Consider the following 57,671-nt stretch of genomic DNA (forward strand, 5'->3'; position numbering starts at 1 on the left):
ATGATCCACTGCCTGGGCTGGAACTCCACCGAAAAACCCATTACGTAGAGCATGTTGACCACCCTTGGTTCATTGTATCGGTAGATGGTCAGGAGCTGTTCTACGGTAATTCCATAGAACAAGGCGGCAATGCGTTTTATACGGATGATCCGGCTCATATTTATTTGCTGGAGGATTATATTTGGCATGATGTACTTGTAAATCGTTTGGTAGGTGAAGAAAAGCGGGAAGAAATGGACCAATGGATTGCGCCCGCAAGAAAAAGCTTTTTCGGGCAAATTCGAGAATCGTAGAGAGGATGACTGAATCATGAGGACCATTCATGTTGATCAAATTCGTGATACTGTAGCTATTTTATGCATGGAGGCTTGCTATTACTTACCGGAGGATATTGTTGAGGGCTTCCGTAAAGCAAGTGCCACCGAAAAATCTCCTCTGGGCAAAAGCATTCTGGATCAATTGCTCGAAAATGCACAATTGGCTGCCGAAGAGGATCGGCCGTACTGTCATGATACTGGGCTTACTGTCGTATACGCCAAGGTGGGGCAGGATGTCCATATAGAAGGCGGCAGCTTCAATGATGCGATTCACGATGGAATCAGGAAAGGCTATAAGGATGGCTACTTGCGCAATTCAATTGTAGGCGATCCTTTATTGCGTAAGAATACGAATGATAATACACCAGGGGTCATTCATACCGAAATTGTTCCAGGAGATCAAATTAAGCTCACAGTGCTGCCGAAGGGCGGTGGAAGCGAGAATATGAGTGCAATGAAGTTTCTGCTTCCAGGAGATGGCGCTGCCGGAGTCAAAAAATTTGTGATGGATACGATACTGGCAGCAGGCGGCAGGGCATGTCCACCTTTGGTTGTAGGTGTAGGCATTGGTGGAAGCTTTGATAAAGTAACCGAGATTGCCAAGGAGGCGATACTGCGGAATGTGGGCGAATATCATCATGAACCGCATATTGCCGAGCTGGAGAAGGAATTGCTGGAGGAAATCAATAAGACGGGGATTGGACCGCAGGGTCTGGGCGGAACGAGTACAGCCCTATGGGTGGCGGTGGAAACGTACGGCTGCCATATCACCGCGCTGCCGGTCGCCGTTAATTTACAATGTCATGCTGCACGCAAGAAATCCTGTGTACTCTAAATTATAAAAGGTGGTGCTGAATCTTGGCCAAAATTGTTCTGGAGACACCTCTAACGAGAGAACAAGTCTTACAGTTTCGAGCAGGCGATGAGGTATTTCTGAATGGAACCATCTATGTCGCGCGCGATGCGGCGCATAAGCGGCTGCTGGAGCTGATTGAACGCGGCGAGGAATTTCCCGTAAATTTGAAAAATGAAGTTGTCTTTTACGCAGGGCCGACACCACCGAAGCCAGGTCAAATCATCGGCTCGATCGCGCCGACAACCGCTTCACGGATGGACCCATACACACCTGCTATGTACAAGTATGGAGTCAAAGCTACCATTGGTAAAGGACCGCGAAGCCAGGAGGTAAGAGAGGCCTGTACACAATATGAAGCCGTATGCTTCGCTGCAATTGGTGGTTTATCTGCTCTGCTGGCCCAGAAAGTCAAAGCGGCCGAGGTTGTTGCTTATGAGGATCTTGGGCCGGAAGCCATCCGGAAGCTGACAGTGGAGCAATTTCCGGTGATGGTTGTATATGATTCTCATGGTGGAGATATGTATGAACAGGAAATTGCCAAGTACAGAACGTAAAAAATAATTGAAATGTGTATTGTAAAACAGGTTTGGAAGCGTTACAATAATTATTAAGACACACTAAATCATTTTTAATGAAGTTATATTGTGCATCATTGCTTTTATTCCTTAACCGAGAAGGGATTTGATTAACATGACTCCATTAAATGCTTACCCAAACTTTGCAGACAAAATTTACGAAATGCAGGAAATATCCACCGATTGTTATCGTACGGATCCTGAATTGTTTAGTGTTATTGACAGTCTCGTCAGGGCCTGTAGCATGATGAGTGACTCGGCGTCGGAAATGCATATTAACAGTCAGCTTGAGATGGCCTATAATGGATTGAAAAAATACAAAATGGAACGGATGAGCAGCCTTTAGGGCTGCTTTTTTTTGTCATTTCAGAACCCAAGTGTCTTCCCACAGCCCGCCGCTCTTGATACAATAGTGAGAAATGTCTGAGCGTCGAGAGGGATGTATGCATGGTCTACTTTTTACTTTTTTATATGGTTATTTATATGGGAAATGCGGTGTATGGTACGTTCCTGCCGATTTACTTTCAATCTGTTGGGGCGACACCTTCAGAAATCGGTACGCTGCTAAGCCTGGGACCGTTAGTGGCTCTGCTGGCTCAGCCCTTCTGGGGTTCGCGTGGGGACCAGGCCAACAATAAAAACACGATATTGATGATATTGATCATCGGCTGTGGCAGCATCATGCTGTTTTTTCCACTGTCCACTATGTATGTGTTTTTAATGTCGATGGTATGCTTATTTACGTTCTTTCACACGTCGATTTTTGCAATTAGTGATGCCATTACATTGCAGGAGCTGGAAAAGCAGAAGCGCTGGTCGTTTGGTCTGATCCGTCTGGGTGGAACGATCGGCTTTGCCTTGATGTCAATTGCCTTCGGCTTTATAGCGAAGCTGAACATTAACTATTTATTTCCTGTCTATTCACTGGTTATGCTGGTAGCCTTGCTGCTGCTGCTTCGTTTTCCCAAGGCTCCTGGCTATCGGATGACAGGTGATAAAGTGCGGATATGGGTATTGTTCAAACAGCGGAAGCTGATGATTTATATGGGGATCAATGTGATCCTGCAAATTACTTTAGGATACTACTATACGTTCTTTCCTGTTTACTTCAAGTCGATGGGAGGCGATAGCGTCCTTCTTGGATGGTCCATGGTGATCTCCTCGATAAGCGAGATTCCTTTTTTGCTTGTGGCAAAGCGAGTATTCGAGCGAATTCGGATGACACATGTTTTGTTGATAGCCAGTATCGCAACGGCTCTCCGTTGGTTCGCATTTTCGTTGACGGATAATCCACTTTGGGTGCTGCCTGCCCAGCTTCTGCATGGATTGATCTTTATTGTGCTTTCTGTGACGATGGCGATGTATATCAATCAGGAGGTTCCCAAGGAGCTAAAGGCCAGCGGCCAGACTTTGAACGGTCTGCTCAGTCTGGGTGTTGCCAGAATTATTGGCAGCTTTATTGGAGGATATGCCAGCGAGGCGGTTGGGATGAAAGAAGTGTTTTTCTACAACGGGTGGATTGCTCTTGGCTGCGTTGTTAGTGTTCTGATCGTGAATGCATGGGATAAAAAAGCCGCCACTGCTGCTTAAAAGTTAGAGGTACTTTACTTCACGAAACTAAGTTTCAAACAATTCAGTCATTTTCGATAGTGGATTTGTCACTTATAATAGGGAAGGTAAGTAATTAAATGAGGAAAAGAGGACGACCTGATGCTGTATGAGCTTCGAATTTATTATATTCATCCTGGCAGGATGCAAGCTATCAACGACCGTTTCGCTAATCACACCTTGAATATTTTCTCCAGGATCGGGATGAAGGTTACCGATTTTTGGGAAGACACCGATGCGGAAAGCAACAAATTGGTTTACGTGATGGAATTTGCCAACCGTGAAGAGCGCGACGCCAAATTCGAGATTTTCAGGAACGATCCGGAATGGCAAAAAGCAAGAAACGAGTCAGAGCTGGATGGGGCTATTGTTGAACGAGTAGAAAGCGTTTTCCTGAAACAAGCTGCTTACTTCAATCGATAAAATAGGAAATATAGAATTCATGATGCCAGCTTTGTTACACAAAGCTCAGTAGATGCTTACGATGCCAGCTTTGCCAAGGCAAAGCACTGAGGAGGAAACCAAATGGAATATGTCAGATTAGGTAAATCAGGACTTAAAGTGTCAAGACTTAGCTTGGGCTGCTGGAACTTCGGGAGTCCAACTCCTCCCTGGGGGAAGCCGGGTAAGGTCACGCCTACAGATTCTTTTCGCATTATCCGTGAGGCTATCGATCTTGGGATTAATCTGTTCGATAATGCTAACCGTTATACGGGTGGAGAGGCCGAAGAAATCCTTGGCAGGGCGATCAAGGGTCGTCGTCACGAGGTTGTCGTGGCTACGAAGGTGCATGGTGACGTAGGACCCGGCATTAATAACAGAGGCCAATCCCGTCTGCATATTATGCAGGAGGTCGAGAACAGCCTGCGACGGCTGGGCACTGACTATATTGACCTCTACCAGGCCCATAATGTTGATTATGAAACTCCGCTTGAGGAGTCCTTACGCGCTTACGATGATTTGATCCGTCAAGGCAAGGTACGTTACATAGGCTGCTCGAATTTCCCGGCATGGGTGCTAACGAAAGCATTATGGGTCAGTGATGTGAATAAGCTTGCCAGCTTTATCTCTGTGCAGCCTAATTACAGCCTGGCTAACCGGGTGGTAGAGAAAGAGCTGCAGCCGATGTGCGTGGATCAAGGAATCGGGATGATCCTCGACAGTCCGATGGGCGGCGGTATTTTGTCCGGTAAATATGAATCCAATATTCCAAGAGGAAGCCGCGGAGCCGAGGAACCGGCCGTTGCGGAACGAGCTAAGAAATTTCAGGAGGGTGTTCAGCTGTTAAAGGACATCGCGACCGAGCTTGGCAAAACGCCCGCACAAGTAAGCTTGAACTGGATTGTTAATCGTCCCGCAGTTTCCGCAGCTATTATTGGCGTAAGTAAGCTTGAGCAGCTGCATGAAAATGTAGGTGCTGTAGGCTGGAGTCTCAGCGAGCAGCAAACCAAACAAATCGATGAGGCATTTCCAGTTTAAACTGACTTAACGCTGTTTGGTCTCGAAAAACTCACACGCTGCTCTCGGATAATAAAATAGTCCGCTTACGCCGGATTGCACAACGATGGTTTGATCGTCAAAGCGGGTAATCACAACTCCGGATTCTATAATATGATCGTCTTTAAATATTCGGATGAGAGCTTGTTTTTCCATGGCTTCATTAAATTCCTGATCGGTTTCCAGTCGGCGATTTTGTGCCATTGTATTCTCTCCTCCATCATGTATGTATCTATATCAACATCTCTATGACATTGTAGCAAAAGTTCGGGCAGTAGTCATGCAGCAGATGAATAATGACAAAAGGGACAGTCTCCTATAATCCGAGGATTATGGGGATTGTCCCTTATTTTAAGTATGATGCTCACCTTGGAGGTGAATTACTCAGTTGTTGCTGCCGCAGGAGCCGCGGAGGATGCTTTTGGTTGGCGTTTTTCATCTACCTGTTTGGTGATTCTTTCGGTTTCTTTCTTGACTAGACCATCAATCAATTGCTGCTTGCTGACTCCTTTTTCCAGAGCGATTTCGCTTAATGATTTGCCAGCCTTCAATTGATCTCCGATCTCCTTGGTTGTCAAACCTATAATCGAGGAAGCTGCTTCCAAGCCGCCGCCCGGACCTCCAAAGCCACCAGGGCCATGTCCATCGCGTCCTTCAGGCCCCTTGCCACCACGTTCGCCTGGTCCGCCCTTACCGCCAAACTCTCCAGCTTGATCCACCCTCTTGGTGATCATTTCCAGCTGTTTCGCTTTTCTTTCATCAGCTTGTGCTTGTGTGATTTTGCCGTCTGTAACCGCTTTGGCTAGTCTTTCAGCATCCTGTTTCACGAGAAGATCGATGATTTGCTGTTTGGATATGCCTTTGGCTTCTCCAATAGCCGCCAACGATTTACCTGCTTTCAATTCGGTATGAAGGGTAGCTTCATCAATATTTAAAAGAGTCAATAGCTCCTGATTGGCGATACCACCAAGCTTCACCTTGTCTCCACCTTTGAATCCCTGTGCTTTGTGCTCAGTTGATGTATCTGTGGATGTTGTCGTCGTAGCTGACTGTGCATATGCTGTACCAGCAAGTGCCATAAGGGCAAGTCCTAAAGTAATGGGCAGTAGTTTCTTTTTCATACTCGAAATCACTCCTGATTGGTTTATTTTGGGTACGCTTTTGGGCGCACTCTTAATATATCCTTGCAAAGTGAAAATTAGGTGAAAGGAACATTATTCCTACATAAAAAAATATTATCTAAGAATGACGAATAGCATGAACAGTTTTCACTAATTTTTCATGTAATCATGGTATGCTTTCTTCTATAGAGAAAGGGGTGCAGCACATTGAATATTTTGTTAGCGGAAGATGATGCCCGTCTTGGCGAGCTGATTGTACATATGCTGAAGAGGAAAGCCGGTTATCAGGTAGATTGGGTGATGACAGGTAATGATGCCTGTGATTATGCCCTGGCTTCACATTACGATGTGTTAATTATGGACTGGATGATGCCGGATGGATCTGGTGTAGATGCTTGCCGAAGGTTGCGGAAATCAGGGTATTCAGGTGCCGTACTGATGCTGACCGCAAGGGATTCATTGGAGGATCGTGTCGAAGGTCTGGATGCCGGGGCAGACGATTATGTCATTAAGCCATTCGAAATCTCCGAGCTGTTGGCCCGAATACGTGCGCTATCCCGCCGCAACTATGCTCCGATTACGGAAGAAGTAGTGCATTTTCAAGATATTAAGCTGAATCGTACCGGATATTCCGTGCAACAAGGTGGAATCGCGATCCAGCTAACACCCCGCGAGTTTCAGCTGCTGGATTTGTTGGCACACAATAAGGGTCAGGTGCTGACCCGGGAAGTGATTTTGGACCGGATATGGGGTTACGATACCGATGTTTCGGCCAAGATCGTGGATGCAACCGTCAAGCTGCTTCGCAAAAAGCTGGAACCATTCGGCTCGGAGGAACTCATACAAAGTATTCGCGGGGTGGGGTATAAGCTTGAAGGATAAATGGTTGAAGTGGATCGTCAGGCGTTGGGGAAGTGATATCTTTCAACGCACACAAAGCCGTTTGACGCTTGTGTACAGCGGACTATTAATGCTGTTTCTTATTATTTTTATAGTGATCGTGTATGCATTGCTCTACTTTATTATCCTTAACGATCAAGAGCGTGAAGTCGAAGCCGTGGTTGAACAAGAGGTGCGACTGATCGAGGAGCATATGAATACGAATAAAATACTGGACACGCGAATGCTGGAGATTCAGGGTGTAATCGGACCCTCCCAGGACCAGCTTTTTAATTACATTATGGGACCGAACGGCCAGCTGCTATATGGAAACGATATCGGTCGGGGGCTGCGTCCCCAGCTATTGGATTTGTTAAAGGGCTGGACCCCTAAGAAAAATGAATTGCGCTACGACAAGCTGAGATTATCCAAGGATCGATTCGGGGATCGCCGTTTCCCTCGAGGATATAACAAACCATTGGATCAGGCGAATACTCAAGAGATTCGTTTGCTGGCAGCAGGTAAAGCGATTATGCAAGGGAACAAGCAGGTCGGTACTTTATATGTAGGCAAAAATATTTCCTATAACTACGAGCTGTTTAATTGGTTATTGTATATTTTTGGTGGATTGGCGGTGCTGTTTTTTGGAATTGCGCTGTATATGAGCCATATCATGTCAAGACGGGCGATGATCCCGATTATACAATCCTATACGAGGCAGCGAGAATTCGTGGCTGATGCGTCGCACGAGTTGAGAACACCGCTAAGTGTCATGCTGTCGTCCATCGATTCACTGGAAATGGAACAGACGGAGGAGACGGATCCGTTTGTGCGAAAGCTGCTGGTGAACATGAAGGATGAGGTTAAACGCATGACCAGACTGGTTAGTGATCTGCTGCTGCTGGCTCGTTCGGATACGCCGGAATATATTTTGCATTGGGAAGCTTTTGATTTGGAGCCTCATGCCCAAATGATTGTGGAATCCATGAAAAATTTATCCGGTTCCAAGCAAATTGATCTGCAAATGGTTGCCTCAGGTAAGCTTGAAATCGAGGGAGATGTGGAACGTTATAAGCAGTTGCTCATCATCCTGCTGGACAATGCGCTGAAGTATACGCCAAGCGGCGGTAAGGTCACTTTGAGGCTGTCACTAAATGCCAGCGATATCAATCGCAAGCTCGTCATGGTTGTTGAAGATAACGGTATTGGGATTGCTGAAGAAGAACAGAAGCAAATATTTCTGCGTTTTTATCGCGCGGACAAATCCCGTTCCCGACAGATGGGCGGACATGGTCTGGGGCTGGCTATTGCGAAGTCGATTGTAGATGCCCATCACGGTACCATTGATGTCAGCAGCACGCTCGGCGAGGGAACGAGCTTCACCGTAACATTTCCGGCGGCCAGGAGTAGTTGAGTGGAGTGGGATGGGATGAGGTTGAAGGAAAAGCAGGTAACCTGAGGCGGCAGTCTTGAGGTACCTGCTTTTTTCATACATGCCAGAACGTGTAAACGGCCTTACTATCAGCATATTTCAACACCAATGCAATATAATGTTCAATTTCCACAGAATGGGTAATAAGTATTATCTCGCGTGTTTGTTCATCACAATTCATGGATACCATCCAGATACGAACGCCGCACTTATTACATAGGCTTTACTTGTCCATTGCTTGACAAAATCGATTTATTGGGGGAAATATGTATGAAAAAAAGCTTATCAGTTATTGTATCTCTGTCCGTCGTGTTCTCAACTCTTGCTCTGGGAGGTGCGGTATCTGCCAAAACCTCTGCGGATTTCAATGATTTGAAGGATCTGGATGCTACGACGAAAGCCAAATTTGATTCATTGATCGGTGCGGGAATATTTGACGGTGTCAGTGAAGGCACATTCGGCCTGAAGGACAAAATGAACCGTGCCCAATTTGCAAAAGTAGCCGCTTTGATATTCAAGCTAAAGGTGGACAACACGCTGACAGCCTCCACCTTTACGGATGTAAAGGCAAGCGATCCGGCCAACGGCTATGCATTACCTTATATAGAAGCTATCGTGAAAGCGGGGATAACTGACGGATTCGCGCCAGGTCAATACAATCCCGCAGGTGAAGTAACGAAAGAGCAGTTGGCTGCATTCCTCATTCGCGGACTGGGTATGGAAAACCAGGTAAAAGCAACAGCTGGATTGAACGATCCAACCATATCCACCTGGGCTCAAAGCTATGCGGCTTTGGCGATCAGCTTGAAGCTGCTTCAGGCGAATGCGGACGGTACGTTTGGCGGCATGACACCGGCAACGCGTGATTTGCTTGTGTTATCCTCCTATGAATCGTCCCAGCAGTATAAGCCAATATTTAGCGGCAAGTATGGGATCATTTCCTTCAAGGCGAGTAATTCCAATGCATTCACGGTTCAATTCAACGGTGCCCTGCCTGACACCTCGGCAGCCAAGCTGATCCTGACTCGTAATGGTTCACCGGTAACAGGTGGATATACAACCAGTTGGAATGATGATAAAACAACAGCGACCTTGACTTTGGATAATAAATGGGATGCGGCAGCATGGGGCGTTACGCTGGATGGCGTATCGAATCTGGATGAGTCGGCCAAAACCGCTCAATTTACAACGACTGCGGAACAAATCACGGGTATCAGTTTCCTGACCGCTGGCGATACGCTGCCTAACGATAAACGGATTCGTATTGATTTTAAAGCAGCTAATCAGTATGGTGGCCAATCCTCTTTATCGGCGAGCAATTTTAAAATTTATGCCAGCAAAGGTACAACAACGGTCATTGGCGGGGAGCAAGCCTTTTATCTGGATTTACCTGATGGTACGGTTAAAGGCGAAGGGGTTTCCATCACGGTCATCTATGAGTCAACAAGCATACAAGGCAATAAAGTATTCCAGATTGGGGATAAAAGCACCGTATCCAGGCTGGAGGTCGGGCAGCTCGTTAATGATTCCGGCAACAAGCTGGATGCGATTGCTTCCAAGGGCTACGCTTATCTGAATGTAAAGGCCTATGACCAATACGGTATTCGTGTGGAAAATAAAGCCGATTTGAATGCGGGTATTGTGGTACTGACGAATGATTCCGACCTGGAAAAAGGTAATGATGGCGAGAATCTGGCCTTCGTTGACAATGTGATTGGGGACTCGGCGGCAGATCTGAAGCTGCGCTCGGTATCTGATAAAACGAAGGATGTTACCATTTCCCTTATCGCCAACGGGTCGGGACAGACCTATACGAAGGTGATCAAGATCTCTGGCAACCAATCGGCAGCAAGTTTGGTTTTTGGTGCTTATAATTACAGCTTATCCAAGGGTGATGTGCCGACAGGGGATGAAGCGACCGATGCGAAGTTTTATGTGCCGATTATTGTGAAGGATTCCCAAGGTAATCAACTGACGCCACAGGAAATTTATGATCAACGGGCCAAATTCAATATTTTCTCCAACGGTGGTGTAACACTGGCTGCTGATCCTATATCCAATAATGGCTCGCATAAGGGTATGATCGCAATTACAGGTGTGATCAACAAAGATAATTCAACGATCACCATCCAGCTCAAGGATAGTCCGGATGTGAGAGCCCAGCTGACATTAAACGGCAATGAAGAGCGCAAGGCTGACGACATTCGCTTCTCAATTACACCAGCCAAATACATGACTGCCGGTACTAATAATGAGTTGAAAATCAAACTATATGACCAATTCGGCGGCGAGCTCAAGTACGATGCTGCTAATCAATATGTAGTTCGCTACTCCTTGAAAGCCAATTCAGGAGATGCCGCAACGCTTGGCGCTACCAGTCTTGCAAGCACGCAACGGACGGATCAGGCTAACAGCGCCTCGCCGCGAAAATACATTTTGCAGCCGATGACATTGGGTCAGGAGGTATACCTGGACTTTAAGCTGGCTCATGATTCATCCGATATGAGTGTGGATTCCGTGTTTGATAAATCATTCAATTTCTACACCGGAACTGGCGCAAAAGCTGCGAATTATTTGTTCAAGGCTTCCTTGTTGAAGGCGGATACGAATGGCAGCATTGCTGTGAATGGGGTTAACTATGCAGAAATTGATTCGGTTTCAACGACAATGAGTGTTATTGACCCTAACGATTCTGCGAATAAGCTGACTTATGAAGCTTATCTGGATCATTCAAACAATACTTTACTGGCGACTGATGATTATTTGAGCACAGGATCAGGGGCGGCAGGAGCGAGCAGCGTCTATGACAACTACCGCGGATTTGCCAAGGAAGTCAAAATTAGAGCTAAGCTGGACAATAGCGAGATCGTCAAGGTGCCTTCTTCCGTTGTTTCGGTTACGTCCAGTAACAATCAGGTAGCCGATGCAGCGAGCAAATCTGCCGATCAGAATGGCAGTCGGTTCGTTGCCGGAGGCAAAGCGGGAACAGCCCAGCTCAGCATCCTGTACAACAATGGCCGGAATGAAATTGCTAATTCGAAGATCGATGTAACCTCGAAGAATGAAGGTCCGGTTGTAGGCAGCATCGTGCTGAACAAGACAGGCAAGGAAGTTGCCTTGGCGGAGCTTCAGGCAGGGCTGTATATCTGGGATACGAAGCTGGCTGAGAAAATAACGGTTACTGATCAATACGCTGGTGAATTTGTAGCAGAACGTGCACCTGGGGCTTTGAGTGAGGAAGCAGCTGTTTCACGTAATGATTTGTTTAAAATTGGAAATACAGGAACGAATGGTAATGAGGTACTGAAGCTGAGCTTCTTTATAAGCAACGTAGTAGGCAGCAAGCCAAGTGCTGTTACTATAGATAAAATGGGTAAAGCTCAATATACAGGTGCTGCAGGCGACGTAACCAGCTTTAAAATTAACATTGTGGCACCAAGCAGCCAAACGGCCTCCTTTGATGTCAATGTAAAATAATCGGTACAATCCATACGGAGGAGCGGTTGAGATGAACGGAGTTCATTTGGTGATGGGAACACCGAATGCTTATATGCAGGAGGTGGGATTGATTCATGCAGCTGGCGAATGGATTGCCAAATGGGGAAAGCGGATTTTTATTGTCACAGGCGCAGCCTCTTGGGAGAGCGTGAACAAGAAGCTGACCGCGAGTCTGGACCGAGCCGATATAGTCTACGCATATGCTGTCTATGAAGGGGAATGCTCTTATAATGAAAACGAGAGATTATCCGCTATGGTTCTGGAAGGTACAGAGCTAATCGTTGCGGTTGGAGCGGGTAAAGTGACGGACATCGCCAAAAAACTTAGCCACGATCTGAAGCTGCCCTTCATAGCAATTCCTACGCTGGCAGCTACATGCGCGGCGGCCACGAATTTGTCTGTGATGTATACCGATCAGGGTCATTATTATGATAGTCAAGTATTTCTCAATAATACGCTGCTGGTACTGATCGATACGGATGTTGTGGCCAAAGCCCCACCTCGTTATTTGATTGCAGGGATAGGCAGCACGTTGGCAACGTGGTATGAAGCATCGGCTTGCTCCTTTGATAAGCGGCATAATGTACCGACAATTAGCGGGCTGCAAGCAGCGAAGCTTGGTTATGACACCATAATGAAGTATGGAGTAACTGCGATAGAAGATGCAAGGCGAGAGAATGCTTCGTTTGCATTGCAGCAGGTGGTTGACGCCATTGTATTATGCGGCGGTATGGTCAGCGGTTTGGGTGAAGATAACTGCCGCTGGGCTGCTGCTCATGCGATCTATAATGGCTTGATAACTCTTCCCCAGCAAGCTTTACATGGAGAAATAGTTGCTTATGGCACATTGGTGCAATTAATATTGGAGCAGCGTCAACCAGCAGAAATAAATGAACTGCTTGCTTTCTATAAGCTTATAGGTTTGCCAGTCAAGCTTCACCAGTTGGGCATAGACTATCCGATTGAAGAGGCAGAGAAGGAACATTGGATGAGCGCAGTGCTCTCTTCAGCCGGGACGATCGGAAACATGCCTTTTGAAGTGACAGCCGAAGCTTTAACAATGGCCGTGGAGCAGCTGGAGAAGTGGGAATAGCATCAAGTAACGGTCCTCGTTGTTGTTAGTGGCGGGGCTGTTTGTCTATCATTCGAATGCAAGGTGGTATACAATAAAGTCCATCATGGATTGTGCTAACAGAGGGAGGTTTCAGCATGGAGAATCAACCGCGGTTTAATGGAATGCAAAAAACAGTGCTGATCCTGTTCACCGCGCTCGCTCTGATCGGGTTACTGTGGATTATTCGTGTGCTCGCGATAGATGGCTTCCTCCAGATAGGTATTCCGCAGGTTTCGGCGAACGATACGAGTCTTACCCTTTCCTTGGATAATGGAGATATCGTAAGAGGGAGTAAAGGGATCATAGCATCAGGCAGCAAACCGGAGTCTAAGCTTAGTTTGCTCATTGATGATGTGAAGGTGACAGCCAAATCGGTTATGCAGCAAAAAGCAATGCTCACCTTTGAAGCCGAGGGGATGAAGTCGGGCGATGGGTTTAAAAATTCGATATGGGTGAACGACAAGCTTGCCTATACCTTTGATAAAAATATTGCGGGATTTACCAAATTGACAGTTCCCATCAACGCGGAGCTGCTGCAGCAGGGAAATAATAAAATAACGCTGCGTGCTGGCAGCAAAAAAACGCCTGATGACAAGGAGGGTGAACGCGATGTGTGGAAATTCCGCGCCCTGAAGTTCGAGCTTGGGGACGGAACGGTTCTGGATGATCCGAATTATAAGACTGCTACTGTGTATACGGTCGGGACTGCTTCTGGCGCGGCACAAGATCCAAGCACGTTCCAAAAAGAATTTAATTATGTGATCAAAGACGATAAGTATCGCAGTGTCTATTATTTGTGGGATACGCTGGAACTGCATGAAACCAATCATAAGGTTGAATTAATCGCTGAGGAGGGAACGAGCAAAAAGGCCAAAACGGTTATCGTTCAAGTCGATAATACCGCACCGGTTCTTGAGGTCGTTTCACCTATCGAGGGCAGAACCTACAAGAATCGAATTGCTGTTAATGTCAAATCCAATGATGCAATATCCGGCACTGCTTCTGTTGTCGCCAAGCTGGACGGTAAGGTGATTGAGCTGCCGGCCGAGCTGCAAACAACGGAGCTGCCGGTTGGTGCGCATAAGCTGGAAGTAAGTACGACCGATAAGGCGGGTAATGAGCGCAGTAGTGCCGTCAACTTTCAGGTATTGAATGAAACGCCTGAGCTGCCGAGCCAGCCTGCACCAACCGATCGTTCTTCAATTTCATCCGCTGAGCTGAAGCTAAGCGTACAGGTGGATGACTCGACCAAGGATCCGTTGGATGTATCCTTTTACAAAGCTCGGCGTTACGATTTGAGCGAAACGGGCAAGCACGAGGCATTAACCCATGCCGTTGATCGGGAGCCACCACTCGAATTGGTACCCCAGGGTGAGACTATGATGACTGATGAGCAGCGTTCCTTGGTTGCCGTCAAAGATGGTCAATATCTGGTTAATGATAACAAAGAGAAATTTCCGTATCACCGCTTCACCTTTGAGGTGGGCAATGATCCTTTAACCGATTCTGATATCGTCTGGACGGGACATTCGCTGCCTGATCGACTGGTCACTATGTATGTATGGAATTTTGATACGCAGTTATGGGAAGACATAGATTCGAACAGAGGGACAGAGGACTTTACGTTAAGAGGGAGAATCAAGCCTGCTCAGATGGTGCGCGGCGGCAAGGTAGAGGTGCTTGTGCAGGATCGTATTCCGACGACAGGTGATTATGATTTTGCCTTTCTATGGATGACCGATACCCAGTACTATTCGGAGTCGTTTCCCAAAATTTATGATCTGATGACCAAGTGGACCGTTGATCACTGGAAGGAAAAAAAGTTCAGCTATATGGTGCATACAGGGGATATTATCAACAATTGGAACAGCAAGACTGAATGGGAAAATGCTTCGAAAAGCATGAAAACCCTTGATGATGCTCATATCCCTTATGGTATCGTTGCAGGTAATCATGATGTCGCTTATGATGTCGGCAATTATGAGGAGTTTTGGAAATATTTTGGCCGCGAGCGGTATATCAAGCAGCCTACCTTTGGCGGGGATCTGAACAATAACCGGGATCATTACGATCTGGTTTCGGTCAAGGGCAACGATTTTGTTATCGTTTATCTCGGTTGGGTGATTGACCCAAAAACGTTCGATTGGGCCAATAGTGTGCTCAAGAAATATGCGGACCGCAATGCTATAATCGCGACACATGAATACTTGAAGCCGAGCAAGGCTTATTATGGTCAAGGGCGTTGGGTGTATGAGCGGCTTGTAGAGCCTAACCCGAATGTGTTTATGGTGCTGGGCGGTCATAATCCGGGTGTTGCCTATAATATTAAGAAAATAGGGGACCGCAAGGTGCTGGAATTGCTAAGCGATTACCAGAATGGTCCAGAAGGCGGACAGGGGTATATGCGTTTCCTGCAATTCGATTTGCAGAACAAGCAGCTATTCGTCAATACGTATTCACCCTATTTGAATAAGTACAACTTTTTCAAACCGGACGAGGATGAATTCGTACTGCCGCTGAATCTGAAACCGATTGAAAAGCAGGTGGCAACCGATTATATCGGTATTTATTCGAGAACGAATGAGCTGATCGGTAAAGCATCGAAGGTTCCGAGCGGAAGCACGGCGACAGTTCCATACCCGAATACGCAGCCGGGTGAAAGCTATTCCTGGTTCGCGATAGCACGGGATGAATTTGGAGGCTTTAGCCGATCGGATGTATGGTCATTTACAACCAAATAAAGATGCGAAGAACAGCCACAGGGCCTACTCTGTGGCTGTTCTTCGTGCTGTGAGTCGTATTCAGCTTGACAATGCCGCTTGTTAACTTCTTATTGACTTGTGATTACGCTTCATCTACGATGAACGCAAACCTATTGACTTAGCACCAAATAACAAGCTGTACAGCCATTCAGGAGGGTGAGGCTATTTTTATGAAATTAAACTGGCAAAAATGGTGGTTTTCGATATTCACCAAGCTGCTGGCGATGTTCTTTATTGTTGTGCTTCCGGTTTATGCTTTGGCGATTCAGATGAACGATCTGGGTGCTCAAATTGTAAGGGATGAGGTGTCCAATTCGCTGCTTTCGCAAATCCACTTTTACAGCAATTCCCTGAATAAGGAAATCGATCGCATGGTTCGGCTGCAGCGTGAGTATGTGAATGACAATGATCTGACCTCGTTAAGCGTGATTGCAGAAGGCTTGACCTTCTATGAGCGCACAGCGCAGATGAAGCAATTTCAGCAAAAGCTGGAATTGATGAAAAGCTCAGGTATTTACGTGAAAAAAGCAAGCGTTTACATTCCGCCAATACAGCGGATAATTTCGACGGACGAGCTATCGGAGGCACTATCCCCAGAAATGACAAACGGTTTGAAGGTGGAACGAGAGCTTCCCCATACTTCACCGCTGATGTATAAGGACGGTAGGCTGCTGCTTCGTGAATATTATCCGAGTTTACCCGTTTCCGCGCAGCGTGATCCGTTATTTGTACTGGAAACTGAGGTTTCAGTAGACGAATTGCGGCTTTTTTTGCGGCAAATTTCCGGCTCCAAGGGCGGGGCGGCGCTGCTGCATACGAGTTGGATCATCGCAGGCGAGCAGAAACAGCCGGAGCTGGACCCGATAGCGGCTAACGTTCGCAGCTGGGTGACCAATAAGGGAGATGGAATGCAAGGGATCGAGACGATCACTCTGAACAAGCAAAGCTATATTACCGCTTACGAATATTTACCGGATACCGATACAACACTGATGGTTTATGTACAGGAAGCGGATCTGCTCGGACCTCTCAACAAATATAAGAGCTACATCATCCTGATGTCGATAGTTACCGTGGTGCTGATTATTTTCGTATCGTACTGGGTGTATAAGGTTATTCACAAGCCTTTGACCAAAATGGTTCGTGCCTTCCGCAAGGTGGAATCCGGTAATCTATCGGTCTCCCTGCATCATAAAAGCAGAGATGAATTCAGCTACTTGTATCATCAGTTTAATATGATGACGGCGAAGCTTAATACGCTTGTCTACGAGGTTTATGAGCAGAAGCTGCAAACGCAGCAGGCCGAGCTTAATCAGCTGCAGTCCCAGATCAATCCGCATTTTTTGTATAACAGCTTGTATTTACTGTACAGGATGACCAAAGCAGAGGATTACGAAAACAGTCTGAGATTCACCAAATATTTGGGCGATTATTTCCGCTATATTACGAAGAAGACGGGAGATGATGTTCGACTTGCCGATGAATGGCATCATGTTCGGATGTATATGGAAATCCAGAACGTCCGTTTTTCCAACCGTGTTCAGGTGAGCATTGATGAGCTGCCGGAAGCGCTGCTTTCGTTTCAAGTGCCAAGACTTATTTTACAGCCATTGGTAGAGAATGCCTATAATTATGGGCTTGAGCACACGATCACGGATGGCAAGCTGTCCGTAACGCTGGAGTCGGGGCCTGATGAGCTGCGGATTATTATTGAAGACAATGGAGCGGGAATGTCGGAAACAGATCTCACGAATTGGCGGAGCAGATTATCCTCAAAGCAGGTGAACGCGGAGGTTAGCGGCATTATGAATGTGCACCGCAGGCTTCAGCTGAAATTTGGAGAACAATCGGGAATTACGCTGTCCACCGGACTGCAGGGAGGACTTCAGGTAGTTATGAACATTCAGATGACCAAGGAACAGGAGGGACAACATGCTGCACTTGATGCTGGTCGATGATGAACCGTTAGCAGTCGATTACTTGTTCGATGCGATACAGGAATGGAAGCAGTATGAGCTGACGGTGACCAAAGCATATTCAGGCATTCATGCGATGGATAAAATGAACGATATGCGTCTGGATATTTTGCTCACCGACATCAGAATGCCAGGCATGAATGGTCTGGAGCTTGCGGACCGTGTACGAGAGCAATGGCCACGCTGCAAAATCATTTTTTTATCGGGTTATAATGATTTTGATTACATCCAAACCGCCATCCGCAAAGGCGGAACCGATTACGTTCTCAAGACTGAGGGTGATGAACTGATATTTCAGGCTATAGAAAAGGCAGCCCAGGAAATCACCACCGAGCTGATGGAGGGTGATATCTCGCTTAAGGCCAGACAGCAGCTTCAACAGGCACTCCCTGCCTTGCGGCGTGATTACTTGTTGGAGCTGCTTCGTGGTGAGGGAGATTCTGTGGCTGTCCGAGCAAGAAGGTTTGCTGAGCTTCAGATCGGATTGGATGCCGAGCAGCCAGTATTCGTGGCCTTGGGCCGTGTGGATGATTGGAGAGAGTATGCTTCGCTATCGGACAAATCGTTGATGCTCTATTCGATTCAGAACATTGCCAAGGAGTTATTGGCTGACAGATTTGGATTCCTGTTCATCCCTTATGATAAATTCCGGTTTGTATGGCTGATACAGCCCAAGAGCAGCAGTGATGGAGAGTCCTCTTCAGCTTCACCTGAAGAATGGGAACGGCTTGGCCGATTTGTGAGAGGAACCTCGGAATCTATCCAGGAAACGTGCAGCAAGCTGCTGAAGCTGCCCATTTCGTTGATTATGAGCTCTGGGTCATGCTTATGGGAAGAGGCGGCCCGGCAGATCGATTCACTGAAGCTGCTGTTAAGCAGCGGCTGGATAAGAAGCCAGGAAATGCTGATTACCGAGTCGGGTTCATCCGAGACAGGCGGGGAGCGATCCAGTCGTGCTTTCTTCGCCGAGACCGAATTCCGCAATCAGCTGCGCAAGCTGGATCTGCTTGAACCGCATCTCGATAATGGAGAGAAGTCTCAATTTGCACGGCTGTATGAGGACATTACCCGGTTTGACGAGCTGGCTTTCACGGAGCAGAAAATCACCTATTTGACTTTGGAAATATTCAGCCATTTATCGGCTTTTTTTCTTTCCTATTTAAACCGACGCAATCTGACGGACAGGATCGGTCCGCAGCTGCAGCTGGACACTTACATACAGCTGGAAAACCATCGCTCCTGGCAGACGGCACTGAGCTACTTTCGTCGATTGGGAGAAACGATAGCGGAGCATAACAGTCATGTTCAGGAAGAAAAAACGACGGATATGATTCGGCTCATTCATCAATACGTGCACGATTATATCCATGAAGAGCTGTCGTTAACCCGTTTATCCGAGGTCGTGTACCTGAGTCCTCCTTATTTATCCCGTCTGTACAAGCAGCTTACAGGGGTCAATCTGCTGGATTACATTACAGAGGTTAGAATAACGCGTGCCAAGCATTTATTAAAAAGCACGAACCTCAAAATCCACGAGATCGCAGCTGAAGTCGGTTTTGACTCGGCACCATATTTTACCCGCTTATTTAAAAAGATCACGAACAGCACGCCGCTTGAGTATCGGGAATTATGATGGAATGGGAAGCTGGCTTACCAAGCAGTTTCCTTTTTCATAATATCAGAATTTATTAGTTTCAGCAGAGCTGAATATTCTGATATTGCAAGAAAAGCTACATTTAAAACACGGATGTATCTTCCTCGAATAGGCTTCGATCAGAAGTTTTTCTTATATCGATTTGCTATAAGGACAGCATCAATCTTGTCTAATTCACGAATTGGATAAAATAAGATAACGATCATAAGAAAGTCCCGTATGCTTCGAGGCGGGTTCGTTTTACAATCAGGTAGTAAGAATAAATATCAAGGGGGAACGTTCATGAAGAGAATACAACGCAATTCACTCATTATGACAGCGCTATCAATTCCGCTGCTGTTGAGCGCCTGTACCGCAACCAAAGAGGCGGCAGCACCGAATACTACACCACCGAGCTCTACACCACCTGCAGCAGCAGTGGATAACAAGCCTGCAGATCCGATGGGTAAATACAGTCCGACGATTGAGGTGTCTACGGTTCGTGCGATAGATGCGAGCTTCAAATTTGCCGAGGGAGAGTCGCTGGATAAAAACATTTGGACCCCCATTATGGAAAATGATCTGGGCATTAAAGTCAAAAACCTGTGGGTTGTCGATGCCTCCCAATTTTCACAAAAGCTGAACGTCACACTTGCTTCAGGAGAGCTGCCCGATTTTATGGCGGTTGACCGGGTGGTCATGCAGCGTTTGATCGATTCCAATTTGGTGGAGGATCTGACCACGCTTTACGATAAATACGCAACCCCGTTTACCAAGGAAGCGCTGCTTAAGGATGGCGGTGCCGCAATGAAGTCTGTTACCGTGAACGGCAAGCTGATGGGGATTCCGCAGACATTTGAGAACAATGGTGTAGCCTCCGCCAGCATGGTCTGGATCAGGACGGATTGGATGAAGAAGCTCAATCTGGCGGAGCCGAAGACGATGGACGATGTGTTGAATATTGCCACGGCATTTGCCAAAAACGATCCGGATGGCAACGGCAAGGCCGATACGATTGGGCTTGGTGTGAGCAAGGATATTTTTAAGGAAGCCAATAACGGAGTCACGCCTGCTTCACTGATCGGACTGTTCAATGCGTACCATGCCTACCCGACATTTTGGGTCAAGGACGCCTCCGATAAGCTGGTATACGGCTCGGTGCAGCCGGAGATGAAGCCAGCTCTGGAAAAGCTGCAGCAGCTCTATAAGGATGGCGTGATCGATAAGGAGTTTTCCGTTAAACCTTGGAAAAAGGTAGCTGAGGATGCGGCGGCAGGTAAGCTGGGTGTAGCATTCGGCTATGTGGCGGATGCGACGACCTTCTTCAAGGACAACCGCAAAAATGATCCGAAGGCGGATTGGCAGGCATTTCCGATTACATCCGCAGACAGCAAGCCGGTGATTCTACAGGCTAATGATGCCGCGACTTCATTCTTTGTCGTGAAAAAAGGCAGCAAAAATCCTGAAGCCGTAATCAAATTACTGAATTTATACAATAAACGTTACTTTCAGACCGATTACAGTGGCTCCAAAAATCCGTTTATTATCGATACAGCAACCGGTATTTACCCCGGAAAATATTTCCCAGTGCTCATTAATCCGGCAGACTTGAATATCAATGCCCATTTGAAGGTGGTAGAGGAGCTGAAAAACAAAGGTGATGGAAGCAAGCTCGACTTTCCGGCATCGCTCCACTTCAGCCGGGTAGCAGGCTTTCGCAAGGGTGACGACAGCCTGTGGTTCTCGGAGCGTACCTTTGGTCCTGAGGGTTCATTCGGTGTCATCGCGACCTATTTAAAAAACAAGAACTATCAGTTCAATGCCTTCACCGGTGCCCCTACTGCCACGATGGTGGAGAAGGATGCCACGCTCCAAAAGATCCAGAACGAAATGGTAACCAAAATTATTATGGGTGCCGCACCGATCAGCGATTTTGATAAATTCGTCAAGGAATGGAAAAGCCTTGGCGGCGATGCGATTGAAAAGGAAGTTAACGAGTATTACAGCAAAAATAAATAATACAAGGGGGCTTACGGGGAGATTGTGCCCGGCCCCTTTCCTTCGAAATCAAGTCTTGAAGCATAAGGGAGTTGAATGGAAATGAATACGAAATGGAGGCTGCAGCTTCCTCTGCATTTGATGATTATTCCGGGTTTGTTGCTCGTACTCATCTTCAGCTACGGTCCTATGCTGGGCATTATTATTGCCTTTCAGAAATTTAATCCGGCCAAGGGAATTATGGGTTCACCTTTAGTCGGCTTCGATAATTTTGTGTATGTCATGAAGCTTCCGAGCTTTTATCAGGTTATCTGGAATACGATCTATATCGCGGTAATGAAAATTATAGCGGGGTTAATAGTTCCATTGACTGTGGCTGTGTTATTGAACGAAATGCGGCGAGAATTTGTGAAGCGTATGGTGCAAACTCTCGTGTATTTGCCGCATTTTTTATCGTGGGTTATCCTGAGCGGGGTTCTGGTGGACATCCTGTCGCCTTCTTCCGGGATTGTGAATCAAGGCCTGCAGTGGCTGGGTATAGAGCCGATTTTTTTTATGGCGGATAATCACTGGTTTCCCTTTACACTGGTGCTGTCCAATGAATGGAAGGAATTTGGCTTCAGCTCAATTATTTATTTGGCAGCCATTACGAGCATTAACCCGTCGTTATATGAGGCAGCTGTGATTGACGGTGCTAATCGATGGAAGCAAACCTGGCATGTGACTTTACCCGGCATGGCTCCGATTATTGTGTTAATGGTCACGCTTAGTATAGGAAATGTGTTGAATGCCGGATTTGAGCAGGTGTTTAATTTGTATAGTCCGGTTGTCTATGAAAGCGGTGATATTATCGATACATTTGTTTATCGAATCGGGATCGTTGATGCGCAATATGGCGTTGCAACGGCCATAGGACTGTTTAAATCAGTGGTTTCCTTTATCCTGCTGTCTACATCTTATTTGATGGCTTATCGTTTCGCTAACTACAGAATTTTCTAGGGAAGGGAGGAAAGCGTAATGGTTGAGCATCCGTCGTGGTCCCGCAGACTGTTTATTATTTCGAATTATATGCTGCTGGTCGGCTTGTCCTTGTTATGTATTTTACCGTTGATTAATGTATTTGCGATTTCGCTCAGCTCCAGCTCTGCTGCGGCAGCAGGCTTTGTCAAGCTGTGGCCGGTCGAATTTACATGGAAGGCTTATGCGTTTATTGTCCAAAAACCCGAGTTCATACGCTCGCTTGTGGTAACGCTGCAGCGTGTGGCGCTGGGTGTTACCTTGAACATGGTGCTTGTTATTCTGGTTGCCTATCCGTTATCCAAGGATGCCAAGGCATTAAAGGGAAGAACGTTATATGCGTGGATCTTTGTGTTCACCATGCTGTTTAACGGTGGTCTGATCCCGTTATATATGACGATTAAGGCGCTTGGCCTGCTGGATTCGATTTGGGCGCTGGTTCTGCATCATGCACTGCCTGTGTTCAATATTCTGATTTTACTTAACTTCTTTCGCGGACTCCCCAAAGAGCTGGAGGAAGCAGCATTTATGGATGGAGCCGGTCATTGGACGGTGCTGTGGCGAATATTTGTCCCGCTGTCGACGCCGTCTCTGGCGACCCTGCTGCTATTTTCCATTGTTGGGCAGTGGAATGCCTGGTTTGACGGCATTATCTTCATGAACTCGCCGCACAACTACCCCTTACAGAGCTATCTGTATACGGTTATTACGGCTGTAGATACGTTATTGGCAGGCAGTGTTGATATGGAGATGCTGGCTGAGGTATCAGATCGGACTGCGAAGTCTGCACAAATTTTCCTCGGAGCACTGCCGATTTTGTTAGTCTATCCGTTCATCCAGCGTTTCTTTATGAAAGGGATTGTGCTTGGCAGCGTGAAGGAATAAGGAAATGCAAGGACGTAATGTTAGAAGCAAAACAACTCCGATAAAGGATGGGACTCATAATGGGGAATAAATCATTAATCGTCGATGCCGATGTGCACAATGGAATGAAAAGCTTAAACGAGCTGCTGCCATTTCTCCCGCGGGTATGGCACGAGCAGTGGCTGGAGATGGGAATTGGAGCGGCTCGGGTCTATTATTCAGCAGTCGGCGGAGCCATGAAGGACGCAGTCCCGGAGAATGGTGGCGGACAGGGAAGTGACCCGGAATTTATGCTGAAGCACCTGCTTGAGCAGTATCATATCGACTATGCGATCCTGAACTCCGGAATTGAAATCTCCTTATACCCGGACCCGGATTATGCCAACGTGGTTGCCTCCGCCTGGAATGATTGGATGTCGGAGCTGTGGCTAAAGGCTTCACCGAAGTTTCGCGGCTCGATTCTGATCAATAATACAGACCCGATTGCGGCTGCCAAGGAGATTGATCGAATGGCTTCCAATCCGAATATGGTGCAGGTGGTCATGACGAGTGCATCACGGATGCTGCTCGGTCAGCGTTTTTTTCATCCGATTTATGAAGCGGCAGAACGCAATGGGCTTCCTGTAGCCGTTCACCCGGGAGGTGAAGGACGAGGGATTTCCCCGTCCCCGACGAACTCAGGATATCCGACACGTTACTTTGAATGGCACAACATTTTACCTACTGGCTATATGGCGCATGTGAATAGTCTGGTTTGCGAGGGTGTATTCGAAAAATTCCCGCAATTAAAATTTGTTGCCATTGAGGGCGGCATATCCTGGCTGCCTCACCTGATGTGGCGGATGGATAAGAATTTCAAGGCGCTTCGATCCACCGTGCCTTGGTTGAAGCGTCGCCCTTCAGAATATATTCGTGAGCATATTTATTTGACCAGTCAACCGATTGAAGAGCCGGATGATCCCAAGGAGCTGCTGCAAATTTTCCAAATGATCGGAGCCGATAAACGGGTGATGTTTTCAACAGACTATCCGCATTGGGATTTTGATAACCCGATGATGGCGCTGCCGCCGATGCCACGTGAAATGAAAAGGCGTGTGATGGGGGAAACCGCGCAGGAGTTATATCGATTACCTGCTCTTGCGGCTGAAGTGGAGGAGGTGCATGAGTCTTGAACCCATATTTTGCAGCTTCTGAGGAAGAAGTTATATCACTCGGTAAAAAAATCGTCGTCATCAAAAATATGGAGATCGGGATTTTCTATGTGGGTGGCCGTTTCTATGCGTGGCGCAATCTGTGCCCTCATGCTGCTGCACCGGTGTGCAAAGGGTTAATTAACGGAACCACGCTACCCAAGGACGTTTACGAATATGAATTCGGTTATGAAGGCCAAATCCTGCGCTGCCCTTGGCATGGATGGGAATTTGATTTGACCGATGGTCGTCATCTGGCACCTGATTCCAGCGCCAAGCTGCGGGGTTATGAGGTTAAGGTAGAGGATGGCAGCCTGTATCTAATGATGTCTTGAGATATAACCTGATAAAGGAGATAACTTTATGAATAAGAGAGTTATTGTCGATATTGATGTTCATCACGCATTGAAGAGCAGTGACGAGCTGCTTCCCTTTCTGCCCAGAACGTGGCACAACGAATGGAAAGCGATGGGAGTCATTCCCGCACACTATTATTCTCTGATTGGAGCGTACAGGAAGGATGCCTATCCGGAGTCCGGGCCACCGGGAAGTGACCCAGCATTAATGAAGAAACAGCTTCTGGATGAAAATGGCATTGATTATGCGATTCTGACAACGGATGCAATCAATATTTCGGTGTACTATAATCCCGATTATGCCAATGCGGTTGCTGCTGCTTACAACGAATGGACAGCTGGTTATTGGCTCCAAGAGGATTCGCGCTTCAAAGGCTCGATCCTCATTAATAATAACGACCCTGTAGCCGCTGTAAAGGAGATTCATCGCTGGGGTGATCATCCCGATATGGTGCAGATTGTGATGCCAAGCGCCTCGCGGACCTTGTATGGACAACGGATTTTTCATCCGATTTATGAGGCTGCTGAGCAGTATGGACTCCCGATAGCGATTCACCCTACTGCCGAGGGGAGAGGGATTGCACCAGAGCCTACCAATGCCGGTTATCCGACCAGGTACATGGAATGGCATGCAGGCTTAAGTCTCAGCTATATAGCCCATCTGATTAGTCTGGTTTGTGAAGGCGTATTTGAGAAATTCCCGGGCTTTAAGCTGATTGGTATGGAGGGTGGAATATCCTGGCTGCCTAATGTGATATGGACGTTGGATAATCACTACAAGTCGCTGCGATCCTCGGTTCCTTGGCTTACCAAATATCCGTCTGAATACATTATTAATCAGGTTTATTTAACGACCCAACCTTTGGAGGAGCCCGAAAAGAAAGAGTATTTCCTGCAAATTCTGGAGATGATCCATGCGGAGAAAACACTGCTTTATTCCTCGGACTACCCGCATTGGGATTTCGACGCGCCCAAAACCGTCGAATTAAGTCTTCCGAAGCATTTGAGAGCACCTGTTATGGGTGAAACAGCACTGCAGCTGTTCGGTTTGAAACGACCTGTCGGCAAGGAGGCAGCCGAATGAATCGTCATTATATAGCTACGTTGCAGGAATTACGGGAAGCAAGGAGCAAGCTGGTCGTCCTTGAAGGGCAGGAGATCGGGGTGTACGAGGTTGAAGGTGAAGTCCATGCCTGGCGAAGTGTCTGTCCTCATCGGGGAGTAAGCATATGTAAGGGGTGGATCGGCGGTACTAATCTGCCCTCCCAGGTCTACGAATATCACTATGACAGGGATCAGCAAATATTGCGTTGTCCCTTGCATGCCTGGGAATTTGATCTCAAGACAGGACAATTTTTACTGGATGCATCGGTTAAGCTCAAAAGATACGAAACAATAATCGAAGAGGACCGTGTATATGTGGTGACAGGCTCGAAGTCTGGATCTGGAATACCATCGTAGAGGAGGGACGGAATGCAGCAGCAACAGCAACAGCTTGATTGGCATAAGCATTACCGATTTGCGGATTCGGTCGTCGCACCGAATCGTCCATTCGACGGCTCGCATCTTCCCAAGGGAAGTGAAGCAGCAGTGATAGTCGCTCCTGCTAATATAGGTACATCCACAGTGCTGTACTTTACAGGCAAGCTGCCAAAGGAGCCTATTCAAGGCTTGCGAATCACGTTTGCGGTCCATGTCAGAGAGGAAGTAGAGCTCGAGGCTTTTTTGTATGAAAGTGGGGAACGACTCGGTCTGTTTGATGTCAGATATGCTTATGCCAAGCAAATGTTCGAAATCCCTGTTACTCCTGATGGGGGAGAACGAATATTTCGTGAAGGCGTGGGCTTGCGGATGATCAAGGGGACAGAAGATGTATGGTTATTGTGTGGTGAGGGCGAGGAATGCGCCGTATTTTCCCCACACTTACTGCTGGCTCCAGCCCATGCACCGAATCGTTTGGCATTATTCACATACCATCTCCAATCTCAGGCCTGCTACCACCGCTCGGGATGGATGGAAGGCTGTGTGCTGGATGGACTGTACGATATGTATCGTTTCACGAAGGATACTTACTATCTATTGGCTGTCGAACAGCATTTGAAGCTGTTTGTGGACGATAACAAGGAAATCGAGGAGCCTACTGGACCTCGAGTGAAGAACGGTAAAATAGTTGCTGATGTGATTGAACAGACATTACCCTATGCAGTATTGGCTAAAATTCAACCAGATCATCCGGTTATCGATTCACTAATCGCTTATTGGCTTGATTATCAAAGAGCAGATGGTTCCATATACGATCGTGAAACCGATACGATTACCGGTGAAGGCGTTTATACGGTAGGTTATCCTATAGCAGCTATTGCCGCGGCACGCGGACGCGACGATCTGGCTGAGCTCGCCTTAATGCAGCTATGGTCACGCAAAGAGAGGTTGGTTACGGAGCGTGGGATTTATTTGCGTGCAGATGCCGAGAATCACTGCTCCTACCTGAATTGGGCCCGTGCCTTAGCCTGGTATTTGCTCGGCGCTGCCAGAATGTTAATCGAGCTGAAGCCTTGGAATGACAACAAACCCAGTACCCTCTATCAGCAAGCGGCAGCAGAGTTCGTCCGTTCAGCTGGATTTGCGGCGTCTTTACAGCAGGAAAACGGCCTATGGACCGTATTTGCTGACGATTCGTCCACAGGTACGGAAGCTGGGGGATCCGCTGGAATTGCTGCGGCAATGGTGTTGGGCGCAAGAGAAGGGCTGCTGGAGGACAGCTATCTGATTCGCGGGGAACGGGCCTGGATTGCTCTGCAGGAATATTTAACTATCGATGGGTTTATAAGAGGAGTTTCCCAGACCAATCAGGGCGGTGAGGAATTGCAGCGGAGCGGCTATAGGGTCATGTTTCAAATGGGGATGGGGCTGCTTGCCCAGCTAGGAGCAGCGCTGAATAAGCCCTTGTAACTGAAATAACTTGGATACCATACAAAAACGAAAGAACCTTCCCCACGAAGTGAAGTGGATCGGAAGGTTCTTTTGCTTATATTTTAGCTATTAAACAGCTGTCCCAGCAGCAGCTTTATCTTTTCCCATGTCGTTGGAGCAGGAGCGACTGTGGACTGTCCTGTCACCGTATCAGCAGAAGCTGTTGTCAGGGAAGGGTCCTGTGTTGTAAGATTTGCAGCGGATTTCTCTGCATCGGTCTGACCGGCGGCAATCAAGGGTGCTTCGTCAATTCCAAGATCCTTATAGCTAAGGAAATCCGTGTAGACCCCATGAACACCCATTCGCATCAGCTTTTTCACATCTTTGACCTTATTCAAGGAATGAACATAAGTGACAACACCGATATCGTTCAAATCCTTGATGAAGGACTTGGTAGCTCTCTCCTCAGGCATAGCAACCACGTGGACATCGTGTTCTTTTACATATTGAACCACCTCAGCCGGCTCCATGGAGGTCAAATACAGTGAAAAAATCACATGTTTGAAAGGGATAATCTCACGAACTATATCCAACATTTCCGGAGAATAGATTTCGGGAATAAAACGGTCAAGAATTGTCGGATCAATTCGATTGGCTGTATCACGAATTACTGTGAACTGCTGCTTGACCAGCTCAGGATCGGTTTCCTTGGTGTCGGTAATAAAGTAGACATCCGGATATTTCTTGCTTAAGCGGGCTACATCGGCAAAAGAAAGCGGCGTGTAGTTTTCAAGAATTTTGTAGCTCTTGAACTCTTTAAGGGTTAGCGGCTCCTCCAGCTTGTTAGCTGGTATATCTTGCTCAAATTTGGTAGCCAGATAGCCCATCCAATCATGACGGGCAGCCAACAGGCCGTCCTTGGTAATCGAGAAATCAACCTCGAACAACCGTTGTCCTTTATCATAATTCGTTTGGAAGGCTTCTAGGCTATTGGTGTAATCGACCCCATCAATGCCGCCAAGGGCATGGGCGATTAAAGGGAAGCGGGTCCAATCTTCATTCACAGCAGGCTCTGCTGCAATTGCGGGAATCGCTTGTGAGGATATCAGGATCGACAGTAACAGTGTGAATGGGATACATGCTTTTAATAAACGTTTCATATCATTCTCCACCTTTCTTAATGGTTATTAACTCCTATCCGATTGTATTGCTCTATATCTCTCTCTGGGGCCTTCGTTAATTGTTATTACCCATTTGAAGCACAACTGTATGGATTAAATCGCGAAAGTAACACATTTTACAAATATTTTACAACTGCATAGGGTGCTTTTTCCTCTGAATGCTTACGCTTCTTTCAGCATAGCAAATCAGATTGAACGTTAAGTGAAAGCCCGCTGAATGTCTACTGAATAGAGACTGAATGTTTGCTGAATGCGGTGGTCAGCTTGTATCGCCGATTTCTGGAGCTCCTTATTCTTGGTAGGGTACGGAAAAATGTGTTAGTATAAAAGGAACTTTGACATGTGATGAAGCTGTATTCAGCAAGCTTGACCCTCGCGGTTGAATATGGAAAGGAAGTGCAGCAGCATGCACACGAAACCTCGTGAAAGCTTGATGATAACTATCAGAACTATCAGATTCTTATTGCTAATCGCCGGACTAGTCCTGCTGGCAGGATGCTCGTTTGGAGCGCCAGCCGCTAATCCTGAACTCAATAATGGACAACCAGCAAAGCCTGATACAGCGCAAGTCACGCAAAAGCCATTTCGATTTGTCGTGATGGGAGACAGCCGCGGGTCGTCCAATGGTATTAATGAAGTGACGCTGCGCGGTCTTCTGGATAAGATCAAGGGTTTAAAACCTTTGCCCGAATTTCTGATGTTTACCGGGGATCAGGTTGTGGGAGGATCTGACGTTGGCAAACAGCTGGGAGCATGGTCCCGGCTAGTCGGTGATTACTTTCCGATGACCTCTGTCTATCCGGTACTCGGCAACCATGAGCATGATGAAAAAATATTTTCAGAAGCTTTTTCGATGCTGCCTAAGGAGCAACTGCCCGGCTATGGAAAGACGGTGTATGCGTTTGATTACGGCAATGCCCGATTTATTACATTAAACTCTGATCGGAAAAATGCCGCAGGTCACTATGTTATTGATGAGCAGCAGCGGACGTGGCTGGAAAATCAGCTGAAATCTAGCGGCAATAAACATATATTCGTACAATTTCACGTACCGGCTTATCCGATAGGCGCCCATTTGGGAAGCTCTCTGGATGCTGAGCCTGCAGCCCGGGATGCACTTTGGTCGCTTTTGGATAAATATAAGGTAACGGCTGTGCTCGTTGGCCATGAGCATAACTATAATCGTAGAAAAGTGGACGCAAGCTTTGATGGCAGTGGATACCATTTTGACAACACAATTTATCAGCTGACGATAGGTGGAGCAGGTGCCCCTTTGTATAATGGAGGCAAGGAAACGAAGCAGGTTGTGGTTGGCCCCAAAGCAAGCTATCATTACATGGTTATTGATATTGATGGCAGTAAAGCAACCTTTAAAGCTTATGATTTACAACAAAATGAAATTGATGCGTTCACAGTTGAGCGATAGGAGCGTTGAAGCATGAAAATAGGTCCACAGTTCCGGGACTTGGCGGTCGCACAAGGGTTTATTGCGGTTGTCTTGTTTCTCCTCATCCCGCTTGCCAACGCATTTGGCGGACCGAGTGCTAATCGATTAGCAGGTATCCTGCATGGAGTAGGGGCTTCTATGACGCTTCTGGTCGCAACTTATACGTGGCATGCCTACTATATGTACGTTCGTGGTGCACAGGGAGCACGATTGAAGCTGGAGCGGCGGCTGCTGGTCACCAATCTTCTGGTGCTGCTGACCGTCATTATCGGTAATTGGTTGTATATCGGTTATCAGTCGCCAGAAGGTGCTGCCGAGTGGTTTAAGCTGCATCTTCCATTCGGCCATCGGGTAGTCATGGAATATAAAGAGTTTGTCTCGCTGATGGCGATTCCCTGTGGGATTACAGCTGCTGTATGTCTGCGGAGGTTTGCTTCCAGTGGTGACGGTGGTCGTGAAGTTCGTTATGCTGTTGGTGTCCTGCTGTCGATGATGTGGCTTTCTTTGCTGATCGGATTTGTATTTGGATTGGTGCTGTCCAAATGGAAGGGTGTCTGATGAAATGGAAACGGTGCACGATGAAGGAGAGCTTGATGACATGGTGACAAAAGGAGGCGGCACATCGCCTCGTTCCGGTGAGGTTGTCGCGGGTATGCTGGCTGCTTTACTCGGCATGGCTGCTCTAACAGCTGCCCATTGGTGGAGTGCAGCTGATCCTGCTGCGGCCAATGTATGGTTGATACGGTTAAGCTCATGGCTGCCAGGTGGATTGCGTATTGGTCCCTACGGTGGCAAGGAAATCACAGCGCTCACTGTCTGGCTGGGAAGCTGGCTTGTATTATTCATTACACTGAAATGGTTTGAGCTGCGCTTGCGGTTCTGGACGGTGTTGTTTACGATCGGAATGATGATACTTCTCGTACTGCTGTGGCCGCCTGTATATCACAAAATTTATGGTTGGCCGACTTGATTCGATCTGCACGGATCGATCCTTATTGATTGGTTGCCGTCTGTTAGGCGGAATTTATATAAATAGCTATGTGAGCAGGTCAGGAGATGTCAGACATGAAGAGCCGTGAAGAGCGTATTACGGATAAGATAAATAAAAAAGGCGGCTATCTGATCACTTTGTTGTGTCTGTTTCTGTTTGTCATTCTGCTTGGAACCCTGTTGTGGTCGAAACCACCTGTTGCTGGTCGATTTGAATCTACTCCAGCGGCCGAAGGCCCGGTTTGGACGATGGCCTATTTGCAGGATGAAGGCGCCGCTTATGTGGATACATTAAGCGAACAAATGAAGCTGCATCCCGATGTTTTGCTTTTTGCTGGACCTGCGGTTTTGGCTGGAAAAGTGGAGCGGTCCGGAGCTGTTCCGGCTCCCAGAGCATTCTTCCCGGTCTGGGATGGGTCCGCTACAGAGGCGAACATGGCTGTACGTTTCACTCATATTCCTGAGCAACAGCTGACTGGTTATGGCAGGACCGCTTATTTTGTTGATTATGGCGCAGCGCGGTTCTGGTTTCTGAATGCGGAGCGTCTGGAGGCGGAGCCAGCCATTCAGCTGGCTTGGTTGAAGCAGACAGCGGAGCATAATCCGCGGCTGCATCGGGTCGTGCTCCTGAACAAGGAGCCGATGCAGCCTGAGGTTTGGAGCGGGCTCGCGGCAAGCGGCGCTGAGCTCGTACTGATCGGCGCGAAGGCTTACGCGCCGGAGGCTGCTGTAACCGAACGGCCGCAGGCCGGTTACAGCAGCACCTCTGCCCACCCGGGGTGGGCGGAATGGACCATGAGCAGCCCCGCAGGCGGGCTGCTCATGGTCCAGGGCAGCGGCAGCCGGCTGGAGGCGGCGGCTGCGGGCAGCGCCGGTCGCGCAGCGGACCGGCTGGCACTGGATGCAGCCGGACTGCGTCAATCGGCTGCTGTGCAAGAGCGCGCGTCGATTAGTATCGGCGCGATGTGGAAGTACCATGCCGGTGGTCCCGCCGTGCGCGCCGTGCTCCCGCAGGGGCTCGACCTGACTGGCGAGCAGCCGCTCGTCACCCAGAGTCCGCTGCCACGCGAGGATTGGCGCAGCGCTGCCTATTCCGATGCGGAATGGGGCTGGGCGCGTGCGCCCTTCGGACGCTCCCGGGAAAGCTTGGCAAGCAGAAGTATCGCAACAACGGTTCCGGCACAGGCCCAATCGCCAGCCTACTATTTCCGTAAAACATTTGTAGTCGATGAAGATCCTGCGGACATGAAGGATTGGACACTGAGAGTTGCATTTGAGGATGGCTTTGTCGCTTATTTGAACGGGGTCGAAATTGCCAGAGATTCCATACGGGAGGGGCTGGTTGATTACCGATCAGTGGCCATTCCCCATCAGGGCGGGTTATTTGAAGATTATCCACTCACGAACCAAAGAAATGTGATTGTAAAAGGCTTGAATACGCTCGCCATCGAGGTGCATGGCAGTCATCCGCAGACACCTGAATGGTGGTTTGATGCCAGCCTGACGTACCGTAAATAAGATGCGAAGAAACCGCAGGAAGGGAGAAGCTTATGAGCAGCCGGAAAACTGGATATGGATCATCATCCTTTTTTATACGAATATCCTTAACGAAATCTGGTAAACAAAGCCGTCTTCTTCCTATGATGAGACAGATAGCAAGCCTGCTTATCCTGCTGCTCTTGCTGTCAGTGCTGAACGCGTGCAGCTTATTGCCTGACCAGCGAAGCATTCACCATACAGACTTACAGGCGGCTCTTACTTTCTCCAGTACGAATATCATGATCGACAATGGCAATGATTTTGTCTGGAAAGGAGTTACATTACGACTCAATAATGAGTATGATTTAACGATTGATCTGATGCCGCGCGGCATTACGAGTGTGTCTCTGGCTGATTTTTATAACGTACAGAGACAGCCCTTCAATCCGCAGAGCATGACACCGCATCAGTTGAATATACAGGCTCAAGCCGGATTCGAAAATAAGCCGGGCAGCTTTAATTGGTAACCAATTTGTACAACCACCGGGGAGGAAATCCGAATGAGAAAAATCGCAATAATCGGTGCAGGGAGCATCGTTTTCTGCAAAACATTAATTCTGGATATGATGGCGACAGAAGCGCTGGAGGAAACAACCTTTTATTTGATGGCGCCTTCCACTGGCAAAACGTCACAAGTGGAAGCGTTCGCAAACCGCGTGATCAAGGAAAACGGCTTGAAATCAAAAATTGTCATTACGACAGATCGACGCGAAGCGCTTGCTGATGCCCATTACGTGATTTGCTCATTTCAAATCGGAGGTTTGAATGTATACGAAACGGATTATACGATTCCTCTTCGATACGGTGTGGATCAATGTATCGGGGATACGTTGGGGCCGGGAGGCATATTTCGGGCTATGCGCAGCATACCGGTTATACTCGAAGTCGCACGTGAGATGGAAGAGCTATGTCCACAGGCTACACTGCTGAATTACGTGAATCCGATGGCAATGGTATGCTGGGCGCTGGGTGAGACGAAGGTCAAATTCGTGGGGCTGTGCCACGGTGTACAAACGACTTTGGATTTAATATCCGGTTACGTGGGTGTACCTAAGGAAGAGATCGATTTCTTATGTGCAGGTATTAATCATATGGGCTGGTTCACGAAAATTGAACACCGTGGCAATGATTTGTACCCGATCCTGCGGGAGCGGTTTGAGCAGCCTGAGTTTTATGTGAATGAAAAGGTGAGGGGAGAGGTATTCCGTCATTTTAATTATTTTATGACCGAATCGACAGGGCATCTATCCGAATATGTGCCCTGGTTCCGTAAAAATGCCAAGGCACTGGAGCTATACTGCGACGAACCGGCATTCGGCGGTGAATCCGGTGCCTACTACAACTGGTGCAAATACGTATACAGCAAGTATGGCGAGCAGGATATATTAGCAGGTGAATCCTACAATCTTCCTCCGCGCAGCGTGGAATACTGTGCATATATCATTGAAGCTCTGGAAACGGGTAAACCATTCAAATTCAATGGAAATTTACGAAATAACGGAATGATTACGAATCTCCCTGCGGATTGCTGCGCCGAGGGTCCGATTTTTGCTGATCGCAATGGGTTAAACCGTGTCGTTATAGGCGATCTGCCGCCACAATGTGCAGCATTAAATCTGACCAATATTAACGTCCAGCGGTTAGCGGTGCTGGCTGCCAAATCCGGTGATCCGGAAACGCTCGTTCAGGCTTGTGCCCTTGATCCGCTGACATCGGCTGTGCTGACATTGAACGAGATAAGGGAGATGGTTTCGGAAATGCTCGAAGCGCAGCGTGCCTGGCTTCCTCAATTCGCAGGACGATCCGTCCGCCAAACACCATCCATCCATATTCCGGCAAATGTACAGCGAGCTAATGTCCCGATTGATCCGGCTCTAGCTGTTATTTCACGGTTTGGTGAGCTTTCCAAATAAAAGGCAGTTATGCAGTGGCTGGAGTGTTGCACGAAGCTTTCTCTATACCTTATGAAATCAACAGAAAGACACTAGCGTTGCATCAAATCGCTTAAGTAAATTATTAAAAAATTCTGAACAAAGACCAGCCACATTGCAGTTCGTCGAGCTTACGTCTCTCACGTTGTTGCGAAGAAAGCCATAATCTAAACTTATTTGTCATCCAACAATTGGTTAGAATGAACATCTCTTTACGACAAGTATCCGCAATGATATTATTGAATTATCTTTTACAACTTAAATCGAACCGAAAGCATCGGGGGGTTGCAAAGTCTATCAGAGACTTTGTGAGCCTCCTTTTTCATTTCCATATTTTACAATGATTGATATAATGGAAAGGCGGGTCATGACGGAGATATCCTTATCAAAACGCAATGAAACGACTTTGGCGGTAAAGTTTATCATCTTTTATAAAGATGGCATTGCTAAGATTAAGAATGTACCTGGTAGAAGATGGATTCCCGAAGAATCTATCTGGTCACTGCCTTATACATTGGAAGTGATTAATCAGCTATTGATGACCTTTAAGGACTGCAAATTTTATGTAGAACCACAATTGTTAGAGGAGTGCTACTTGCTTCAATCCTATGAACAGGTAAATATTTCTGATTCATTATCTAATGTATCTCAGTGGGATTCTGTCCTGAGGCAAAGCTTGAAAGATGAATTACTTCTCAGGGGTTATAGTTCAAAAACCGTCAAGGCCTATTTGGGCCAAGTCGAACGTTTTTTCAATTACTTTAAAGAGCAGGATATGTTCTGGAATCATCAAACAATTCATAACTACTCATTATATTTGTTACAAAAAAATTGCTCTCATTCCTATGTAAATCAAGCAATCAGTGCGATTAAATTTTATTTTCAGAAGGTTCTTAAACAAAATGAATCTACACCATATATTAGACCCAAAAAGGAACATAAACTTCCAAATGTTTTATCCCTCAATGAAGTTATGCTCATTTTAAAAGCCATCCATATTTTGAAACATAAAGCCATCTTATATTTAACTTATTCTTCAGGATTACGAGTGAGTGAGGTCGTACGTTTACGATTGCAGGATTTTGATCAAGAACGTAAAACCCTACATATTCGTCAAGGTAAAGGACGAAAAGACCGACTTACCCTTCTATCCGATACAACTTTAGAAGTGTTTCTCCGCTACTATCAGCAAGAAAAACCCGAAATATGGATGTTTCCAGGACAAAACAAGGAGAAGCATCTGACGGAACGCTCGGTGCAAAAAATCTTTGAACAAGCTTTAGTTTCGTCAGGAGTAACAAAAAAAGTTAGTGTACACTCGTTGCGACATTCATTTGCCACTCATCTACTAGAAGGAGGTATCGATATTCGCTACATCCAAGAACTGCTGGGTCATCGAAGTACTCGGACCACCGAACGTTACACACATGTAAGTATAAAAGATGTCAGACATATCAAAAGTCCTCTTGATCAAATTGATGACTGATTTAGTCTGTCTTACACAAAACCGTCACAAATAGTAATATTCCCGAAGTTCGCAAATAAGACGTCATGTGAAAGATCAATAGGGGTGAAAAGAATGTTAAACGACATAGAAGTAAATATAGACATTAAGGGAGAAAAGATAATTAATCACGGACAATTGCCTTTAATTGTTATCGATTCTCCTGTTGGAAAGCGTCTAAAAGGTTTAAAGCATATTAAATTAGATTTATTCATAATTCAGGGATTATTTCAATCATTTATTAACTTAGAGGATTGTGAAGAAAATTATATACTCCAACACAGCTTGTGGTTTGCTGGAGTAACTACTTATGGGCGTTGTTTTACTGAGGCTGCTGGAAGGGGGATTAAGCTTGAGAAATCCAAGTATGTCACCCATTTAGAAGAATCTAAGGTAAGAACACACGATGAAATAATGGAACAAAGAAATAAATATATTGCTCATGCTGATGATAATAATTATGAAGGCTTCGAAGTATTCGGAGTTGTTGATCCAGAAACTAATAAACTATTAGGTCTAACAAATAATTATCACAAAACAGTTGCGGTTAATAGAGAATCAATAAAAAGATATATCGAACTAATAAATGAAATAATTATTCAGGTAGCCCATGATGATGAGAGAGCTAGTAGCGCATTACTAAAACAAATTTCTTCAATACAGGTAGATGAGCTTAGAGTGATTAATCCATTTGTGGATAATAAGAAAGAATTAAGTAAAGTTTATGCGATGTTAGGAACAAAGTATTGCTTAAATAACCAAGACTTTGATAACGGAATTGAGTTTTTAACTAGAGCGATTAATTTAGACCCGGAAGATGATGGGCCTTATATTAATCGAGCCAATGCCTTTGAAACAATCGGGGATATTAATAATCAGCTGAGTGATCTCAATAAAGCATATGAGATTAATCCAAATTCACCTAACGTAAACAATAACTTAGGAAACTTCTTAACTAATCAGAGGAGATACAATGAAGCAATACCATTTTATTTAAGGGCATTAAGTTTAGACAATGATTATCTTAACGTTTATAACAATATAACGTTATGTTTATTTTACTTAAACAGGATAAATGAAGCATTATCGTACATTAATAAAGGGATTTTACTTGATGAATCAAATCCAGAGTTTTATGTTACAAGAGCATTGTGTTTTGAAGGTCTAGGTCTAAACGAAGAAATGGAAGCAGATATAGCCAAAGCAAGGAAACTTGGAAAGAGTATTTAGAGGTTCTATTCAGAGAAGATTAATCCTTCGCATAACACCGTTTTCCCGCTACGGGGCTACGCCCCTTGGTCTGCAAGAGGAATTTCGAGGAAGCGGATTCAGCAGACAACCCTGCACCGCCCAAGTCTGACGACCCGGCGCTACGCGCCTTAGGGCGGTGAGGGTTCGGGAACACACAAACGTCATACGAAATTACATTAAATATAATAAGGAAGATCACAGATGATAAATGAAGAAAAACAAAAATCTTTATTTGCTTTAGATAATGCAAGAAGATGGTGTAAAGCAGTAACTGTCGAAAGCGATAGGATACTAGAATTAAATACTGAAATAATTAGCTTGTTCCAAAAAATGAGAGACTTTACTAGCTTTAATTCCAATGATAGACAAAGAATGGATCATACTTCCGATATGTCTAGACTTGAAGAGTATTATTTTGTAATTGCACTTAATAAAGCTCTTGAATGGCTCATAGAGTGCAAACTATATTTTAATGAAATGCAGGATATAATTAATAGAATAAATATCGAGTTACCCTATATTAGAGAAGCGAGAAATATGAGAGAGCATGAAATTGAATACTATAAGAATAAAGGCCGAAAACAGGAAGATTTTGTTAGACCATTAGGAGCGGAAGGGCAATCAATTGCAGATGCTACTTCCACAATAGTTAATGAAGAAGGCTATTTTGTTGGTGGCAGATTAAGTGTTCAAAAATCAAACGCCATATTCAATGAAATATACAAAGAACTTGAAATTCTGAAGGAAGCTCAATGGAGAATGTAACTTCGTATAACACCGTTTTCCCGCTGCGGGGCATGCGCCCCTTGGTCTGCAAGAGGCATTTCAGGAAGCGTATTCAGCAGACGACCCTGCACAGCCTAACCGCGACGCGGTCGGGACTTCGTCCCTTAAGGCAGTGAGGGTTCGGGAACACAAGAACGTTAGGCGAGATCACCTAACAGTGTTTTCCCACTGCGGGGCATACGCCCCTTGGTCTGCAAGAGGAATTTGGAGCACACCTGCACCGACTAACCGCATCGCGGCCAGGACTACGTCCATTAAGCCAGTGAGGGTTCGGCAACACACAAACGTTAGCAGAAATTGCTGAAAACCTATGAAATATTAATAATCGAAAAAATCTATCCGGTGAGAGGATAGATTTTTGCTATGACTTATAAACATCGCCGTGCGAACCTATTTTAATTACATAAATTAGTAACTTGTCATTTTCAAGAGAATACACAATTCTATAAGAACCTATTCGCAAACGGAATTCATCAATTGTACCTTGCATTCTTTTAATATCAAGCTCAGAATTGAAAGGACTTTCAGACAATATCTGAAGAGAATGAACAATCCGGGTACGTGTTGATTTATCTAATTTTTGAAGATACTTAAAGGCGGATTTATCGAACTCAATTGAGTAACCCATCAATAACATTTTTCAATTTAATACTTTCACCACGTGCAAATGATTCTTTCGCATTTTTAATATCTTCAATATCTTGTTCAGTGGTTGGTTCATCATCCCAAGGGATATAACGAATATTTGGATTATTAACTAATTTGTCCAAGAAATCAGCAGCAATTGGAAGGGCGTTATCAGGTAATTGTTGAATTAATTTATTTAAATCATCTTTTGAAATGGACACTGATCACAACTCCCTTTATTAGACGAATATGACTTATTATAACAAGAATAAACAAAAAAGTTTCAAAAATAGATATAGCGCAAATGATAATTGGTAAGTATTTCAAGATGTCATCTACATCTGCTAACACTGTGTTCCCACTGCGGCTCCTACGGAACCTTCGTCTGCAAGAGGAATTTCGGAGAAGCATATTCAGCAGACAACCCTGCTCAGCCTAACCGCGTCGCGGCCGGACCTACGATCCTTAAGGCAGTGAGGGTTGGTAGATACACAAACGTTAAAAGAAATCCCCGCAAAACTATTGAAAAGAGGAAAACGTCTTTGAAGATCCTTATATCTCAGCCAAAACATGAATCAAATCTTAAACAACTCCAAACAGAAATAGCTTTAGATTATGATTTTGATACCGTATTATTTTCAGAGGGTTACATTACTGATTAAGATAGCGTAACTAAGGCACATGTGTTAGTTAAACAATATAAGAAAATGATAATTACAGGTTATAGAGACAACGGTAAGAAAGACAGGGCTCTAATAATTAACCAGTGGAGAGAACATTTTAGAACGAGCAAAGATAACAGTGCATTTATCACGATGATCATGTCTGTTCCTCAATTCGCAGGACGATCCGTCCGCCAAACACCTTCCATCCATATTCCGGCAAATGTACAGCGAGCTGATGTCCCGATTGACCCGGCTCTAGCTGTTATTTCACGCTTTGGTGAGCTTTCCAAATAAAAGCCAGTTAAGGAGTGGCTGGAGTGTTGCACGAAGCTTTCTCTATACCTTATGATATCAACAGAAAGTAGTATGATGTGTGCATGTTCCTTAGCTACATACAGGTATGCACGAAGAAAGGGCGAGAAAGATGCAAGAGGTCACAGGTTATAAGTCAATAGCGCTCGATATTGCCCAAAGAATTGTAAGTGGAGAGTTTCCCGTCCAGAGTAAAATTTCCGGTCGCTCCTTATTGGCAAGCCAATATCATGTCTCCCCTGAAACGATTCGTAAAGCAATCGGTCTACTGAAGGATGAGAATATTGTTTTCGTTTCACAGGGTAAAGAGATCGTGATCGTATCGGATCAAAACGCTTTCGACTATATAACCAGGAACAATTACCTGAAATCGGTGTACTCGCTCAAACAGGAATTGCAGCTGCTATTGGTTCACAAAAAGGAGATCGATAGCAAGTTTGAGGTGCTGCTTACCGGAATTATCAATGCATCAGACCGACTGCAAAATTTGAAGCCCTACCATCCAGTGGAAATAAAGGTGACAAATATTTCTCATGTTGTCGGTAAGACGATCGCAAATCTTCAATTTTGGCAAAATACAGGTGCGACCATTGTAGCGCTGCGCAGAGGCACACAAGTATCCATCTCGCCGGGCCCCCATGTTATTCTTAGAGAAGACGATGTTCTTGTTGTCGTGGGAGATGGACAAGTTCAAGAAAGAACCGAGCGTTTTCTCAATATACCTCTACAGGAAGAATAAATAGCGAAGCATATAATCAGAGGACTGTTTAGTGGCTTTTTAGGCCATGGAACAGTCTTTTTTGTCATTACAGTGATCGATTATTTATGGACAACAAACAACTTCATTTATAATTTAAGGTTGTCAGTTGGTTGTTGGTTTGTTATAGTATGAATATCTTATTGGAGCGGTGCTTCCCTATTTCGCAGCTTTATTGGCAATTTCTACTTTACTATTGTTTCCAAATAAGACGAATGTACCAAGACTACTGCACTTTGCGTAGCCTTGTATGGCTGCGCCAACAATTACCGAGTGAATAGGAGGGATTCGATCAAACAGCGTAATTTTGAAGCAAATAGAGAAAACGAAAGGTGGTTACCGCATGATTAAATTTAAAGGAGTTAACAAGGTTTATGAGGATGGTCACAAAGTGTTAAACGATATTAACCTGGAATTGAAGGAAGGAGAGATAACGGTACTGATCGGCCCGAGCGGATGCGGAAAAACGACCACGATGAAATTAATCAATCGATTAATCAACCCATCGTCAGGTGAAATCATGATTCATCAGGACAATATTGCCACATTGGATCCCATTGAGCTTAGACGAAAGATCGGTTATGTCATTCAAAATATCGGTTTATTCCCGCATATGACCATTGCACAAAATGTAGGTGTTGTACCTCGTCTTCTAAAGTGGGATAAACTCAAAATCGAGGCAAGGGTTGAAGAACTATTAGAGCTTGTTGGTTTAAAACCTGATATATACCGTAACCGTTACCCGTCAGAATTGAGTGGAGGGCAGCAGCAGCGGGTTGGTGTGATTCGAGCTTTAGCTGCAAACCCGGACGTCATTCTGATGGACGAACCTTTTAGTGCACTGGACCCCATCAGTCGTGAACAATTACAGGATGAGTTGGTTCGTTTGCAGCAGGATATTAAAAAAACAATCGTATTCGTCACCCATGATATGGATGAAGCCATCAAAATCGCAGACACGATTATTTTGATGAAGGATGGGGAGATTGTTCAAACCGGACATCCGGAACAGATTTTGCGACATCCCGCCAACGAATTTGTCAAAAACTTTATTGGCCAAAAAAGACTCCAGTCACACAATACGTTGGAAGCTCCTACAGTTGATGAGGTCATGGTTGATAATCCGGCTACTGCATCTCCTTCGAGAGGTTTGGCTGCAGCGATGAAGCTGATGGAAAAGCGCCGTGTGGATTCCTTATTGATCGTGGATAAAAACAACAAGCTGCAGGGATCGGTATCGATCTACCGTGTTCTCGATCAATATGGAGAAGAAAGCAAAACCGTAGCCGATGTCATGAAGCCAGTGGAGCATGTTGTGCTGACAGGGACTTCGCTTTCCGTAGCCTTAAACATGATGACGGAATATCAATTATCCAATTTAGCCGTTGTACGTGATGACCATTATTTCGTTGGACTTATCACGAGAGGTTCTGTCGTCAGCCATATGGCAGATGTGTATTCTTCTGAAATCATTGGGGGCGATGCCCATGCAGCAATCTAATTTTTTTATAAAATATGTTGAATTTTTGCAGGAAAGATACCCCGATATTTTAATTGCTACGCGTGACCACTTGACTATTTCTGCAGTTTCTATCGTTCTTGGTACGTTGGTTGCCGTTCCGTTAGGTATGTTTCTGGCGAAGAATCAGATGAAATGGCTTCATACCCTCATCTTTACAATCACAAATGTATTTCAGACGATTCCAAGCTTGGCGCTGTTGGCAATTCTGATTCCACTGCTGGGGATCGGGGTGAAGCCGGCCATATTCGCCTTATTTCTATATTCCATACTGCCTATTCTTCGAAATACGTATGCAGGCTTTCATGCTGTCGATCCGTCCATTGTGGAATCGGCACGGGGTATGGGTTACAGTGCGAGTCAGCGCTTGCTGCTCATTCAATTCCCGCTGGCTTTCCCTTATATCATGTCCGGTTTGCGGATCACCACAGTCTATATCATCAGCTGGACCACTTTAGCGGCCTTAATCGGAGCTGGGGGCCTCGGAGAACTCATCGTTTCGGGTATCGGTGTCAATAAGAAAGAGCTTATTATTTCAGGGGCTGTTTCCGCTATCCTATTGGCGCTTCTTGCTGATCGAATTCTGGGCAGTATTGAAAAAAGGGTTTCCCGAAAAGCTCAAACGACGTCATTGAACGCAACCAAGGCTTGAAAGAACTTGTAAATAAATCAAAACGATATATATGGAGGAATTATGAGAAAAAAAGGGATATTGCTTACAGTTAGTTTCGCATTGTTGGGGTCGTTGGTATTGTCTGCATGCAGTGATCAAGGTGCGAGCAGCGGTAAGGAGGGTGCGGCGCCAGCTTCGATCAATATCGGCACCCAAACCTACACCGAACCGAAAATTTTAGCCGAAATGTACAAAGCATTAATTGAACAAAACACGAAGGTAAAAGTGAAAATTGTACCAGATCTCGCTGCAAGCCCGATTGTCATTCAATCGATGAAGAACAATGACATTCAAATGGCCACTTTGTATACGGGAGAGATTTTTAACGGATATTTCGATATTCAAGACACGAAGGATCGCAAAGAGGTTTTAAAGCAAGCTCAGGAGGGATTCGACAAAACGTTTGCTTTCAAATGGTTTGAACCTTATGGCTTTGAAAATACGTATGCCTTCACCGTGCGCAAGGAGCTTGCTGATCAACACAAGCTGAGCACCGTATCCGATTTGAAGGAGCTTGCCCAAACGATGAAGCTCGGTGTGGATACGACCTGGCTTGAAAGAGATAACGATGGCTACAGAGCCTTTACCAAGTTCTATGGCTTTGCCTTCGGAGAGAGATTTCCGATGGAAATATCCTTAGTTTATCAAGCAGTTGCTGATAAAAAGGTAGATGTCGTCCTTGCCTACACAACAGATCCGGGAATCAAGCAGTATAACCTGCAGGCCCTAAAGGATGACAAACAATTTTTCCCGCCTTATGATGCTTCTCCAGTAGTAAGAAAGGATATCTTACAGCAGCTGCCTGAACTGAATGATGTCATTACTTCCTTGGCAGGAAAAATTGATGCCGAAGCGATGACTGCCTTGAACTATGAGGTGGATGTGAATAAACGTAGTCCACAGGAGGTAGCCGCACAATTTTTGAAGGAAATCGGATTGCTGAAATAAGTTGAGGATGTGAGACAATGAATCAGAACGGCAATGGAATCATAGAGCTCTTTCAGTATATGCAGGACCATGCAGTTCACCTGCTAAGCTTGACCTGGGGTCATATCATCATGGTATTCAGTGGACTTAGCCTCGCTCTCATCGTCGGTATACCGTTAGGTGTTGTCAGCGCACGCAATGAACGACTGGCATCCGTCATATTGGCCGTAGCCAATGTGATTCAAGTGATGCCGAGTCTAGCCTTATTGGCATTATTAATGTTATACCTTGGATTGGGCTTTAAAACGATAGTAGTCGGTTTGTTCTTTTATTCGCTGCTTCCGATTATTCGCAACACCTACGTGGGTTTGAAGGAAGTCGATGCAGGGATCAGCGAGGCTGGCAAGGGACTCGGCATGAGCCCTTGGCAGCTGCTGCTAAAGGTTCAACTGCCGCTTTCATTACCGTTTCTGATGGCAGGACTTCGTGTAGCTGCTGTCATAGCCATCGGTGTGGCGACGCTGGCTCCGTTATTTGGAGGGGATGGACTTGGAAGGGAAATTTACTCCGGACTAAACCTTCGCAACTCTCTGAAAATTTATGCAGGAGCTATTCCTGCTGCGGTATTGGCTATATTGGCGGATATATTCCTGGGCAGGCTGCAGGAAAAGCTGAAGACCGGGAGCCGCCAGCAAAAGCCGACTTTGAATCACGGATCAGCAAAAGCTTGAACCTATACGTGTATCAGCATAAACAGGTGTTGGTTGTTCACTTAATTGAGGTCTCTGAGGCCTCTTTTTTCTTTGATAAAAACCACTTGACCGGATTTTGAAAACGAATTATAGTTATATGTAATCGATTACGTAAACGATTACAGAGTAAAACTCCCAGGAGGGCAATTATGGCAAAGGCCACAATCAAGCAAGTAGCCGCAGAGGCAGGCGTATCTACAGCCACCATATCGCGGGTACTGAACAGCAGCGGCTATGTCAGCGATGAGGTCAAAAATCGAGTGATGCTCGCAGTCAACAAGCTGCAATACCAGCCTAACGCCATTGCGAGAAGCCTGAAGCAGGACAAGAGTTTTACGATTGGCGTTGTGCTGCCGGACATATCGAATCCATTTTTTATGACGATATGCCGAGGGCTGGAGGATGTGGTTCAGGAATACGGCTACCACCTGATCTTTTGCAGCTCTGATGAGCTGCCGGAGAAAGAAGCGCAGCTGCTGCAGCTGATGACCGAGAAAAGAGTGGACGCTGTTGTCCTGGCTACCACAGGAGGCAATGAGGATCTGGTGGCACGAATGTCGGCTGCTGGGATTCAGTTTATTTTGGTCGATAGAAGTCTGGATTTACCCGGACCTGCTGTTGACCTCGTAGCTGAAGATGATGTGAACGGAGCTTACGAGCTGACGAAGCAGTTAATTCTACAGGGTCACTCCGTTATCGGCGTGATTAATGGCTGTATGGGGGTCAGTACGGGGCAGGATCGATTTGTCGGCTATCTGAAAGCTTTTACGGAGGCTGGTATGGAGCATGAGGCTGCGTATGATTATGACGGCAAGTTCACGGAGTCGGGTGGAAGAGAGGCTGTAAGGTACTTTCTGCAAATGGCAAAGCCGCCGACAGCACTATTATCCTTCAATAACAAAATGACGTTTGGGGCGCTGCTGGAGCTGACCGAGAACGGTCGGGACATACCCGGTGACATCGCGATTGCTTCGTATGGAGAAGTGGAGGCGGCAAGGCTGCTCAAGCGCTCCGGCATTGTGTATGTCGATCAAAAGCCGTACGAATTGGGTATCAAGGCTGGAAGAACGGTTTTGCATCGATTGGAGAAGGGTGCGGAAAGTTCAGAGGCCGTTCGCGATATTTTACAACCTATAATTAAAAAATTGGAATCCTGAGAGGAGCTTTTTTATGAAACATGTAGAAGCGGTTAATCGTTTGAACGGCAGTATGCCGAAAATTGGTATTCGTCCTGCGGTTGATGGTCGTCGCGGCGGGATTCGGGAGTCGTTGGAGGAAGTGACGATGAACATGGCACAGGCTGTGGCGGAGTTTTTGTCGTCCCATTTACGCCATTCGAATGGATTGCCGGTGGAATGTGTCGTAGCGGATACGTGTATCGGTGGTGTAGCGGAAGCTGCGCGGACAGCCGAGAAATTCGCACGCGCAGGCGTTGGTGTCAGCATCACAGTCACTCCTTCGTGGTGCTATCCGACAGAAACCATCGACACGGATCCAACGATTCCTAAAGCGATTTGGGGATTCAATGGAACTGAGCGTCCGGGAGCAGTATATTTGGCTGCTGCATTGGCTGCGCATAACCAGAAGGGGCTTCCCGCCTTCAGTATTTATGGCAAAGACGTACAGGATATCGGCGATACGACGATTACTCCTGATGTTCAGCAGAAGCTTCTGCAATTTGCCAAAGCTGGCTTGGCTGTAGCGACGATGCGAGGCAAGTCGTACCTGTCGATGGGCTCTGTCTCGATGGGAATCGCTGGCTGCATTGCAGACGAGAGCTTTTTCCAAAGCTACCTGGGCATGCGCAACGAGTATGTGGACATGACCGAGTTTGTGCGCCGGATGGAGCTCGGCATTTATGATAAGGAAGAATATGAGCGTGCTTTGGTGTGGACGAAGGAGAACTGCAAGGAGGGCGGGGATGTGAATCCGCCTGAGCTGACACGGACTCGTGAACAAAAGGATCAAGACTGGGAAACGGTTGTCAAAATGACTTTGATTGCAAGAGATTTAATGATCGGCAATCCGCAGCTCGATGGCATTGGCTATGGAGAGGAAGCGCTGGGCCACAATGCGATAGCCGCAGGCTTTCAAGGTCAGCGGGCTTGGACGGATTTCTTCCCGAATGGTGATTTTATGGAGGCGATCTTGTCTAGCTCGTTCGATTGGAATGGCATTCGGGAGCCTTATGTAATTGCAACAGAAAATGATACGCTGAATGGGATTACGATGCTGTTCGGACATTTACTTACGAATGCGGCGCAAATTTTTGCCGATGTCCGTACGTATTGGAGTCCTGAAGCGGTGAAGCGTGTAACCGGCAAGGAGCTTGAAGGCAGAGCCAAGGATGGCGTTATCCATCTGATTAACTCGGGTCCAGCGGCACTTGATGGAACGGGCACACAAAGCGTGGAGGGTCAACCCGCAATGAAGCCTTATTGGGACATTACAGCCGAAGAGGTGAAGCAATCCTTGGAGGTCACCCAGTGGTGCCCGGCGGTTGACTTCTTCCGTGGAGGTGGATTTTCCACCGATTTTACAACACGCGGCGGGATGCCGGTGACGATGGCCAGAATCAATCTGATTGCAGGTCTTGGACATGTGCTGCAGCTGGCTGAAGGTTATACGGTCGAGCTGCCGGATGATGTTCACGATAAGCTGGATCAACGCAGCAACCCGACATGGCCGACGACCTGGTTCGTACCGAATCTGACTGGGACGGGTGCTTTTAAAGATGTGTACTCGGTCATGTACAACTGGGGCTCCAATCATGGTTCAGTGAGCTATGGACATATCGGCGGAGACTTGATCACATTAGCCTCGATGCTGCGGATTCCAGTCAGCATGCATAATGTGGCTGAAGAACGCTTGTTCCAGCCAAGTGCCTGGAGTGCCTTTGGTGCAAGTGATCGTACGGGAGCCGATTTCCGTGCTTGCGATAACTTTGGTCCTTTATATGGCAAGAAGTAGACTGTAGGGAGGACTTATTCATTATGAAAAAATCATATGCAATCGGTGTGGATTACGGCACGGAATCGGGAAGAGCGCTGCTGGTTGATATTTCGAATGGCGCGGAAATTGCTACACATGTAACCAAATACCCACATGGGGTTATCGATGAACGACTGCCTGTCTCGGGCCGTCGTCTGGAAGCGGATTGGGCGCTGCAGCACCCTGACGATTATTTGGAGGTGCTCCGGCAGTCCGTTCCCGCGGTCGTTCGAGAATCTGGTGTTGATCCTGCTGACGTGATTGGTATCGGGATCGATTTTACTGCCTGCACCATGCTGCCGCTCGACAGTGCAGGTCAACCTTTGTGCTTCGATCCACAGCATCGCGATAATCCGCACAGCTGGGTCAAGCTGTGGAAGCATCATGCTGCACAGGAAGAAGCGAACCGGATCAATGAGGCGGCTGAGCAGCGGGGCGAAGCGTTTTTGGCCCGCTATGGGGGTAAAATCTCCTCGGAGTGGATGCTCGCCAAGGTATGGCAAATTTTGAATGAAGCACCTGAGCTGTATGACCAGACAGATCAGTTTCTGGAAGCGGCTGATTGGGTCGTTTCCCAAATGACAGGACAAATCGCCAAGAATAGCTGCACAGCGGGCTACAAAGCTATTTGGCATAAAGAGCAGGGATATCCATCCTCTGATTTTCTGGGTTCTCTCGATCCACGGCTGGCGGATTTGACAAGTACCAAGCTGCGTGGAGCGATTCATCCACTGGGTACGAAGGCGGGTGGTTTGACAGAGGAAATGGCGATGTCTTTGGGTCTGCGAGCAGGCACTGCGGTTGCTGTAGCCAATGTGGATGCCCATGCTGCAGTTCCTGCTGTTGGTGTGGTCGAACCGGGTAAGCTGGTTATGGCGATGGGTACATCCATATGCCACTTGCTTCTCGACGAAACCGAGAAGCAGGTCGAGGGCATGTGCGGTGTTGTAGAGGATGGAATTATCCCTGGGTATTACGGCTATGAAGCAGGACAATCGGCGGTAGGGGATATATTCGCCTGGTATGTAGAGCAGGGAGTTCCCGCTTATGTCGAGCAAGCGGCTGCGGGTATCGGTGTTCATGAATGGCTAGAGCAGCAGGCTTCGGCATATCAACCGGGTGAAACCGGGCTGCTTGCGCTTGATTGGTGGAACGGCAACCGCTCCGTGCTGGTCAATGCTGATCTAACCGGACTTCTGATAGGCTGCACACTGCAGACGAAGCCGGAGGAAATCTACCGTGCCCTGCTTGAAGCCACAGCCTTTGGTACAAGGAAAATTATCGATGCCTTTAACGACAATGGGGTTAAAGTGAACGAACTGTATGCATGCGGTGGGCTGCCGCAGCGCAACCGGCTGCTGATGCAAATCTATGCGGACGTAACCGGACGCGAGATCAAGATCGCTGATTCCACGCAAACACCTGCCTTGGGTGCCGCTATGTTTGGCGCAGTAGCCGCTGGAGCTGCGGCTGGTGGCTATGATAATATCGTCGATGCCGCTGAACAGATGGCCAGAGTCAGAGAAGAAACGTTCCAGCCTAATTCTGCACATACAGCTGTTTATGATAAGCTGTATGCGGAGTACTGCACCTTGCACGATTATTTTGGTCGTGGTGCCAATCCGATTATGAAGCGATTGAAACAGATCAGTGAGGAAGCAGCACAGCCTTCTATTTCGTAATCGATTCTTGCTAAGAGTGCGATGAATAATTACAACTGCGCTCATTATCCACCGCACTCTTAAAGAGCAGGTAATCGGCCGAGAAAAAGCCTCAATCCTTAAAGTCAGACGGGGATTGAGGCTTTTCCATGTCAGAAGCAGGCTGAAGTCTAATCGCAGACACTCGCGCCCTACAGTGCAATCATCCAGGCTATTGCTTGGACTTTTGCTCCTCATATCCAGCATGATGATAGTCCGGGCTTAACAAGCGCGGTAATATACCCATTTTTTCTATATGCTTTTTGGTTTCATAGGTTCCTATTTCATATAAATACCGATAAATGTTAAGGATATCTCCATTAAACCGTTCTGTAGAGGGGTCCTGATCGGCAGTTTTGTATGGGATGGTTGCACGTTTAAACGTTAATTCCTCGGATGCTGCTTGCTTGTCGAACAAATCCCGCAATACGGCAATTTCCTCAACGCTTGCCTCTACAACAAATTCATGGGATCGATTGGCCTTGTCCTGCAGCGCCTGCAGCTCTTCGATAAGCCCCGTTGCAACGGTTACGTAATAGGTAGATTTGGGCATGTGAATTTCCTCCTGAGCCATTCGATTTATATCCATTTGTTAACCGTCCTGCCTAACAATGAAACAGAGGTGGAAAGAATGAACATTTATTTTGTAAATGATCCTGATTTGATCTATTATTAATATGTTGGAAATTACATATGAAATTGTTTACCCAATAGGGAGGTGGTCATGGATGATAAATGAACAAGAGCAGCGCATGCAGGAGGCGATAGAACTTGCTGTCCAGAACGTGTTAACCGGCCAAGGGGGACCATTCGGCGCTATTGTCGTACGTAATGGTGAAATTATCGGTAGAGGTAGCAATCTGGTTACTTTAAACAATGATCCAACAGCGCATGCGGAAGTACAAGCCATTCGCGATGCATGTAAGAATATTGGCAGCTTTCAGTTAACTGGATGTGAGATTTATACAAGCTGCGAACCTTGTCCGATGTGTATCGGTGCGATATATTGGGCCCGGCCTGACGCTGTCTATTATGCCTGTACGAAAGAGGATGCTGCAGCCATTGACTTTGACGATCACTTTATATATGAGCAGATCGCCTTACCTATGGAACAACGCTCGATTGTGATGAAGCAAATGAAGCCAGACCAGTACAAGCGGCCTTTTGAGCAGTGGGCTGTGTCGGATATCAAGAAGGAATATTAATTCAAAGCACGAGAATAAAGATCAAGCTGGAATACAAGCTAAGCGAAAACGACTTGCAAAATTAGATTTTCTAATGGAAATGATCAGGAGTGTCAGAGGATGAACCCGCGATTTGCAGTAGTGATTACTATATTTTTATCGATATTTGCCTTGATCAATTATTATATTGGCTGGCATGCGCAGTTGTTTTTGAGTCACGTATTTCATATACAACATTTTACGATTTGGTGGATTTGCTATTGGTTGATTGCCTTTTCTTATATTATTGGACGTCTGGGCTCGCGTTATCTTCCTTACTCGCTTTCAAGCGTTTTGAAGAAGATCGGATCTTACTGGTTCGCTGTGATGTATTTTACGTTCATATTGCTTCCGTTTGTTGATCTGGCTGCCTTGGTGCTATGGTTATTCTCCGTTCCATTATCACTCAGCGTGCTTATTCTTGGGAGCTTATTGTGTTTGGTTGTGCTGCTGCTCATGGCCCGTGGCTTGTGGAATGCGCGCAATCCGATTGTTCGCACGTACGAGATGTCGATACCCAAAGACGGAGGTCAGCTCGACAAGCTAAGGGTGGCCGTTGCATCAGATATTCATCTGGGCTCGGTTGTAGGCAACAAAAAGCTTCAGGTGCTGGTTGATCAAATCAACGCCTTGAATCCGGATTTGATTCTGCTGCCAGGTGATATTATCGATGATGACATCAAGCCCTTTATCCGTCATAATATGGGGGCTGTGATGAAGCAGCTGCGTTCGCGGCTCGGGATCTATGCCGTTCTGGGCAACCATGAATACATGGGTGGCCACATTCAAGAATTCACCGAGCAGATGAGTGCGATTGGGATCGATGTGCTGATGGATCGATCGGTGAAGATTGCCGACAGCTTTTATGTCATTGGCCGCAAAGATAAAGCTGCTGAGCATGGTGGACCGAGTGGCAGGGAGGAACTGGACGCTTTGCTTGCCAGTGTGGATAAAACACTCCCTCTGATCCTGATGGATCATCAGCCGCATCGGCTAGATAAGGCAGAGGCCGCAGGTGTTGATATTATGTTGTCTGGTCATACCCATCGCGGACAAATGATGCCGAATCACCTGATCACAAGACGCCTCTTTGAACTGGACTGGGGCTATCTAAAGAAAGGCAACCTGCATGCGGTTGTGTCCTCAGGCTTCGGAACGTGGGGGCCGCCCGTTCGTATTGGCAGCAGATCGGAAGTCATAGAGCTTATCATTCATTTTGAAGGATAAATGCTTTGTTCGCCGGGGCGTTGAGCTGGCGGACAAAGTTTTTTGGTGTTTATGAGAGCATTATACTATGTTACACTGGCTACAAATATACCTGATTGACTCGCACACACTGGTATGGCAACCGAAGGTGCGCGTGGGGTCAAGGCTGAGATTATGGACGCGAAAGCTTGATATTCGTGAAGAATTCGTAAAACATCTATACGCACAGCGGTTTTATGGGTAATATAAGTAGATTCAAGCTTATTCAGACTATAAGAATTGAGGATGTGTTCATCATGACATTAACGCCCGAGCAGCGAATAACCTTACATGGGTTTAATAATTTAACGAAATCGTTAAGCTTTAACATGTATGACGTTTGTTATACGAAAACCAAAGAAGAGCGTGAGGCCTATATAGCCTACATCGATGAACAGTATAATGCTGAGAGACTGACTGGAATTTTGCAAACAGTAACCACGATTATCGGTGCACATGTACTGAATATTGCCCGTCAGGACTACGATCCTCAAGGAGCGAGTGTCACCATTCTCATCTCGGAGGAGCCAGTTGAAGCCAAGAAGGAATCGTTTGACGAATCGCCAGGACCTCTTCCTGAGGCTGTCGTCATGCATTTAAATAAAAGTCATATTACCGTTCATACTTATCCTGAATATCATCCAGATGAAGGTATCAGTACATTCCGCGCGGATATTGATGTGTCGACCTGTGGTGAAATTTCACCACTCAAGGCCTTGAACTATTTGATTCATTCCTTCGATACCGATATTATGACGATTGATTATCGGGTTCGGGGCTTCACGAGAGATATCCGCGGCAACAAACTGTTTATTGATCATGATATCAGTTCGATCCAAAACTACATTCCGGAAGAAATTATCAATATGTATGATATGATCGATGTGAATGTATACCAGGAAAATATTTTTCATACCAAATGCAAGCTTAAGCAGTTCGATATTAACAACTACTTATTCGGTTATACCAAGGAAAAGCTGGCGCCCGGTGAAGAAAAGAAGATTACAGAGCGGCTGAAAGTGGAAATGGACGAAATCTTTTACGGTAAAAATACAAATCGTGGTGGAATGCGGATCAATTAGCGTTAGCCATAGTGTCTCATGACCTGCCTATCCTGTTTGGAATCGGCTCAATTAGGTGATCCATGACCTGATTGGGCTTTTGGCTTTGTACGATGTGTAGTATGCTCTTAGTTGAATAACGAAATGGCGGGTGAAGTTAATCCATGCTCCAACGCGTAAGCGGGCTTAATAAAACTTATGTGATGCAACTGGCGACGATTTTTTTGGGATTTATTATTTTTGGCATATCAGAAAATATTAAAGGACCGGCCATTCCTCGAATACAATACGACTTTAACCTGGATGAAATGCAGCTGGGCTCGCTATTGTCGCTGAATGCGCTGGGTTATTTGATCGCCTGCTCTTTTACGGCTTACCTGACTCGCAAACTGGGAATCAAAGCTGTGACCCTGTTGGCTTTCGGAGCGATGCTGGTGTCGGGAATCCTGATTTTTTTCTCCCGCAGCTATCCGATTTTTTCCTCATCTTACTTCTTGATGTACATCGGTAATGGAATGCTGGAGATCGGACTTGCTATACTTGGGGCGCGAATATTTATTAGAAATACCGGCACGATGATGAATCTGTCCCATTTCTTTTACGGACTCAGCTCTACGGTAGCGCCGATGATTGCCTCGGGAATGATGTCGGTGACTCTGTACGGGCATATGCTGGATTGGCGCGGGATGTATCTGGTCATGTTATCCTTGTCTGTGCTGCCGATGATCCCGGCGCTACTCAGCTATTTTCCAGGTGACGATCTGCCGCTGGAGGATCGAGTTCCTTTGAAAATGCTTGTGCGGGATCCCGCCTTATGGCTGCTGGTGCTCATACTTTCATTTGGCGTCGTATCGGAAATGGCGGTTGGTGGCTGGTTGGTCAATTTTTTGGAAAAAGCCTACAGGTGGGATGGGGTTGCGGCTTCCGGGATGCTGTCTGCGTTCTTTTTTTGCTTCTCGGCTGCAAGACTTTTTCTGGGTCCGGTTACGGATAAAATCGGGTTTAATCTGTCTCTCATCATCTTCTCCGCTTTTTCTGCCGTATGTACGTTTGCTGCTATCTGGGGCGGGGAATCACTGGCATTTTTGTTCGCTGCAGCAGGCGTGGGAATTGCACCGATTTATCCGACAATCATGGCTTTTATTGCCAAAAGATATCCACGCGGCAGCGACACTGCCATCACGTTCACCGTTACTTTGATGGGGATTGGCAGCGTTGTGGGCAACTATGCTATCGGAGCGATCACTAGCGGTATCAAAAACAGCTATGGGCCGGACGCGGAAACAGGATTGCTGCGTGGACTTCAGGCTGGATACGGCTTTATCGGTTTATGCGCACTAATCTGCGCCATATCCGGATGTATCTTGTACAAATATTTGAAAGCGCGCAAGGAACTGATCTAAATGTAGTTCTCCTGAATTTATGTAAAATTTCAAGCTTTGGGAAAGAATAGGAAGTAACATAAGAAGTCGAACAAGTACAGATTCATTCGCTAACCGACTTAGGCACTGCCAGCTATCAATTGACATCATGAGGTGATGAACTGTGACGGCAAAAAAAAGAAGATGGTGGGCGATAACTCCCCTTTGTTTCCTTATGCTGAGCGGCTGTATGAGCCAAGGAAGCCCATCCGCAAGTAATCCCAATCCCCCTGCAGCGGTTTCTCCGGTTCCTAATTCAACTCCAAAGCCGACACAAACGGGTACGCCCTCTGAGGCAGTCCCTGCACCAGCACCGGCTGTTAATCAGCCAACCCAACCAGCAGACAAAGTTCTTGAACAAATCAAGAAGATGTCGATCCATGAAAAGGTGGGTCAGTTGGTTGTAGTCGGCATGGATGGGCTTACCAATAATGACCAGACTACACAGCTTATATCCGAATACCACGTCGGCGGGTTTATTTTTTTTAAGGTGAATTTAAAAGATACCCCACAGGCGCTAGCCCTGTTTAATTCATTGAAATCCACTAATGAATCGGTGACTGGCATTCCGTTAATGCTTAGCGTAGACGAAGAGGGTGGCAGGGTTAGCCGGCTTCCTGATGAATTGAAGAAGCTCCCTACGAATGCGGCAATTGGTAAAATCAATAATAGTGAATTTTCAAGGGAAATAGGAGCATCCTTGGGTAAGGAACTGAAGAGTTTTGGATTGAATATGGATTTTGCTCCAGTCCTTGATGTATTCAGTAATCCGAACAACACGGTTATTGGTGACCGTTCGTTCGGGAATCAGGCTGACGTGGTCAGTCGACTTGGTGTTGCGACCATGCAAGGAATAGAGTCCGCTCAAGTGGTTGCTGTGGTTAAACATTTTCCTGGACATGGAGATACTGCGGTTGATTCACATCTTGGGCTTCCGGTGGTCAATCATGATTTAACCCATCTTCGTCAGTTGGAGTTAGTTCCTTTTGCGAGTGCAATTAACAATGGGGCGGATGCCGTTATGGTGGCTCATCTGCTTATGCCAAAGCTGGACGCAGATCATCCTGCTTCCTTTTCTAAAGCAGTCATTACCGATTTGCTGCGTAAGGAGATGGGGTTTAATGGGGTTGTTTTTACCGATGATATGACAATGGGGGCTATTACTCAAAATTATGAAATCGGGCAGGCCGCGGTAGAGTCAGTGTTGGCAGGCGGGGATATTGTGCTTGTAGGACATTCTTTCGACCAGCAGGTTCAGGTCATTCAAGCGCTGCGGAGCGCTGTATCCAATGGAACAATCCCGGATTCTGTGTTGAATGCAAGTGTAACCCGGATATTGAAGCTAAAAGAGAAATATCATTTGAGTAACTCGAAGTCTGAAGATCCTGATATTAAGGGCTTGAACGCTAACCTGTCGGCGCTGCTTGGCAAATATCAAAAGTAACCATAGCGTGATCGGCCCGTATTTTGTCACGGTTACATATGACAAGAATACGGGCCGATCGCAGATTGTCCTATGGATTTCGATCACTTATTGTGGATCTTGTTTGGTAATTTTGGCTGCATTATTGATTTTGTATTTAACGGGATGTTTATTTAACTTTTTGGCGACCAATTTGGCTTCAAAGCTGAGCTGATCGCCTATTTGCAATTCCAATTTTTTCAAGGCCATGCTGTGGCTGGACCATGCAGTATCCAGTGATGTAGCTGTACCCTCATGCTGGAACGTTATTTGCTCAAAGATCACGACTTCATCATCGGTGTCGCTGAATGGATTAGGTACCGAGGCGAATTCTGCTACAGTCGCTTCAACGCTAACCTTTCCTTCCGGCAGGGCAACAGGAGCCGCAGGCGGTTTATCAGAGGTTTTCTTGTCTGTTGATTTTTTGGCTTTGGGCGGTTCTGATGCTGCAGCAGGTGCTCCGGGCGCAACTTCTGCTAAGCTTTGGCTTGAAGTCTCATTCAGATCCTCACTCGCAATAGCACCTGCTTCGCTTGCCTCCGAATCTTCCTCAAGCTTAATTTTACCAAAATGGGCGTTCTGCATTTCGCGTAGATAAGAAGGATGGATATTATGAAGCTCACCGTCGACCTGGATGACAGCAAATACAAGGTCTGCATATCCTACGATTTCACAAGGGATATCCAGGTTTTGACCTTTGTATCTGAAGGTTTTCAGCTTCGCCGCTTTTTGCGGGAGCAGCCCCCAATCCTTGCAAAATGCCAATGCCTGATCTTCATTATCAAAAGCTGTATATTGTTCGGGATGCGTCCACTGTGGCATATTATTTTCCTCCTATAAGTTCCAAAGATCCTGATCTTATTTTACCATTATTGCTTTGAAATGAAAAAGGGTATTGATAGATAGGGCTTGGCAGCTTGTTTGCAGCCGGACAACATCTTTAAAAATTTGTAAAGAAATAAAATTTCACAAAAAGTCTTTACAAAACGAAATATTATTTTATAATGAAGTTGTAAGCTAAGTTTACATGTTGCTGACTCTTCAACGAATTAAGTGCAAAGGATAGTGATGGCATGGTGAATCAGGGTCTCATAAGTATCCGTGAATCGTTGGATACACTCAAACCTACTGAACGTAAGGTTGCCCTGTACATTTTGGAGCACCCTGAGATGGTGATGAATGCTTCGGTGCAAAAGCTGGCCGAACTGGCTGAAGTCAGCGAAGCGACGATTGTGCGCCTGGCGCGTTCCCTCCATATGAAAGGATTCCAGGAGCTGAAGCTGAGAATTGCTGCTGACCTCGCTAAGTCCTCGAACAGTATGGGGACCTCCTATCAGGAAATCCAGATTGACGGGTCGATTCCGTCCTTAATTCAGTCGATCTCACATAACAACATTTTATCGATTCAGGACACATTGGCTGTGCTGTCGGTAGAGGATGTGGAGAAAGCGATTGAAAGTCTGGATCGTGCAAAGCGTGTGTATATTTTTGGAGTTGGCGCCTCAGCCGTGATTGCCCAGGATTTCAAGCAAAAGCTTTCGCGGATAAACAGATGGTGTGAAATGGCGTCTGACTTTGACTCCCAGGTCACATTGGCTGCGAATATGAACGAGCACGATGTCGCATTTGGCATATCGTACTCAGGTCAAACGGAATCAATTATCCAATCGTTGGAGATTGCTAAGGAGAGCGGGGCCACGATCATTGCGATGACCAAATTTGGTCATAATCCTGTCTCAGAATTGGCTGATATCTGTTTGTTCACAAGCTCGATGGAGCAAAGCATCCGCAGTGGAGCGATGGCATCCAGAATTGTCCAGCTGAACGTTATCGATATCTTGTACGTCGGGATCGCAAGCCGCTCGTATGAAGCGGTCATCCAGGCGCTGGAGAATACAAGAAAAGCAGTCAGAGGATCGAAGCGCAATGCATAACATTGAACAACAAATACAAAGCTGGGTAGAGCTTAATCAAATCCCCGGTGCTGTATTGGATATTAGCTTGGGCAGCAAGCTGCGCTGGCATAAGGAGTGGGGCTCCTACTCGGATGGACAAAAGATTCGCGATATCAAGTATAACACGATGTTTGATGCGGCCTCTC

53 protein-coding genes (2 of these 53 cut by a window edge) are annotated in these 57,671 nt (G+C 46.3%); 46 read left to right on the forward strand and 7 right to left on the reverse strand.

The window, feature by feature from the left end; translation table 11 throughout:
- From OB236_RS39235 to OB236_RS39265, 7 genes are all read left to right on the forward strand, one after another.
- A protein-coding gene (locus tag OB236_RS39235; RefSeq protein WP_262688938.1) for a TrmB family transcriptional regulator crosses the window boundary here: on the forward strand, positions 1 to 293 show its 3' end. Its footprint begins 502 nt before the window's first position; only the last 293 of its 795 coding nucleotides appear in the window; its start codon lies beyond the left edge, outside the window; it ends in the stop codon at positions 291 to 293.
- Between the two features lie 16 nt (positions 294 to 309).
- Positions 310 to 1,152: a fumarate hydratase gene (locus OB236_RS39240; protein ID WP_262688940.1), complete on the forward strand. Its 843-nt coding sequence runs from the start codon at positions 310 to 312 to the stop codon at positions 1,150 to 1,152.
- A 23-nt stretch (positions 1,153 to 1,175) separates the two neighbouring features.
- A complete protein-coding gene (locus OB236_RS39245; protein WP_262688942.1) occupies positions 1,176 to 1,727 on the forward strand; it encodes a Fe-S-containing hydro-lyase in 552 nt (183 codons plus the stop codon).
- 136 nt (positions 1,728 to 1,863) lie between these two features.
- Entirely contained in the window at positions 1,864 to 2,094 is a 231-nt protein-coding gene (locus OB236_RS39250) for a hypothetical protein (RefSeq protein WP_076236110.1), read from the forward strand.
- Positions 2,095 to 2,195: 101 nt separating this feature from the next.
- Positions 2,196 to 3,338, forward strand: a complete 1,143-nt coding sequence (locus tag OB236_RS39255) for an MFS transporter (protein WP_262688945.1) — start codon at positions 2,196 to 2,198, stop codon at positions 3,336 to 3,338.
- 120 nt (positions 3,339 to 3,458) lie between these two features.
- Positions 3,459 to 3,779: an NIPSNAP family protein gene (locus OB236_RS39260; protein ID WP_076236108.1), complete on the forward strand. Its 321-nt coding sequence runs from the start codon at positions 3,459 to 3,461 to the stop codon at positions 3,777 to 3,779.
- A 102-nt stretch (positions 3,780 to 3,881) separates the two neighbouring features.
- Positions 3,882 to 4,835, forward strand: coding sequence for an aldo/keto reductase (locus tag OB236_RS39265; protein WP_262688946.1), 954 nt, complete (start codon positions 3,882 to 3,884; stop codon positions 4,833 to 4,835).
- A 6-nt stretch (positions 4,836 to 4,841) separates the two neighbouring features.
- Here OB236_RS39265 and OB236_RS39270 read toward each other — a convergent pair whose 3' ends face one another.
- A complete protein-coding gene (locus tag OB236_RS39270; RefSeq protein ID WP_262688947.1) occupies positions 4,842 to 5,057 on the reverse strand; it encodes a hypothetical protein in 216 nt (71 codons plus the stop codon).
- 176 nt (positions 5,058 to 5,233) lie between these two features.
- Entirely contained in the window at positions 5,234 to 5,974 is a 741-nt protein-coding gene (locus OB236_RS39275) for a hypothetical protein (RefSeq protein ID WP_262688949.1), read from the reverse strand.
- Positions 5,975 to 6,181: 207 nt separating this feature from the next.
- Between OB236_RS39275 and OB236_RS39280 the strand changes: the two genes are divergently transcribed.
- From OB236_RS39280 to OB236_RS39350, 15 genes are all read left to right on the forward strand, one after another.
- The gene (locus OB236_RS39280; RefSeq protein WP_262688951.1) at positions 6,182 to 6,856 is read left to right on the forward strand and encodes a response regulator transcription factor; all 675 of its coding nucleotides are present in this window, start codon (positions 6,182 to 6,184) and stop codon (positions 6,854 to 6,856) included.
- Entirely contained in the window at positions 6,846 to 8,267 is a 1,422-nt protein-coding gene (locus tag OB236_RS39285) for a sensor histidine kinase (protein ID WP_262688953.1), read from the forward strand. Before OB236_RS39280 ends, OB236_RS39285 begins: the two co-directional genes overlap by 11 nt.
- A 288-nt stretch (positions 8,268 to 8,555) precedes the next feature.
- A complete protein-coding gene (locus OB236_RS39290) occupies positions 8,556 to 11,762 on the forward strand; it encodes an S-layer homology domain-containing protein (protein WP_262688956.1) in 3,207 nt (1,068 codons plus the stop codon).
- A gap of 31 nt (positions 11,763 to 11,793) precedes the next feature.
- Positions 11,794 to 12,876 (forward strand): iron-containing alcohol dehydrogenase family protein, encoded by a 1,083-nt coding sequence (locus OB236_RS39295; RefSeq protein WP_262688957.1) that lies wholly within the window; start codon positions 11,794 to 11,796, stop codon positions 12,874 to 12,876.
- Positions 12,877 to 12,992: 116 nt separating this feature from the next.
- Positions 12,993 to 15,638: a metallophosphoesterase gene (locus OB236_RS39300; RefSeq protein ID WP_262688959.1), complete on the forward strand. Its 2,646-nt coding sequence runs from the start codon at positions 12,993 to 12,995 to the stop codon at positions 15,636 to 15,638.
- A 191-nt stretch (positions 15,639 to 15,829) separates the two neighbouring features.
- Entirely contained in the window at positions 15,830 to 17,617 is a 1,788-nt protein-coding gene (locus OB236_RS39305) for a sensor histidine kinase (protein WP_262688960.1), read from the forward strand.
- Positions 17,592 to 19,268: a response regulator transcription factor gene (locus OB236_RS39310; protein ID WP_262688961.1), complete on the forward strand. Its 1,677-nt coding sequence runs from the start codon at positions 17,592 to 17,594 to the stop codon at positions 19,266 to 19,268. The genes OB236_RS39305 and OB236_RS39310 overlap by 26 nt, the downstream gene beginning before the upstream one ends.
- Before the next feature lie 303 nt (positions 19,269 to 19,571).
- A complete protein-coding gene (locus tag OB236_RS39315; protein ID WP_262688963.1) occupies positions 19,572 to 21,287 on the forward strand; it encodes an extracellular solute-binding protein in 1,716 nt (571 codons plus the stop codon).
- 81 nt (positions 21,288 to 21,368) lie between these two features.
- The gene (locus OB236_RS39320) at positions 21,369 to 22,265 is read left to right on the forward strand and encodes an ABC transporter permease (RefSeq protein WP_076237722.1); all 897 of its coding nucleotides are present in this window, start codon (positions 21,369 to 21,371) and stop codon (positions 22,263 to 22,265) included.
- An 18-nt stretch (positions 22,266 to 22,283) separates the two neighbouring features.
- On the forward strand, positions 22,284 to 23,168 hold the full coding sequence (locus OB236_RS39325; RefSeq protein WP_262688965.1) for a carbohydrate ABC transporter permease: 885 nt from the start codon (positions 22,284 to 22,286) through the stop codon (positions 23,166 to 23,168).
- Between the two features lie 59 nt (positions 23,169 to 23,227).
- Positions 23,228 to 24,319 carry an amidohydrolase family protein gene (locus tag OB236_RS39330; RefSeq protein ID WP_144026670.1) on the forward strand — a complete coding sequence of 364 codons (1,092 nt, stop codon included), beginning with the start codon at positions 23,228 to 23,230 and terminating at the stop codon, positions 24,317 to 24,319.
- Positions 24,316 to 24,672, forward strand: a complete 357-nt coding sequence (locus tag OB236_RS39335) for a Rieske (2Fe-2S) protein (RefSeq protein ID WP_262688966.1) — start codon at positions 24,316 to 24,318, stop codon at positions 24,670 to 24,672. The genes OB236_RS39330 and OB236_RS39335 overlap by 4 nt, the downstream gene beginning before the upstream one ends.
- Before the next feature lie 28 nt (positions 24,673 to 24,700).
- A complete protein-coding gene (locus OB236_RS39340; RefSeq protein WP_262688968.1) occupies positions 24,701 to 25,777 on the forward strand; it encodes an amidohydrolase family protein in 1,077 nt (358 codons plus the stop codon).
- Positions 25,774 to 26,154 carry a Rieske (2Fe-2S) protein gene (locus OB236_RS39345; protein ID WP_262688970.1) on the forward strand — a complete coding sequence of 127 codons (381 nt, stop codon included), beginning with the start codon at positions 25,774 to 25,776 and terminating at the stop codon, positions 26,152 to 26,154. The genes OB236_RS39340 and OB236_RS39345 overlap by 4 nt, the downstream gene beginning before the upstream one ends.
- Positions 26,155 to 26,166: 12 nt before the next feature.
- The gene (locus OB236_RS39350; RefSeq protein ID WP_262688972.1) at positions 26,167 to 27,645 is read left to right on the forward strand and encodes a glycoside hydrolase family 88 protein; all 1,479 of its coding nucleotides are present in this window, start codon (positions 26,167 to 26,169) and stop codon (positions 27,643 to 27,645) included.
- 83 nt (positions 27,646 to 27,728) lie between these two features.
- Here the strand turns inward: OB236_RS39350 and OB236_RS39355 are convergent, their stop codons facing one another.
- Positions 27,729 to 28,766: a phosphatidylinositol-specific phospholipase C/glycerophosphodiester phosphodiesterase family protein gene (locus tag OB236_RS39355; RefSeq protein WP_262688974.1), complete on the reverse strand. Its 1,038-nt coding sequence runs from the start codon at positions 28,764 to 28,766 to the stop codon at positions 27,729 to 27,731.
- 427 nt (positions 28,767 to 29,193) lie between these two features.
- Between OB236_RS39355 and OB236_RS39360 the strand changes: the two genes are divergently transcribed.
- The 9 genes from OB236_RS39360 (at position 29,194) to OB236_RS39400 (ending at position 38,214) form a co-directional block, all read left to right on the forward strand.
- The gene (locus tag OB236_RS39360; protein WP_262688976.1) at positions 29,194 to 30,213 is read left to right on the forward strand and encodes a metallophosphoesterase family protein; all 1,020 of its coding nucleotides are present in this window, start codon (positions 29,194 to 29,196) and stop codon (positions 30,211 to 30,213) included.
- Between the two features lie 12 nt (positions 30,214 to 30,225).
- Positions 30,226 to 30,792 carry a hypothetical protein gene (locus OB236_RS39365; protein WP_262688978.1) on the forward strand — a complete coding sequence of 189 codons (567 nt, stop codon included), beginning with the start codon at positions 30,226 to 30,228 and terminating at the stop codon, positions 30,790 to 30,792.
- A gap of 4 nt (positions 30,793 to 30,796) precedes the next feature.
- Entirely contained in the window at positions 30,797 to 31,204 is a 408-nt protein-coding gene (locus OB236_RS39370) for a hypothetical protein (RefSeq protein WP_262688980.1), read from the forward strand.
- Between the two features lie 95 nt (positions 31,205 to 31,299).
- Positions 31,300 to 32,742, forward strand: a complete 1,443-nt coding sequence (locus OB236_RS39375; protein ID WP_262688981.1) for a hypothetical protein — start codon at positions 31,300 to 31,302, stop codon at positions 32,740 to 32,742.
- A 32-nt stretch (positions 32,743 to 32,774) separates the two neighbouring features.
- Positions 32,775 to 33,230: a hypothetical protein gene (locus OB236_RS39380; RefSeq protein WP_262688983.1), complete on the forward strand. Its 456-nt coding sequence runs from the start codon at positions 32,775 to 32,777 to the stop codon at positions 33,228 to 33,230.
- 33 nt (positions 33,231 to 33,263) lie between these two features.
- Positions 33,264 to 34,676, forward strand: coding sequence for an alpha-galactosidase (gene melA / locus OB236_RS39385; protein ID WP_262688985.1), 1,413 nt, complete (start codon positions 33,264 to 33,266; stop codon positions 34,674 to 34,676).
- A 385-nt stretch (positions 34,677 to 35,061) separates the two neighbouring features.
- Complete coding sequence (locus OB236_RS39390) at positions 35,062 to 36,180, forward strand: tyrosine-type recombinase/integrase (protein WP_262688987.1); 1,119 nt, start codon at positions 35,062 to 35,064, stop codon at positions 36,178 to 36,180.
- Between the two features lie 93 nt (positions 36,181 to 36,273).
- Positions 36,274 to 37,428: a tetratricopeptide repeat protein gene (locus OB236_RS39395; RefSeq protein WP_262688988.1), complete on the forward strand. Its 1,155-nt coding sequence runs from the start codon at positions 36,274 to 36,276 to the stop codon at positions 37,426 to 37,428.
- A gap of 222 nt (positions 37,429 to 37,650) precedes the next feature.
- Positions 37,651 to 38,214 carry a hypothetical protein gene (locus OB236_RS39400; protein WP_262688989.1) on the forward strand — a complete coding sequence of 188 codons (564 nt, stop codon included), beginning with the start codon at positions 37,651 to 37,653 and terminating at the stop codon, positions 38,212 to 38,214.
- A gap of 382 nt (positions 38,215 to 38,596) precedes the next feature.
- On the opposite strand, the gene OB236_RS40295 is transcribed toward OB236_RS39400, so the two are convergent.
- Together OB236_RS40295 and OB236_RS39405 are read right to left on the reverse strand one after the other, a co-directional pair.
- The gene (locus OB236_RS40295; RefSeq protein WP_408638575.1) at positions 38,597 to 38,872 is read right to left on the reverse strand and encodes a type II toxin-antitoxin system RelE family toxin; all 276 of its coding nucleotides are present in this window, start codon (positions 38,870 to 38,872) and stop codon (positions 38,597 to 38,599) included.
- Positions 38,847 to 39,083: a hypothetical protein gene (locus tag OB236_RS39405; protein ID WP_262688991.1), complete on the reverse strand. Its 237-nt coding sequence runs from the start codon at positions 39,081 to 39,083 to the stop codon at positions 38,847 to 38,849. Before OB236_RS39405 ends, OB236_RS40295 begins: the two co-directional genes overlap by 26 nt.
- A gap of 868 nt (positions 39,084 to 39,951) precedes the next feature.
- On the opposite strand from OB236_RS39405, the gene OB236_RS39410 reads away from it, so the two are divergent.
- From OB236_RS39410 to OB236_RS39445, 8 genes are all read left to right on the forward strand, one after another.
- The gene (locus OB236_RS39410) at positions 39,952 to 40,578 is read left to right on the forward strand and encodes a TrkA C-terminal domain-containing protein (protein ID WP_262688992.1); all 627 of its coding nucleotides are present in this window, start codon (positions 39,952 to 39,954) and stop codon (positions 40,576 to 40,578) included.
- Between the two features lie 361 nt (positions 40,579 to 40,939).
- Positions 40,940 to 42,097: a betaine/proline/choline family ABC transporter ATP-binding protein gene (locus OB236_RS39415; RefSeq protein WP_262688994.1), complete on the forward strand. Its 1,158-nt coding sequence runs from the start codon at positions 40,940 to 40,942 to the stop codon at positions 42,095 to 42,097.
- Positions 42,084 to 42,767 carry an ABC transporter permease gene (locus tag OB236_RS39420; RefSeq protein WP_076237031.1) on the forward strand — a complete coding sequence of 228 codons (684 nt, stop codon included), beginning with the start codon at positions 42,084 to 42,086 and terminating at the stop codon, positions 42,765 to 42,767. Before OB236_RS39415 ends, OB236_RS39420 begins: the two co-directional genes overlap by 14 nt.
- Before the next feature lie 42 nt (positions 42,768 to 42,809).
- Positions 42,810 to 43,736: a glycine betaine ABC transporter substrate-binding protein gene (locus OB236_RS39425; protein ID WP_262688996.1), complete on the forward strand. Its 927-nt coding sequence runs from the start codon at positions 42,810 to 42,812 to the stop codon at positions 43,734 to 43,736.
- A 17-nt stretch (positions 43,737 to 43,753) separates the two neighbouring features.
- Entirely contained in the window at positions 43,754 to 44,446 is a 693-nt protein-coding gene (locus OB236_RS39430) for an ABC transporter permease (protein ID WP_408638576.1), read from the forward strand.
- 170 nt (positions 44,447 to 44,616) lie between these two features.
- Positions 44,617 to 45,624: a LacI family DNA-binding transcriptional regulator gene (locus OB236_RS39435; RefSeq protein WP_262688998.1), complete on the forward strand. Its 1,008-nt coding sequence runs from the start codon at positions 44,617 to 44,619 to the stop codon at positions 45,622 to 45,624.
- 13 nt (positions 45,625 to 45,637) lie between these two features.
- A complete protein-coding gene (locus OB236_RS39440; protein ID WP_262689000.1) occupies positions 45,638 to 47,437 on the forward strand; it encodes an L-fucose isomerase in 1,800 nt (599 codons plus the stop codon).
- A gap of 23 nt (positions 47,438 to 47,460) precedes the next feature.
- The gene (locus OB236_RS39445) at positions 47,461 to 49,140 is read left to right on the forward strand and encodes a ribulokinase (RefSeq protein ID WP_262689001.1); all 1,680 of its coding nucleotides are present in this window, start codon (positions 47,461 to 47,463) and stop codon (positions 49,138 to 49,140) included.
- 190 nt (positions 49,141 to 49,330) lie between these two features.
- Here the strand turns inward: OB236_RS39445 and OB236_RS39450 are convergent, their stop codons facing one another.
- On the reverse strand, positions 49,331 to 49,711 hold the full coding sequence (locus OB236_RS39450) for a hypothetical protein (RefSeq protein ID WP_262689003.1): 381 nt from the start codon (positions 49,709 to 49,711) through the stop codon (positions 49,331 to 49,333).
- A gap of 175 nt (positions 49,712 to 49,886) precedes the next feature.
- On the opposite strand from OB236_RS39450, the gene OB236_RS39455 reads away from it, so the two are divergent.
- From OB236_RS39455 to nagZ, 5 genes are all read left to right on the forward strand, one after another.
- Positions 49,887 to 50,363 (forward strand): nucleoside deaminase, encoded by a 477-nt coding sequence (locus OB236_RS39455; protein WP_076237015.1) that lies wholly within the window; start codon positions 49,887 to 49,889, stop codon positions 50,361 to 50,363.
- Between the two features lie 99 nt (positions 50,364 to 50,462).
- Positions 50,463 to 51,608 carry a metallophosphoesterase gene (locus tag OB236_RS39460; RefSeq protein ID WP_262689006.1) on the forward strand — a complete coding sequence of 382 codons (1,146 nt, stop codon included), beginning with the start codon at positions 50,463 to 50,465 and terminating at the stop codon, positions 51,606 to 51,608.
- A gap of 275 nt (positions 51,609 to 51,883) precedes the next feature.
- A complete protein-coding gene (gene speD, locus OB236_RS39465; RefSeq protein ID WP_076237010.1) occupies positions 51,884 to 52,708 on the forward strand; it encodes an adenosylmethionine decarboxylase in 825 nt (274 codons plus the stop codon).
- A 143-nt stretch (positions 52,709 to 52,851) separates the two neighbouring features.
- The gene (locus OB236_RS39470) at positions 52,852 to 54,090 is read left to right on the forward strand and encodes an MFS transporter (RefSeq protein WP_262689009.1); all 1,239 of its coding nucleotides are present in this window, start codon (positions 52,852 to 52,854) and stop codon (positions 54,088 to 54,090) included.
- 142 nt (positions 54,091 to 54,232) lie between these two features.
- Entirely contained in the window at positions 54,233 to 55,552 is a 1,320-nt protein-coding gene (nagZ, locus tag OB236_RS39475) for a beta-N-acetylhexosaminidase (protein ID WP_262689011.1), read from the forward strand.
- Positions 55,553 to 55,639: 87 nt separating this feature from the next.
- Here the strand turns inward: nagZ and OB236_RS39480 are convergent, their stop codons facing one another.
- Entirely contained in the window at positions 55,640 to 56,392 is a 753-nt protein-coding gene (locus tag OB236_RS39480) for a hypothetical protein (protein ID WP_262689013.1), read from the reverse strand.
- A 251-nt stretch (positions 56,393 to 56,643) separates the two neighbouring features.
- Here OB236_RS39480 and OB236_RS39485 point away from each other — a divergent pair, with 251 nt between their 5' ends.
- Both OB236_RS39485 and OB236_RS39490 read left to right on the forward strand, forming a co-directional pair.
- On the forward strand, positions 56,644 to 57,504 hold the full coding sequence (locus OB236_RS39485) for a MurR/RpiR family transcriptional regulator (RefSeq protein WP_076237000.1): 861 nt from the start codon (positions 56,644 to 56,646) through the stop codon (positions 57,502 to 57,504).
- Positions 57,497 to 57,671, forward strand: the 5' end (the start) of a protein-coding gene (locus OB236_RS39490) for a serine hydrolase domain-containing protein (protein WP_262689015.1). The gene runs 845 nt beyond the window's last position; the window shows 175 of its 1,020 coding nt (coding positions 1-175); its start codon is at positions 57,497 to 57,499; its stop codon lies beyond the right edge, outside the window. The genes OB236_RS39485 and OB236_RS39490 overlap by 8 nt, the downstream gene beginning before the upstream one ends.

This window comes from Paenibacillus baimaensis, from assembly GCF_025567575.1.

Coding starts and splice junctions, on each gene's coding strand:
- OB236_RS39240 (WP_262688940.1), top strand. CDS start 310: ATGAGGACCATTCATGTTGATCAAATTCGTGATACTGTAGCTATTTTA.
- OB236_RS39250 (WP_076236110.1), top strand. CDS start 1,864: ATGACTCCATTAAATGCTTACCCAAACTTTGCAGACAAAATTTACGAA.
- OB236_RS39255 (WP_262688945.1), top strand. CDS start 2,196: ATGGTCTACTTTTTACTTTTTTATATGGTTATTTATATGGGAAATGCG.
- OB236_RS39260 (WP_076236108.1), top strand. CDS start 3,459: ATGCTGTATGAGCTTCGAATTTATTATATTCATCCTGGCAGGATGCAA.
- OB236_RS39265 (WP_262688946.1), top strand. CDS start 3,882: ATGGAATATGTCAGATTAGGTAAATCAGGACTTAAAGTGTCAAGACTT.
- OB236_RS39270 (WP_262688947.1), bottom strand. CDS start 5,057: ATGGCACAAAATCGCCGACTGGAAACCGATCAGGAATTTAATGAAGCC.
- OB236_RS39275 (WP_262688949.1), bottom strand. CDS start 5,974: ATGAAAAAGAAACTACTGCCCATTACTTTAGGACTTGCCCTTATGGCA.
- OB236_RS39290 (WP_262688956.1), top strand. CDS start 8,556: ATGAAAAAAAGCTTATCAGTTATTGTATCTCTGTCCGTCGTGTTCTCA.
- OB236_RS39295 (WP_262688957.1), top strand. CDS start 11,794: ATGAACGGAGTTCATTTGGTGATGGGAACACCGAATGCTTATATGCAG.
- OB236_RS39300 (WP_262688959.1), top strand. CDS start 12,993: ATGGAGAATCAACCGCGGTTTAATGGAATGCAAAAAACAGTGCTGATC.
- OB236_RS39305 (WP_262688960.1), top strand. CDS start 15,830: ATGAAATTAAACTGGCAAAAATGGTGGTTTTCGATATTCACCAAGCTG.
- OB236_RS39310 (WP_262688961.1), top strand. CDS start 17,592: ATGCTGCACTTGATGCTGGTCGATGATGAACCGTTAGCAGTCGATTAC.
- OB236_RS39315 (WP_262688963.1), top strand. CDS start 19,572: ATGAAGAGAATACAACGCAATTCACTCATTATGACAGCGCTATCAATT.
- OB236_RS39320 (WP_076237722.1), top strand. CDS start 21,369: ATGAATACGAAATGGAGGCTGCAGCTTCCTCTGCATTTGATGATTATT.
- OB236_RS39325 (WP_262688965.1), top strand. CDS start 22,284: ATGGTTGAGCATCCGTCGTGGTCCCGCAGACTGTTTATTATTTCGAAT.
- OB236_RS39330 (WP_144026670.1), top strand. CDS start 23,228: ATGGGGAATAAATCATTAATCGTCGATGCCGATGTGCACAATGGAATG.
- OB236_RS39340 (WP_262688968.1), top strand. CDS start 24,701: ATGAATAAGAGAGTTATTGTCGATATTGATGTTCATCACGCATTGAAG.
- OB236_RS39345 (WP_262688970.1), top strand. CDS start 25,774: ATGAATCGTCATTATATAGCTACGTTGCAGGAATTACGGGAAGCAAGG.
- OB236_RS39350 (WP_262688972.1), top strand. CDS start 26,167: ATGCAGCAGCAACAGCAACAGCTTGATTGGCATAAGCATTACCGATTT.
- OB236_RS39355 (WP_262688974.1), bottom strand. CDS start 28,766: ATGAAACGTTTATTAAAAGCATGTATCCCATTCACACTGTTACTGTCG.
- OB236_RS39360 (WP_262688976.1), top strand. CDS start 29,194: ATGCACACGAAACCTCGTGAAAGCTTGATGATAACTATCAGAACTATC.
- OB236_RS39365 (WP_262688978.1), top strand. CDS start 30,226: ATGAAAATAGGTCCACAGTTCCGGGACTTGGCGGTCGCACAAGGGTTT.
- OB236_RS39370 (WP_262688980.1), top strand. CDS start 30,797: ATGGAAACGGTGCACGATGAAGGAGAGCTTGATGACATGGTGACAAAA.
- OB236_RS39375 (WP_262688981.1), top strand. CDS start 31,300: ATGAAGAGCCGTGAAGAGCGTATTACGGATAAGATAAATAAAAAAGGC.
- OB236_RS39380 (WP_262688983.1), top strand. CDS start 32,775: ATGAGCAGCCGGAAAACTGGATATGGATCATCATCCTTTTTTATACGA.
- melA (WP_262688985.1), top strand. CDS start 33,264: ATGAGAAAAATCGCAATAATCGGTGCAGGGAGCATCGTTTTCTGCAAA.
- OB236_RS39390 (WP_262688987.1), top strand. CDS start 35,062: ATGACGGAGATATCCTTATCAAAACGCAATGAAACGACTTTGGCGGTA.
- OB236_RS39395 (WP_262688988.1), top strand. CDS start 36,274: ATGTTAAACGACATAGAAGTAAATATAGACATTAAGGGAGAAAAGATA.
- OB236_RS39400 (WP_262688989.1), top strand. CDS start 37,651: ATGATAAATGAAGAAAAACAAAAATCTTTATTTGCTTTAGATAATGCA.
- OB236_RS40295 (WP_408638575.1), bottom strand. CDS start 38,872: ATGTTATTGATGGGTTACTCAATTGAGTTCGATAAATCCGCCTTTAAG.
- OB236_RS39410 (WP_262688992.1), top strand. CDS start 39,952: ATGCAAGAGGTCACAGGTTATAAGTCAATAGCGCTCGATATTGCCCAA.
- OB236_RS39415 (WP_262688994.1), top strand. CDS start 40,940: ATGATTAAATTTAAAGGAGTTAACAAGGTTTATGAGGATGGTCACAAA.
- OB236_RS39420 (WP_076237031.1), top strand. CDS start 42,084: ATGCAGCAATCTAATTTTTTTATAAAATATGTTGAATTTTTGCAGGAA.
- OB236_RS39425 (WP_262688996.1), top strand. CDS start 42,810: ATGAGAAAAAAAGGGATATTGCTTACAGTTAGTTTCGCATTGTTGGGG.
- OB236_RS39430 (WP_408638576.1), top strand. CDS start 43,754: ATGAATCAGAACGGCAATGGAATCATAGAGCTCTTTCAGTATATGCAG.
- OB236_RS39435 (WP_262688998.1), top strand. CDS start 44,617: ATGGCAAAGGCCACAATCAAGCAAGTAGCCGCAGAGGCAGGCGTATCT.
- OB236_RS39440 (WP_262689000.1), top strand. CDS start 45,638: ATGAAACATGTAGAAGCGGTTAATCGTTTGAACGGCAGTATGCCGAAA.
- OB236_RS39445 (WP_262689001.1), top strand. CDS start 47,461: ATGAAAAAATCATATGCAATCGGTGTGGATTACGGCACGGAATCGGGA.
- OB236_RS39450 (WP_262689003.1), bottom strand. CDS start 49,711: ATGCCCAAATCTACCTATTACGTAACCGTTGCAACGGGGCTTATCGAA.
- OB236_RS39455 (WP_076237015.1), top strand. CDS start 49,887: ATGATAAATGAACAAGAGCAGCGCATGCAGGAGGCGATAGAACTTGCT.
- OB236_RS39460 (WP_262689006.1), top strand. CDS start 50,463: ATGAACCCGCGATTTGCAGTAGTGATTACTATATTTTTATCGATATTT.
- speD (WP_076237010.1), top strand. CDS start 51,884: ATGACATTAACGCCCGAGCAGCGAATAACCTTACATGGGTTTAATAAT.
- OB236_RS39470 (WP_262689009.1), top strand. CDS start 52,852: ATGCTCCAACGCGTAAGCGGGCTTAATAAAACTTATGTGATGCAACTG.
- OB236_RS39480 (WP_262689013.1), bottom strand. CDS start 56,392: ATGCCACAGTGGACGCATCCCGAACAATATACAGCTTTTGATAATGAA.
- OB236_RS39485 (WP_076237000.1), top strand. CDS start 56,644: ATGGTGAATCAGGGTCTCATAAGTATCCGTGAATCGTTGGATACACTC.